The organism is Micromonospora sp. MA102 (genome assembly GCF_025460765.1).
GTDB lineage: Bacteria > Actinomycetota > Actinomycetes > Mycobacteriales > Micromonosporaceae > Micromonospora > Micromonospora halotolerans.
This window is the reverse complement of sequence record NZ_JAMWEG010000015.1, coordinates 114,881-155,792: the sequence shown is the minus strand read 5'-3', so window position 1 is coordinate 155,792 and position 40,912 is coordinate 114,881. Positions and strand designations below refer to the sequence as shown.

The window sequence follows — 40,912 nt, the reverse complement described above, 5'->3', positions numbered from 1 at the left end:
ATCATGAAGTTAGCGGCGCGACACGCCGTCGGCGGCACCGCTAACTTCATGATCAACGCCGACTCCTGCGGCGGCAGGCGGGGGTGGGGGTTAGCGGGTGGCGGTCAGGGTTAGCAGGAGGGCCGTGGTGGCCAGGCCGGCGGCCGCTACCAGCAGGATCGGGCGGGGGGTCAGCACGGCGTGGCGGCGGTCGGCGAGCAGCCGGGCCGGTGCCAGCCCGACCAGCGGGCCGAGCAGCGTCACGACCAGGGCCAGCACCGGCATGCCGACGGCCAGGTCCCCACCGGAACCGGCGCCCAGCGCCCGCGCGCCCTCGCCCAGGGCGTACGCCACCAGCGCGCCGCCGATGCCGCAGCCCACCAGCAGCGGATTCACCGAGCCGGGCAGCTCGCCCGGCTGCCGGGTGCGGTCCAGCAGCTCGCGCACGCCGCGCAGCAGCGGCACCGGGTCGCCGGTGGCGTCGCGGGCCGGCCCGGGCGGGTCACCCAGCCGCCGGCCGCCGGCGCCGATCCGCTCCCGGAGCTGCCCCCACAGGTGGGCGGCCTCGGTGTCCACCCGCTCCACCATCCGCTGCGCCTCGGCCACCTCCGCCTCGGCCTGCCGCACCTGCGCGGCGGCGTCGGCCACCGCGCGGTCGGCGGCGGCGATCTGCTGCGCGTACCAGTCGTGCGCCTCGGCGCGCTGGGCGGCCACCCGGGCGGTCAGGTCGGCAAGGCGGCGGAGGTGGGCGACGTACGTGTCACTGGCAACCGGCTCGTTCATCGGGACGGACCATAAGGGATGATCACCTGTCCGGTGCGGTGCACCGCCCGGTCGAAGTAGAGGCCCCGCCACGGGCGGGGGTACCAGTCCGGGCCGCCGGTGCCCGGATAGAGCGAGGAGCCCAGCTCGGCGCCTTGCACGTCGAGCGCCACCCAGGCACCGATCTGGTCGGTGCGCGCCGCCGGCCCGCCCAGGTCGACCCGCATCCGGGCCACGCCGCGCCACCAGGCCAGCACGTGGGTACGCCGCTCCGGCCCGTCGTGCAGGATCCGGCGCAGCTGCTCCAGCCCGGTCCGCGCGCCGGCCTTCCCGGCGAGCTGCCCGGCGGCCGCGTCCACCGCGTACAGCAGCAGGAAGTGCGGGGTGCTCGGGGTGCCCGGGGCGCCGAGGGCGTCGCCGACCTCGGCCATCAGCTCGGGCACCGTCTCCTCGTCGTACCAGGCCGCGTCGTCGGCCAGGTCCTCGTAGAGGGCGCGGGCGGCCGGGTCGGCGTCCGGGTCGAGGCAGGCGATGGAGAACCGGGCGGCGCCGGGCCGGTACTGCCGCGCCAGGGAGCGGGCGGCGGCGTCGAGCACCGCGCACGCCTCGTCGACCCGGGTGCCGAGCACGGCCAGGTTCCGCCCGGGGGCCCGGGGCAGGCGCAGCGCCGCCGAGCGGGACTGCACGTCGATGATCTCGCCGAGCAGCGCCACCGGGCTGCGCGGCACCCCCTGCTCGGGGGCGGTGAGCGCCCGGAAGTCGGGCGCCTCGGTCAGCCTCGGGATCGCGTCACCGTCGAAGAGGCGGGCCGGGGCGGCGTCCTGCGGGCGCATCCGCCACAACCGGTGCTGGAGCTGGCTCCACGTCTCCCAGTCACCGGCCGACGGGATGCGGGCCACCTCGTTGCCCTCGGCCAGGCCGGACTCGGCGTTGACCACGGCGTGGTGCCGGGGCAGCGACTGCGCGGCGTCGTTGCGTTCGGCCAGGATCCGCAGCGCCTTGGGCAGCGCGATGCGCAGGGTGAACTGGGCGACCAGGGCGGGCCGCCCCCACAGCGCCTCGATACCGCGCACGTCCTGGGAGGCGAGGACCAGGTGGATGCCCTGCGAGCGGCCCCGCCGGGCCAGGTCCTCCAGCAGGTCGGCGGCCTCCCGGGCGACCACGTCCCGGCCGGCGAGCAGCGCCTGGAACTCGTCGACCACCGCCACGATGCGCGGCCAGTGCCCGGTCGGGTCCACGGCGCGCAACTCGGCAAGCTTGGTGACCTCGTGCTTCTTCGCGGCGTCGGCCCGGCGGCGCAGCTCCTCGGCGAGGAAGCGCAGCAGCGCCAGCCCGAACTCCCGGTCGGTGTTCACGTTGATCCCGACCAGCCGCATGTGCGGCAGCCAGCTCGGGTCCCGCCGGCCCTGAGCGAACCGGGCGAAGGACACCCCCTCCTTGAAGTCGAGCAGGTAGAACTCCAGCTCGGCGGGGGAGTAGCGGGCGGCGAGCGCGCCGATCCACGCGAAGATCAGATTGGTCTTGCCGGTGCCGGACGGGCCGCCGATGAGCGCGTGCGGCGGGTAGTCGCCGAGGGTGAGCAGCACCGGCCGCCCGTGCGGGCCCTCGCCGATCGGCGCGGTCAGCCCGTGCGCCGAGTCCTCCCGCCAGTACGCGCCGGGCGGGGGGAGCAGGTCGGTGAAGGGCGCCGGCGGCGGACCGGCGTTGACCCGGGAGGCCACCTCGCGGCAGGTCTCGGTGACCAGCCCGGCCGGTGGCGGGGCGTCGAGCGCCACCGCCAGGCCCCCGATCCGGGCGTCGTCCGGGTCGACCACCACCCGGGTGACGGTCGGGCCGTCGGGCAGGTCGATCCCGCGGACGACCAGGTGCACGCCGCACGCCGCCCCGGTGCGCACCACCCGGTCCAGTTGGCCGCGCTCGTGCCGGGACAGCTCGTCGCCGCCGAGCAGCACCGCCACCCGCCACGGCTCCGGACGCCGGCCGGTCGCGGCGGCCAGTTCGCGCAGCGACGCGTACTCGCCGGCCAGCACGGTCTCGTTGATCCGGCGGATCTGCTCCACCAGGTCGTCGAGGAGCCGGCCCAGGCCGCCGGGGCCGACGAAGGTGAGCAGCCCGGCGGTGCCGAGCGGGGCGAACCCGGCCAGCCCGCCGCCCAGGTGCTCCGGGTCGTACCCGAAGAGCCGGACCGCGCCGGGGTCGGCCCGGCCGACCGAGCGCAGCAGCAGCGCGGGCACGACCGCGGCGACGCCCTCCCGGTCGCTGCCGGCGAGGTGCACGTGCCCGGCGTCGAGCAGTGGGACCAGCGCCGGGACCGGCTCGGCGCCGGAGATGCGGACCGTGCCGACCCGGACCGCGCCGGGTGGCTCGGCCCGCCCGGCGGGGGTGGCCCGCCAGTCGTCCCAGGGCGCGGACGCCGCCCCCGGCGCCTCCCGACCGGCCGCGGCGGCGGCCCGGCGGGCCAGCTCGGCGATCCGGGCGGCGTGCCGGGCGTCGATCTCGGCGAGCCGGTGGTCGCGCGCCGCGCCCACCCGCTCGGGCACGGCCGCGGCGGCCCGCCGCACCCGGGCCAGCCGGTCCCGGCCGGCGGCCAGGTCGGCGTCGGCGGCGGCGAGCCGGTTCCGGGTGGCGCCCAGGGCCTCGGAGAGCATTCCCCGGACCCGCGTCACCAGTTGCGCGCGGACGTCAGCCACGGGACGGCTCCCGGTCGTCGGTGTCCTTCGGCAGGTCGCGGCCGAGCCGGTCGAGCAGCACCCCGGTGAGCACCCCGGCCGTGACGGCCGGGTCGGCGGCGTGCGGCTGCTCCTGGTCGCCGGCGCGGCGCGGTGGCGGCATCCGGCAGACCCGGGTGAGCAGGATGTCCAGCACCGGTGGGGGAAGGCCGGGCAGCAGGTCGCGGACCCGCCCGTCCAGCTCCCGGCGCAGCCGCCCCAGGTCGTCGGCGCGCGGCGGGTGGCCGAGCAGCTCGCCGGCCAGGCCGCGCAGCATGGGCGGGGCGATCGCGGCCAGCCCCAGCCCGACGTCGGCGTGCGCCCGGCGCAGCTCCCGGTGCAGCCGGTCCCGGTCGCCGGCGCGGATCCCGGTCACCACCCGGCGCAGCAGCTCGCGGGAGTCCCCGACCCGCTCGTCCGGCTCGTCCGGTGCGCCCTCCCGGCCGCCGGTCAGCTCCGCCACCCGCACCGCCCACCAGCGGCGCACCGCCGGCTGCTCGTCGGGTTCGGGGGCGGCGCCCGGGGCCGGTGGCCGGCCCTCGCCGTGCCTCGGCCGGCGGTCCGCGGCCTTCGGCGCGGGCGCCCCGTCGGCGGCCAGCCCGATGGCGGCCAGGTACGCCGACAGCTGCTCCTGCGCCACCCGCAGCGCGTAGCCGGCGGTCTCGGCGTGCTCGGTCGCGGCGGACAGCTCCGGCACCCCCATGGGGTTGGCGGACTCCTGGCGCACCCAGCGCAGCCGCTCGGTGGCCTGGCCGAACTTCTCCAGCGCGCCGGCGAGCTGGGCCAGGGGCAGTTCCTCGGCGGCGGCGCGGACCTGCGCGCCGATGTCCTCGACGATGGACACGACCGGTCCTCAGAGGGTCGCGACGTAGAGCTGCGCCTGCTCGACCGCCACCAGCGTGGCGGCGAGACACTCCTCCAGCTCCTGGCTGGCCTGGGTCAGCGAGGCCTGGGCCGCTTCGACGGTCTCGTGGCCGCTGCCCTCCAGCGCGCCGGCGAGGGTCTGCTGCGCCTCGGCCAGCTTCTCCCCGGCCGCCTGCACCGCTGTCTGCCCGTCTCCTATCTGTTGGAGAGCGACATCGATGGCTGCCTTCAGCTCGGCGACGCTCGCCACGGGGGACCTCCTGGGGGCGGGGAGATCTCCATTACAACCCATCCCGATGGGCGGGAGAACATCCACCCTCGCGGTGTTCCTGCCCGGCTGTCCGATTGCCGCTCTGACATGCGGAAAGGCCCTCCACGGGGTGCCGGGAGTCCCGCCGGCGTAACCCCGGGTCCCGTTGACGGGACGCGCCGGAGGCCGTCAGCGGGGCACCCGGCGCGGGCCGTACACCTCGGCGCCGAGCGCGCCGACCCGGGACCGCAGCTCCCGGTCGGCGGTGACGACCGCCCGCCGGCGGTCCGGGGCGGCCGCGACCAGCGCGACGATCGTGTCGTCGCCGGATCCCGGCGCGGAGACCACGGCGCACCCGGGCACCGCCGGAACGTCCCGGGCCGCGCCCTCCACCACGAGCACCACCTCCACCGGCGCTGGCAGCTCCGGCGGCAGGCCCGCCTCGGCGACGGGCACCAGCGCGTCGCGCAGCCGGGCGGCGGCCCCGGCCCGGTCCCGCCACCAGCCGTCGGGGCGCGAGCCCACGACGTTCGCGCCGTCGACGATGAGCAGGGGCCGGGTCTCCATGCCCTCAGCGTGCCACCCGTCCGCGTTTGTCGCGCCGAGCGCCGGGTAGCCACCGCCGACCGTGCCGCGCCATGTCGCGCCCCGGCGGCCGTGCCGAACCGACTGCGGAGGAGAGAGATGATGGGACCCGGTGACTTCGGCAACGACCCGTGGGACGAGTTCCTGGCCCGGTACTTCGGGCGGGGCGAGGGGGGACGCCGGCCGGCGCACCGGGTCGACATCACCCGGCTCATGACCGCCGACGCGCGGGAGATGCTGGCCGACGCGGCCCGCCGCGCGGCCCAGAAACACAGCAACGACCTGGACACCGACCACCTGTTGTGGGCGGCGTTGCAGCGCGAGCCACTGCGCGACCTGGTCCGCCGGGCCGGCGCCGACCCGGACGCGCTGGTCAACGCGCTCGGCGGGCGCGGTGACGGGGCCCCCCGGGGGGAGGTCCCGCCGAACCTGTCGCTCACCCCGGCCGCCAAGCGGGCGCTGCTCGACGCCCACCAGCTGTCCCGGGCGATGGGCGCCAACTACATCGGCCCCGAGCACATCCTCATGGCGCTCCCGCTCAACCCGGAGTCGCCGGCCGGCCGGATGCTCGCCGCCGGGCGCATCCAGCCCGAGTCGCTCCAGGCGGCCAGCGCCGAGCGCGGCCCGATGACCGGCCCGAAGCCGGACCGCGGCACCCCCACCCTCGACCAGTACGGCCAGGACCTCACCGACCTGGCCCGGATGGACCAGATCGACCCGGTGATCGGCCGGGCCGACGAGATCGAGCAGGCCGTGGAGATCCTGTCCCGGCGCACCAAGAACAACCCGGTGCTGATCGGCGAGGCCGGCGTCGGCAAGACCGCCATCGTGGAGGGGCTGGCCGAGCGGATCTGCGACGGCGACGTCCCGCAGACGCTGCTCGGCAAGCGGGTCATCCAGCTCGACCTGGCCAGCCTGGTCGCCGGCACCCGCTACCGGGGCGACTTCGAGGAGCGGCTCAAGAAGGTGATCGACGAGATCCGCGCCCACCGCGAGGAGCTCATCGTCTTCCTGGACGAGATCCACACCCTGGTCGGCGCGGGCGGCGCCGGCAGCGAGGGCGGCATGGACGCGTCCAACATGCTCAAGCCCGCCCTGGCCCGCGGCGAGCTGCGGGTGATCGGCGCGACCACGCTGGACGAGTACCGCAAGAGCATCGAGAAGGACGCCGCCCTGGCCCGCCGGTTCCAGCCCGTGCTGGTCCCCGAGCCGACCGTCGAGGACACCGTCGCCATCCTGCGCGGGCTGCGCGACCGCTACGAGGCGCACCACCAGGTCCGCTTCACCGACGAGGCGCTGGTCGCCGCCGCCGAGCTCTCCGACCGGTACGTCACCGACCGCTACCTGCCGGACAAGGCGATCGACCTCATCGACCAGGCCGGCGCCCGCGTGCGGCTGCGCACCCGCACGCCCGCCGCCGACGTGCGTGACCTGGAGCAGCAGCTCGACGAGGTACGCCGGGACAAGGAACAGGCCGTCTCCGACGAGCAGTACGAACGGGCCACCCAGCTGCGTGACCGCACCGCCGAGCTGGAGGACCAGCTGCGGCGCGCCCGGGGCGACGAGGGACCCAACCACGTGCCCGAGGTCGGGCCGAAGGAGATCGCCGAGGTGGTCTCCCGGGCCACCGGCATCCCGGTCAACCAGCTCACCGAGGAGGAACGCGACCGGCTGCTGCGCCTGGAGGGGCACCTGCACGAGAAGGTGATCGGCCAGGACGAGGCGGTCAGCGCGGTGGCCGAGGCGGTGCGCCGCTCCCGTACCGGCCTGGCCGACCCGAACCGGCCGATGGGCAGCTTCCTCTTCCTCGGCCCCACCGGTGTCGGCAAGACCGAGCTGGGCCGGGCCCTCGCCGAGGCGCTGTTCGGCGAGGCCGACCGGATGGTCCGGGTCGACATGAGCGAGTTCCAGGAGCGGCACACGGTCAGCCGGCTGGTCGGTGCGCCCCCCGGCTACGTCGGCTACGAGGAGGCCGGCCAGCTCACCGAGGCGGTGCGCCGCCGCCCGTACGCGGTGGTGCTGCTCGACGAGATCGAGAAGGCCCACCCGGACGTCTTCAACATCCTGCTCCAGGTGCTCGACGACGGCCGGCTCACCGACAGCCAGGGGCGCACGGTCAACTTCAAGAACACCGTGCTGATCATGACGAGCAACCTCGGTTCGGAGCTGATCACCGGCACCCAGCGCACGGTCGGCTTCGGCGCGGGGGAGCCCGGCGAGCAGGAGGCCAACGACCTGCGCGAGCGACTCATGCGCCGCCTCCAGGAGAACTTCCGGCCCGAGTTCATCAACCGCATCGACGAGGTCATCATCTTCCAGCGGCTGGAGGCCGAGCAGCTCCGCCAGATCACCGGGCTGCTGCTGGAGGAGACCCGCCGCCGGCTGCACGCCCAGGACATCCGCGTCGAGTTCACCACCGCCGGCGTGGACTGGCTGGCCGAGCACGGCTACCAGCCCGAGTTCGGCGCCCGGCCGCTGCGCCGGGTCATCCAGCGCGAGGTCGACAACCGGCTCTCCCGGATGCTGCTGGAGAACCAGATCTCGCCCGGCCAACAGATCACCGTCGACGCCCGGGACGGCCAGCTCGCCATCGACGTGGGCGCCGCCGACCGCGGCTACACCGCCGCGACGACGTCCCATCCGCGATGAGGGAAGACGCCCCAAACCCGACGGATCGGAGGGCGGACATGACCGAACCCGAGGAGACCCGGGAGGACACCGAACCCAGCGAACCCATCGTGGCGCCGCCGACGGCCAACCCGGCCCGGGTCAAGGTGCCGCCGGAGGGTTTGAGGCAGCAGACCGACAAGGGTGAGGGCGACCCGACGCCGTCCGGGTCGCCGTCGGGAGAGGAGGCGTGATGGTACGCGAGGCGCGACTCGATCCGGAGGTCGAGGTGATCTGGGACGACTTCCACGCCGAGGTGAACGTCCCCTCCGAGCAGCTCCGGCAGTGGCTGCTCACCCGCGGCTCGGGGGAGGAGGCGTTCGGCCCGAACCCGGACCTGGACCTGCCCGAACCGGGGCGGCGGATCCTGCAGGTGCTCACCAAGCGCAAGGTGGACCTGACGCCGGAGGACATCGACGTGATGCGGGACGCCATCGAGCGGATCCGGGCGCTCAGCGCGGAGAAGCCCAGCCGGGGCAACGCCGACGAGCGGGAGCTGCTGCGCCAGGCGGTTCGCACCCCGCTCGGGGTGGTCGACTGCACGCCGAAGTCCGGGTGGGACAGCAGCCAGGCCAGGTAGTCCGGGTGGTTCGCCAGGGCGTCGGTGTACGCCGCCACCGCCGCCTCCAGCACCGGCTCGGCGACCCGGGCCGCCGGGGCGTCCGGGTGCCAGCCGAGCAGCAGTCGCCAGCGCAGCGGCGCCCCGGCGAGCCGGCGGGTCACCAGGCCGGCCACCGGGCGGAAGGTCGCCTGGCACAGCGCCACGGCCTCACCGGCGTCGACCAGATCGAGGCAGCCCCGCACGTCCGCCTCGTAGACCTTGCGGGGGGTGAAGCCGGCGCGGGCGCAGGCGGCGGCGAAACAGTCGCCGAAGCAACCGTCGCCCGGCGCGGCCACCCACTGCTCGCGGCGCAGGTCGACGAGGCGCACCTCGTCCCGGCCGGCCATCGGGTGGGTCTGCGGCAGGAGCACGAAGACCGGGTCGACGGCCACCTCCCGCCAGCTCAGCCCGGACTCCGCAGACGGGGTGGCGTCGCCGCACACCCCGGTGAGCGCGAAGTCGAGCCGCCCGCCGGCCACCAGTTGGGCCAGCTCGTCCACCGACCACGACGCGTACATGGTGATCTGCACGTCGGGGCGTTCGGCGGCGAGGCGGTGCACCAGCCGGCCGAGGATGGGGCTGTTCACCCCGCCGAACCGGTACCGTCTCAGCGCGTCGCCCGCCCCGGCCAGGCGGGCCGCCTCGTCCTGCAGGCCCTTCATGGCCGGCAGCAGCACCCGGGCCCGGTCCAGCACCAGCTCACCCAGCGCGGTGGGCCGGGCGCCCCGGCGGTCCCGCTCGAACAGCGGCCCGCCCAGGGCCCGCTCGATGCGTTGGAGCTGGGCGGTCAGCGCCGGCTGGGCCAGGCCGAGCGTGGAGGCCGCTTTCGTGACGCTCCCCGTCTCCGCGATCGCGCACACCACCCGCAGGTGTCGCAGCTCCAGATTCATAACGTGACGGTAGGACCACCCAGCGGCTGGGCGGAAGGGTCTTACGGCATCGGTATACCTGTATGGGACAGCCGTCAGGCGTCGCGGTGGCGCTCCAGGTCCGCGAGGCGGGTCCGCCGCCCGGAGACCACATCGCGCACCTTGTCCAGCACACCCACCGCCGGCTCGACGATCTTGTTCCACGGCGGGGTGGCCGGGGTGCCCGGATGCGGCCGGGTCGGCGCGGCCTCCTCGGCGATCTCCCAGCGGTTGCCCAGCCGGATCAACTCGGCGTCGCTGGCCACCTCGCGCAGCGGCGTCACCAGCGCGGCGACCCGGCTGACGTGCCGGCGCACCCGGTCGGCGACGTCGGCCACCGCCGGGTCGTCCGGCCCGGACAGTCCCTTCAGCGCGGTCAGCAGGGCGGCGTCCGCGTCGATCTCCCGGTCCACCAGTTCGGCGCTGTCCGGGACGGCGGCCCGGGCGGCCGGGAAGAGGTACTGCTCCTCGGCGGAGACGTGCCGGGACACCGCGGCCGTCAGCACGTCCAGCACCTCACGGCGGCGCGCCGGGTCGAGGCTCGCGTCGCCGGTCTGCTCGGCCAGCCCGAGCAGCATCCGGTGCTCCCGGTCCACGAGGTCGGCCAGGCTCCGCCCGCCCGGCCGGTAGTTGTCGTCGGCGGTGGGTGGCAACGGCGGCAGGGGGACGGTCATGGTGCCCTCCGTGAGCTGGCGGCCACGGCCATCCGGGCTCGGCGCGTCTGGCGCCGCGGAACAGCCGATCGACGGGTGTGGTGGTCCGGCGGTACCCGCCCGCGCGATCCGCGAAACCGCGCCCCGACCGGGGGCGACCGGCCGCCCGGCCGTGCTGGTATGAAGAAGCGATGACGAGCGACCCCGCCTCCGCCCGACCGGACCCCACCGACGAGGTCGTGGACCTCTGCCGCGACCTGCTGCGCATCGACACCACCAACACCGGGGACAACGACACCAGCGTCGGGGAGCGCCGGGCCGCGGAGTACGTCGCCGAGAAGCTCGCCGAGGTCGGCGTCGACGCGGAACTGATTGAGTCCGCGCCGGGCCGGGCCAACCTGGTCGCCCGGATCCGCGGCACCGACCCGGGCCGGGACGCGCTGCTCGTGCACGGGCACCTCGACGTGGTGCCCGCCGACCCGGACGAGTGGTCGGTGCACCCGTTCTCCGGCGAGATCCGCGACGGCTACCTGTGGGGCCGCGGCGCCATCGACATGAAGGACTTCGACGCGATGGTGCTGGCCGTGGTCCGCGGCTGGCAGCGGGCCGGAGTCCGTCCGTCCCGCGACATCGTGCTCGCCTTCACCGCCGACGAGGAGGCCGGCAGCGACTACGGCGCGCACTTCCTCGCCCAGCGGCACCGCCACCTCTTCGACGGCTGCACCGAGGCCATCGGCGAGGTCGGCGGCTTCTCCTACTCGGTGGACGAGTCGCGGCGGCTCTACCTCATCGAGACCGCCGAGAAGGGCATCGACTGGCTGCGCCTGCACGCCAAGGGCCGCCCCGGCCACGGCTCGATGGTGCACGACGACAACGCCGTGACCGCGCTCGCCGAGGCGGTCGCCCGGATCGGCGGGCACCGCTTCCCGGTGGTCATGACCGACACCGTACGGGCGTTCCTGGCCGAGATCTCCGACGTCCTCGGCATCGAGATCGACCCGGACGACCCGGAGACCGCGATCGCCAAGCTCGGCCCGATCGCCAACATCATCGGCGCGACCATCCGCAACACCGCCAACCCGACCCGGCTGACCGCCGGCTACAAGGACAACGTCATCCCGGGCCGGGCCACCGCCACCATCGACTGCCGCAGCCTGCCCGGGCAGAGCGAGGTGCTGGAGCGGCAGCTGCGCGAGCTGGTCGGCCCGGACATCGCCATCGAGTACATCCAGCGCCAGCCGGCCCTGGAGACCACCTTCGACGGCGACCTGGTCGAGGCCATGTCCGCCGCGCTGCGCGCCGAGGACCCGGGCGCCCTGCCGGTGCCGTACATGCTCTCCGGCGGCACGGACGCCAAGGCGTTCTCCCAGCTCGGCATCCGGTGCTTCGGGTTCGCGCCGCTCCGGCTGCCCGCCGACCTCAATTTCTCCGGCCTGTTCCATGGCATCGACGAGCGGGTTCCGCTGGACGGACTACAGTTCGGCGTGCGGGTTCTCGACCGCTTTCTCCGCAGCTGCTGACCGTGCCCGTCGCGCCGCCGGCGCGGAACCTCCCCCATCGCGAAGGGACTGCCTCACATGACCGACCAGCACGGTGAGCTGGACGCCGCCCTCGAGCGCGTGATCGACGCGGCCCGCGCCCACCTGGCCGCCGTCCGCGCCGCCCAGGGCCGGATCGACGACGACGCCGTCTGGCAGGCGTACGTCAATTTGAACAACGCCTCCTTCGCCTACGACGAGCAGCTGCTCGACGCGTTCGGCGAGGTGACGCCGTGGGACGTCGAGTCGATCGACCCGGACGAGGCCGACGAGCGCTTCGGCGGGGCCGAGGGCGTCGAGGCGACCGACCCGCACCCGCGGGTGATCTCGGTGCGGCAGCGGCGGGACTACCGCGTCCCCAGCGTCTCCGCGCTGATCCGGGCGGCCGAGGCGGCCCGCCGCGAGGGCACCCCGGAGGAGGACGAGCCGGCCCCGGTCGAGGGAGTCGGCGAGGCGGTGCTGGAGCTGCTGCAGGGCGGCGACGGCTCGCTCTCCGCCCTCGACGTGCCCGAGCTGGAGCCGCTCGACGGCGTGGTCATGGTCAGCGAGGTCGGTACCCCGGTCGACCTGGAGGCGTTCGACGACGACGACCCGGTCGGCCCGTTCCAGCCGGCCGCGGACGACCGGCTGGTCGGCCGGCTCGACGAGCACCCGTTCCTGGAGCTCGACGAGGAGCACGACCACGCCCACTAGGCAGCGACGCCCCCGGAGCCACCGCACGGTGGCTCCGGGGACGGTCCCGCCCGGCAGCCGTCAGTAGGAGAGGCCCGGCTGCGGCTGGTTCACCCGGCGCCGGCGCAGCATGACCTGCCGCGTGCCGTCCCGGTAGAGCCGCACCCGGGCCAGCTCCCAGCCGGAGAACTCCGCCTGGATCGCCAGCTGCGCCGCGGCGGTCAACCGATCAACATTCGAAGGCAACCGCAGCGGCGCGTATTCGTAGTCCATGGCTTCCATGCTGCCCAGCCCGGCAGCCCGCCGCCACCCCCTGAGGGTGACCCGCGTCGCCTCTTTCGCGTACCGACGCCCGGCCGGCGGGGGCTCAGCCGTCCCGTTCCGGGTAGCCCACCGGCACCGCCGAGACGTCGTCCAGCGCCGTGACGATCTCCTCCGGCAGGGTCATCCGCTCCACCTGCAGCGCGCCGAGGAGCTGCCCCACGGTCCGGGCGCCGAGGATCGGCGCGGTCACACCGGGCCGGTCCCGGACCCACGCCAACGCCACCTCCAGCGGCGACACGCCCAGGCCGCCCGCCGCGATGGCGACCGCCTCCACGATGCTGGAGCAGCGCGGCTCCAGGTAGGTGCCGACGAAGCGCTCGAAGTGCGGCGACACGGCCCGCGAGTCCGCCGGGCGGCCGTTGCGGTACTTGCCGGTGAGCACCCCGCGACCCAGCGGCGACCACGGCAGCACGCCCAGCCCCATGGCCTCGCAGGCGGGCAGCACCTCGCGCTCCACGCCCCGCTCCAGCAGCGAGTACTCCACCTGGGCGGCGACCACCGGGGCCCGCCCCGGCCAGGCGGCCTGCCAGGCGGCGGCCCGGGCGGTCTGCCAGCCGGAGAAGTTCGACACCCCGACGTACCGGGCCTTACCGCTGGACACCGCGTGGTCGAGCGCGGAGAGCGTCTCCTCCAGCGGGGTGTCCGGGTCGTACCCGTGCACCTGCCAGAGGTCGACGTGGTCGGTGCCGAGCCGGCGCAGCGAGGCCTCCAGGGTGCGCAGCAGATGCCCCCGGGAGCCGTCCCGGCGGCGGCCGCTGCCCGGCCGCAGCCCCGCCTTGGTGGCGATGAGCAGGTCCTCGCGGGGCACCAGGCTGCCCAGCAGGGAGCCGATCACCGACTCCGCGTCGCCGTCGGCGTACACGTCGGCGGTGTCCACGAGGTTGCCGCCCGCGTCGAGGTAACTCTTCAGCTGGGCGGCCGCGTCGTCGGCATCGGTGTCCCTTCCCCAGGTCATGGTGCCGAGCGCGAGCCGCGAAACCGCCAGCCCGCTTCGGCCGAGCGGTCGCTGTTGCATGGGTGAACCTTATTTCGAACCCGCCGTCACGGATATCCTCGCCCGGAGTCAACTTCCTGCCCGACCTGCCGGGCGGGTGTGACGTGTTCGAGGTGAGCCGGTGATCCGCGGCACCGCCCCCATTGCGTAACCTGATGCGACCTGTGGTGCGGATGGTGGGAGGACCAGTGCGACTCGGGCTCAGCCTCGGATACCAGACGGCGTGGAGCACGCCCGCCGACCACCTGGCTCTGGCCCAGGAGGCGGATCGGCTCGGCTACTCGGTGGTGTGGGCCGCGGAGGCCTACGGCTCCGATTCGCCGAGCATGCTGGCCTGGATGGCCGGCCAGACCGAGCGGATCGACGTGGGCGCCGCGGTGATGCAGATCCCCGCCCGCACCCCGGCGATGACCGCGATGACCGCGGCGACGATCGACGCGCTCTCCGGCGGCCGGTTCCGGCTCGGCCTGGGCGTCTCCGGCCCGCAGGTCTCCGAGGGCTGGCACGGCGTCCGCTTCGCCAAGCCCCTGGCCCGCACCCGCGAGTACGTCGACATCGTCAAGCTGGCCGTGGCCCGCAAGGAGGTCGCGTACGACGGCGAGCACTACACGCTGCCGCTGCCGGACGGTCCGGGCAAGGCGCTTCGGCTGGGCTTCCACCCGCCGCGCGAGCACATCCCGATCTACCTGGCCGCCGTCGGCCCGAAGAACCTGGAGCTGGCCGGCGAGATCGCCGACGGCTGGCTGGCCGTCTTCTACGCACCGGAGTTCGCTGAGGAGCAGCTCGCCTCGGTGCGGGCCGGGCGGGCCCGGGCCGGCAAGGAACTGGCCGGCTTCGACGTCGTCCCGTCGGTGCCCGTGGTGGTCGGCGACGACATCGCCACCTGCGCCGAACTGGTCCGCTGGTACGCGGCCCTCTACGTCGGCGGCATGGGCAGCCGGCAGCAGAACTTCTACAACCAGCTCGCCACCCGGATGGGCTACGGCGACGCCGCCCGCGAGGTGCAGGACCTCTACCTGGCCAAGCGGCAGCGCGACGCGGCCGCCGCGGTCCCCATGGAGTTCATCGACCGCACCTCGCTGCTCGGCCCGAAGGAGCGCATCGCCGAGCGGATGCGGGAGTACGCGGCCGCCGGCGTGACCACCCTGTCGGTCACCCTGTTCGTGGCGGACCGGGACAGCGGGGTGCAGACGCTGCGCACCGTCGCCGAGGCGCTGGACCTCTCCGGAGTCGGCGAGTGACCTGGGTCGAGGCCATCGTCCTGGGCATCGTCCAGGGGCTCACGGAATTCCTGCCGGTCTCGTCCTCCGGACACCTGCGGATCACCTCGGCGATCTTCTTCGACCGGGACGCCGGGGCGTCGTTCACCGCGGTGACCCAGCTGGGCACCGAGGCGGCGGTGCTCATCTACTTCTTCAAGGACATCTGGCGGATCGTCCGGACCTGGGTGCTCGGCCTGTTCGACAGCTCGGTGCGCTCCAGCCTCGACTACCGCATGGGCTGGTACGTCATCGTCGGCACCATCCCGATCGGCATCTTCGGGCTGCTGTTCAAGGACCAGATCCGCACCGCCGGCCGCGACCTGCGGCTGGTCTCCACCACGCTGATCCTCGGCGCGATCGTGCTCGCCTTCGCCGAGTACTGGGGGCGGCAGACCCGCACGCTGGAGAACTTCCGGATGCGCGACGGCGTCATCATGGGCTTCGCCCAGGCCGCCGCGCTGGTCCCCGGTGTCTCCCGCTCCGGCGGCACGCTCACCGCCGGCCTGCTGCTCAACCTCACCCGGGAGACGGCGGCGCGCTACTCGTTCCTGCTCGCCATCCCGGCCGTGGTGATCTCCGGCGTGTTCAGCATCCCGGACGTCTTCGAGCCGTCCGCTCCGGGCACCGCCGCGCCGAGCGTGGCGCAGATGGTCGTCGCCACGGTGATCGCCTTCGGCATCGGGTACGCGGCCATCGCCTGGCTGCTGCGCTACGTCGCGCACCACACCCTGTACCTGTTCGTCCTCTACCGGGTGGCGCTCGGCTCCCTGGTCATCTGCCTGCTCCTCACCGGCACGATCGACGCCACCTGACCTGACCCGGAGACGCCGCTGGCCGGCACCCCTGTGTTGGGGGTGCCGGCCAGCGTTTGTCTGCTGGGTGTCAGCTGTTCCAGTGCTGGTGGACGATGTCGGTGGCCTGCTGCTCCCACTGGGCGTAGGCGTCCGGGTAGGCCGACACCTGCACGGTCTGCGCGGCCTCGGTCAGCGGCATGGTGTCCCAGCCGTCGACCTGCTTGAGGCCCTTCTCGAACGCCAGGGTGGCGTACTCGGGGTTGGTGATCTGCTCCGGCGTGCCCCAACCCGAGCTCGGGCGCTGCTGGAACAGGCCCAGCGAGTCGTGGTCGTTGGCGTCGCCGAGGTGCCCGAGGTTTTCCAGCTTCGACTCCTGCAGGCTCGTGGCGATGGAGATGACCGCGGCCCGCTCGGGCAGGCCGGCCTTCTTCGTCGCCGCGATGATCGCCTTGGCGTTCGCGGTCTGCTCGTCGTTCAGGTCGATGTGCGACTGGGCGCCCTGCACGGTCGCGACCGCGGCCGGCTTGCCCTCGACGGGACGGGCGTCGGCGTGAGCGGCGACGGGACCGGCGAAGACACCACCGGTGAAGGCCAGACCAGCAATACCCAGCACGCTCTTACGCAGCATCGTGTTCATGGGGGTAGCTCCATTCGGGGGTTGGCGCACACGCCGATGGGGGTCGGCTGGGGTGTGCGCAAGCACCACGTCAGGCGCTCAAGAAAGTCTTGGGGGATCATCCAGGCGGACGGGGCGGGGGGCCTCTTCGTCGCGCCGGGACCATGTACAACGACCGGCCGGCCACCACCATTCCCGGCGGCTGGGGCACCCGCGTCGGCGGGTCGTCCTTCCTCGGTCGTGCACCAGGTATAACGACCCCCACCGGCCGGCCATTCCGCCGCCGGGATGCCGCCGGTCACCCCGGGAACCGGACACCACGCCCATGCCGGAACGGTCGGTGGAACGTCATGGGTGCATCCCGGCCCCGGAGACACCCATAGCGTTCCACTCACGGCCCCAACCAGCGCCCGAAACGGACATACACGCCAAACGGCGACCGGCCAGAGCCGCCCCGGCGGCCCGCCAGCCGCCTTGGCCGGTCGACGCGATCCGTCTCCTCGGCTGCGAGGCGGGTGCGGCAGACCTCGGGCCAGCGGCGGGCACGCTCCGCGATGCCGATGGGGCCGGGGTGCAAACGACAGCGCCGCCCGGCCCCGGAGGGACGGGCGGCGCTGTAGGTGTCGGTGTGCAGGTCGCCTCTCGGCGAGTGGCACGACGCGGCTCCAGCCGGACGGTATTCCGCGAAGGCAATTTAGGTGAGGCCCGGGGACACTGGACACACCGACGCTCTGCACAACTGCCCGACCGGCCCCGGTGTTCCGGGCGTCGGCGTGTCCGCCGTCACATCGCCGCCCCGGTTGCGGCGCGGCCCGACGGGCGACACCGCCACATCCCGTGGTGCAGTCGATCAAGGGGGTGGGAGCGCCTAGGGTGGTCTGCGTGGCGACCCTTCTGCTTCTGCGACACGGCCGGACCACCGCGAACGCCGACGGTGGCCTGGCCGGCCGGCAACCGGTCGAGCTCGACGAGACCGGGCGCGCCCAGGCCGCGGCGGTGGGTGAGCGGCTCAAGGGGCTGCCCCTCGCGGCGGTGGTGACCAGCCCGCTGATCCGCTGCCGGCAGACCCTGGAGCTGGCCCTGCCCGGTGCGGAGCCGATGGTCGAGGAGGGGCTCATCGAGTGCGGCTACGGCGCCTGGGAGGGGCAGCCGTTGAAGAAGCTGGCGAAGGAGCCGCTCTGGCCGGTGGTGCAGCAGCACCCGAGCGCCGCCGTGTTCCCCGAGGGGGAGTCGATGGCGGCCATGTCGGCGCGGGCGGTCGCCGCGGTGCGCTCCTGGGACGCCCGGATCAGCGCCGAGCACGGGCCCGAGGCGGTCTGGCTGGCGTGCAGCCACGGCGACGTGATCAAGGCCATCGTGGCCGACGCTTTGGGCGTACACCTCGATCTGTTCCAGCGGATCGTGGCCGACCCGGCGTCGGTGACCGCGATCCGCTACACGCCGCTGCGGCCCTTCCTGGTCCGGCTCAACGACACCGGCGGCGACCTCGCCGGGCTGGTCCCGCCGCCGCGCAAGCGGCGCCGGCGGGCGACCCGGGCGACCGACTCGGACGCGGCGGTGGGCGGCGGCGCGGGGGCGACCCGGTGAGCCGCCCCGCCACGCCCGGGAACGGCGGGCGGCGGCCCTGGCGTTTCGCCCTGGGCGGATTCGGCGTCGGTGCGCTGCGCGACGGTTCCACCCGCCGGATAGGGTCGTGGGTATGACCCACCAGGTGCACGCCTTCGAGCCGCCGGAGCGGTTCGTCGCCGGAACCGTCGGCCCGCCGGGGGAGCGCACGTTCTTCCTCCAGGCGCGCGGCGGAGGCCGGCTGGTCAGCGTCGCGCTGGAAAAGGTCCAGGTGTCCCTGCTCGCCGAGAAGCTGGAGGAGCTGCTCTCCGAGGCGCAGCGCCGGTTCGGCGTCGAGCTTCCGGAGGCGGCCCCGGTGACGACGGGCGACAACGACCCGCTCGACACCCCGGTCGACGAAGAGTTCCGGGTCGGCACCCTGGGCCTGGCCTTCGACGTGGACTCCGCCACCGTGGTGATCGAGGCGATCGCCGCCGGTGAGGCGGAGGCCGAGGTCGAGCTCGGCGACGCGGACGACGACACCGACGAGGACCCGGACGAACCGGACGACGACCTCGATCGGCTCCGGGTTCGGCTGACCCCCGAGGCGACCCGCGCGTTCATCGAGCGGGCCCGGCGGGTGGTCAACGCCGGCCGTCCGCCCTGCCCGCTCTGCGGCCAGCCGCTCGACCCGGCCGGTCACCTCTGTCCCCGGCACAACGGTTACCACCGGTGACGTCGTCCGAACTTCAGCCCCGACAGGACGGCACCGCCTCGCTGCGACTGCTCAGCGACGGTGAACTGACCCTGGAGGGGCGGCTGGTCGACGCCTCCAACACCACCCTGCGGGGCATCATCACGCTCGACGGGGCGTCCGCGCGCTGCGTCTACAAACCGGTCCGTGGCGAGCGCCCGCTCTGGGACTTCCCGGACGGGACGCTCGCCGGTCGGGAGGTCTCGGCCTACCTGGTCTCGCAGGCCACCGGCTGGGACCTGGTGCCGCCGACCGTGCTGCGGGACGGTCCGTTCGGTCCCGGCTCCTGCCAGCTCTGGATCGACGAGCCGGAGGACGCCGAGCCGCTTGTCGGTTTCGTGCCGGCCGAGACGGTGCCGCCGCGCTGGTTCCCGGTCGCCGCGGCGCGCGACGACGACGGGGCCGCGTACGCGCTGGCGCACGCCGACGATCCCCGGCTGGCCCGGCTGGCCGTCCTCGACGCCGTGATCAACAACGCCGACCGCAAGGGCGGCCATGTGCTCGTCGGCCCCGACGACCGGGTCTACGGGGTCGACCACGGCGTCTGCTTCCACGTCGAGGAGAAGCTGCGCACCGTGCTCTGGGGCTGGGCCGGCCGGCAGCTCCCGCCGGACGCGGTGGCGATGCTCGACGACCTGGCCGGCCAGCTCACCGGGGCGCTCGGCGACGAGCTGGCCGAACACCTCACGATCAGCGAGGTCGCCGAGGTGGCGGCCCGGGTGGACCGGCTGCGCGAGACCGGGCGGTTCCCGCTGCCACCGGAGGAGTGGCCGGCCATGCCCTGGCCGCCCATGTGAGCTGCTGTCGCGTTGATCACCCGAGGCGCGCCACCCGAGCGGCTGACGGATCGTTAGGCTGGAAATCATGGAGTCTTGGGCGGGACACGAGGTGCCACGGCTGCCGGGCAAGGGCACGCCACTGAGGTTGTACGACTCGGCGCGGCAAGGCCTCCACCCCAGTCAGCCCGACGGCGCGGCCAGCATGTACGTCTGCGGCATCACCCCGTACGACGCGACCCACCTGGGCCACGCCGCCACCATGATCACGTTTGACCTGGTGCAGCGGATGTGGCGGGACGCCGGCCTGACCGTGCGGTACGTGCAGAACGTCACCGACATCGACGACCCGCTGCTGGAGCGGGCCGAGCGTGACGGCGAGGACTGGAAGGTCCTGGCCATGCGGGAGACCGCGCTGTTCCGCGAGGACATGGAGGCGCTGCGGATCATCCCGCCGGCGCACTACGTGGGCGCGGTCGAGTCGATCCCGGACATCGCCGAGAAGGTGCTCGTGCTGCTCAAGGACGGCGCGGCCTACCGGCTCGACGACGGCACGGGTGACGTCTACTTCGACGTGGCCGCCGCTCCCGCGTTCGGCTACGAGTCCAACCTGTCGCGCGAGCAGATGCTGGAGATCTTCCCGGAGCGCGGCGGCGACCCGGACCGGGCCGGCAAGCGCGACCCGCTCGACCCGCTGCTGTGGCGCGGCGCCCGCGAGGGCGAGCCGTCCTGGCCGGGCGGTGAGCTGGGCGCCGGGCGCCCCGGCTGGCACATCGAGTGCGCGGTGATCGCGCTGAACCTGCTCGGCGACCGGATCGCCGTCCAGGGCGGCGGCAACGACCTGCTCTTCCCGCACCACGAGTGCTCGGCGGCGCACGCCGAGCGGCTGACCGGCCAGGCCCCGTTCGCCGACCACTACGTGCACGCCGGCATGATCGGCCTGGACGGCGAGAAGATGTCGAAGTCCAAGGGCAACCTGGTCTTCGTCTCCCGGCTGCGCGCCGACCACGTCGACCCGATGGCGGTCCGCCTGGCCCTGCTCACCGGCCACTACCGCAGCGACCGCTCGTGGACCGACGAGCTGCTCGCCGAGGCGCAGGAGCGGCTGGCCCGCTGGCGCCGGGCCGCCGCCGCGCCGGCCGGCCCGTCCGGCGAGGAGCTTCTGGCCGGGGTACGCGCCCGCCTCGCCGACGACCTGGACAGCCCCGGCGCGCTGGCCGTGGCCGACGAATGGGCCGACCGGGCCCTCGCCGGGGTCGCCGACGACGCGGCCGCCCCGAAGCTGTTCGCCGACACCGTCGACGCCCTGCTCGGCATCCGCCTCTGAGCGCCTCGTCCCGGCGCGGTTCCGCCCCCGACCGGGGGAGGGACTAGCCGAGGACGAGGCCGGGGTCGGGGTCCTGGTCGGGCGCCGGCGCGGGGATCCGGTACTCCTCGGTGAGCGTGGTCATCGGGCCGGGCCAGGTGGCGTGGGCGACCTCGATCGGCTTGCGCTGGGCGTCGTAGGCGACGTGCAGCAGGTGCAGGACCGGGGTGTCCGGGCGGATCTGGAGGATCTCCGCCTCCTCCCGGCTGGGCTGGCGGGCGCTGATCGTGTCGGTCGCGGTGACGTACCGCCGGCCGGTGGCCTCCTCGGCTTCCTGGTAGAGCGGGCGGCCGAACGCCTCCGCGCGCTCCAGGGAGGTGCCGGCGCTGTCGGTGGGCAGGAACCAGGAGGCGCCGACCTCGACGGGTGAGTCGTCGGTGCGGACCAGGTGCCGCCGGCAGAGCAGTTCGGTGCCGTCGGCCACCCCGAACGCGTCGGCCACCTCGGGCGGGGCGGCGGCGCGGCCGACCGAGACGAGCTGCTGGCGGTACCGGGCGGCCAGGTCGGTGTGGTAGCCGCGGAAGCCGCCGTACCGGCCGCGGGAGAGCCGGTTGAGCCGGCGCCGGGTGCCCCGGACGTACGTACCGGAGCCGGGCTTGGTGATGAGGATGCCCTCGACCCGCAGCTGGTCGACGGCGCGCTGGACGGTCTGCTTGGCGACGCCGAACATCTCGGCGATGGCCGGGATGGACGGCAGTCGCTCGCCGGGCCCCCAGTCGCCGCGGCGCACCTGGGCCTTGAGCTGTGCGGCGATCTGCCGGTGCGGGAACTCGGCCGCGCCGGGATTGATCTGCATGCCCGCCTCCTGATGACAGCTAGGTTCCTAGGATGCCCTAGCGGGTGTGACCGCGCCACCCCGGACACGCGAAAACCGGGCCCCACCGGGACCCGGTTCTCCACGCGACAGGACTACCAGGAGCCGGCCGTGGGGCCGGCGGAACCGCCCCGGCGGCGCAGGTACTTCTCGAACTCCTGGGCGATCTCGTCCCCGGTCAGCGGGGTGATGCCGGCGTCGCCGACACGCTCCTCCAGCTCACGGACGTACTCGCCCAGCTCGGCGTCCTGCTCGGCGGCGCTGCGTACCCGCTGCTCCCACTCGGCGGCCTCCTCGGCCAGGTCGGCCATCGGCACCGGCAGGTCGAGCACCTCCTCGACCCGGTGCAGCAGCGCCAGGGTGGCCTTGGGGCAGGGCGGGTTGTTGGCGTAGTGCGGCACGTGCACCCAGAACGACACGGCGTCCACCTCGGCCCGGCTGCAGGCGTCGTGCAGCACCCCGACGATGCCGGTCGGCCCGTCGTAGCGGGTGGGGGTGAGCTGGTAGCGCTTGGCGGCGTCGGCGTCCGAGGCGCTGCCGCTGATCGGCAGCGGCCGGGTGTAGGGCACGTCGGCCAGCAGCGCGCCGAGCAGCACCACCCGCTCGACCTCCAGGCTGTGGCAGATCTCCAGCACCTGCTCGCAGAAGGTGCGCCAGCGCATGCTCGGCTCGATGCCGCGGATCAGCACCACGTCGCGCTCGGTGCCCTCGGGGCTGGCCACCATGAAACGGGTGGTCGGCCACTCGACCCGGCGGGTCTCGCCGTCGGCCATCGTGATGGTCGGCCGGCTCACCTGGAAGTCGTAGAAGTCCTCCGGGTCCAGCTCGGTCACCTGCCGGGCCTGCCAGACCTGCTCCAGGTGCTCCACTGCCGCGGTCGAGGCGTCGGCGGCGTCGTTCCACCCCTCGAAGGCCGCGATGGCTACCGGGGACCGCAGCACCGGCAGTCCGTCGAACTCGGTCACGCCGTCACCTCGAGCCGTCGTACGGTCGCGTCCCTGATGTCCTTCACGTCGCCAGCCTACGTGCCGCCGCCGGGCGCGGCCCGTCGGCCGCGCCGGTCCGCCGACCCGACCAGTCGGGCGAACCGGATGAAAGGTACGCGGTGATCCCGCTGACAGTATGTGGGAAGCCCAGGTTGCGGTGACCTCTCCACGCCGCGCCGCACTAACCTGGCCCTGTGCGGACTTCGTTGCTCGATGTGCTGGCCGACCGGATCCTCATCGCCGACGGCGCGATGGGCACCATGCTCCACGCCGCCGACCTGACCCTGGACGACTTCGAGGGCCTCGAGGGCTGCAACGAGATCCTCAACGTCACCCGGCCGGACGTGGTCCGGGGCGTGCACGACGCCTACCTGGCCGCCGGCGCGGACTGTGTGGAGACCAACACCTTCGGCGCCAACCTGCCGAACCTGGCCGAGTACGGCATCGCCGAGCGGATCCGCGAGCTGTCCGAGGCGGGCGCGCGGCTCGCCCGGGAGGCCGCCGACGCGTACGCGACGCCGGAGCAGCCGCGGTTCGTGCTCGGCTCGATGGGGCCCGGCACGAAGCTGCCCACCCTCGGGCACGCGGCGTACGCGACCCTGCGGGACGCGTACCAGGAGAACGCGGCCGGCCTGATCGCCGGTGGGGCGGACGCGCTGATCATCGAGACCTGCCAGGACCTGCTCCAGGTCAAGGCCGCCGTGGTCGGCGCCAAGCGGGCCCGGGCCGAGCTGGGTCGGGACGTCGCGATCATCTGCCAGGTGGCCGTGGAGACCACCGGCACCATGCTGCTGGGCAGCGAGATCGGCGCGGCGCTGACCGCCATCGAGCCGCTCGGCGTCGACCTGATCGGCCTGAACTGCTCGACCGGCCCGGCCGAGATGGGCGAGCACCTGCGCTACCTGTCCCAGCACTCCCGCATCCCGGTCTCGGTCATGCCGAACGCCGGCCTGCCGGTGCTGGCCGCCGACGGGGCCTACTTCCCGCTGAGCCCGGACGAGCTGGCCGACGCGCTGGACCGGTTCGTCACCGACTACGGCGTGTCCCTGGTCGGCGGCTGCTGCGGCACCACCCCCGAGCACATCCGGGTGCTGGTCGAGCGGCTGCGCGGCCGGCGGCCGGTGGCCCGGGAGCCGCGCCCCGAGGCGGGCATCTCGTCGATCTACCACCACGTGCCGTTCGCCCAGGACGCCAGCATCCTGATGGTGGGGGAGCGGAGCAACGCCAACGGTTCCAAGGCGTTCCGCGAGGCGATGCTCGCGGCCGACTGGCAGGCCTGCGTCGAGATCGCCCGCGGCCAGGCCCGGGACGGCTCGCACCTGCTGGACCTCTGCGTCGACTACGTCGGCCGGGACGGCACGCAGGACATGCGCGAGCTGGCCGGCCGGTTCGCGACCGCCTCCACCCTGCCGATCATGCTGGACTCCACCGAGCCGGCCGTGGTCGAGGCGGGGCTGGAGATGCTCGGCGGCCGCTGCGTGGTCAACTCGGTCAACTTCGAGGACGGCGACGGCCCGGAGTCCCGCTACGCCCGGGTGATGCCGGTGGTCCGGGAGCACGGCGCCGCCGTGGTGGCGCTGCTCATCGACGAGGAGGGCCAGGCCCGCACCCGGGACTGGAAGGTACGCGTCGCGTCCCGGCTCATCGACGACCTGACCGGCCGGTGGGGGCTGCGCCGGGAGGACATCCTCATCGACGCGCTGACCTTCCCGATCGCCACCGGTCAGGAGGAGACCCGCCGCGACGGCATCGAGACGATCGAGGCCATCCGGGAGATCGCCGCCCGCTACCCCGGGGTCAACTTCACCCTGGGTATCTCGAACGTCTCCTTCGGCCTGAACCCGGCGGCCCGGCAGGTGCTCAACTCGGTGTTCCTGCACGAGTGCGCGCAGGCCGGCCTGACCTCGGCCATCGTCCACGCCAGCAAGATCCTGCCCATGTCGAAGATCCCCGACGAACAGCGCGAGATCGCGCTCGACCTGGTCTACGACCGGCGCCGCGAGGGCTACGACCCGGTGCAGCGGTTCATCGAGGTGTTCGAGGGCGTCGACGCCGCCTCGGCGCGGGCCACCCGGGCCGAGGAGCTGGCCGCGCTGCCGTTGGACGAGCGGCTCAAGCGGCGGATCATCGACGGGGAGCGCAACGGCCTGGAGGCCGACCTGGACACGGCGATGGCGCAGGGGCGCACGCCGCTGTCCATCATCAACGACCTGCTGCTGGACGGCATGAAGGTGGTCGGTGAGCTGTTCGGCTCCGGCCAGATGCAGCTGCCGTTCGTGCTCCAGTCCGCCGAGGTGATGAAGACCGCGGTGGCCTACCTGGAGCCGCACATGGAGAAGACCGACGACGACGGCAAGGGGCGCATCGTGCTCGCCACCGTCAAGGGCGACGTGCACGACATCGGCAAGAACCTGGTCGACATCATCCTGTCCAACAACGGCTACGACGTCGTCAACATCGGCATCAAGCAGCCGATCAACGCGATCCTGGACGCGGCCGAGGAGCACCGGGCCGACGCCATCGGCATGTCCGGCCTGCTGGTCAAGAGCACGGTCATCATGAAGGAGAACCTGGCCGAGATGGCCGCCCGCGGGGTCGCCGAGCGCTGGCCGGTGCTGCTCGGCGGCGCGGCGCTCACCCGGGCGTACGTGGAGGACGACCTGCGCTCGGTGTTCCCCGGGCAGGTGCACTACGCCCGGGACGCGTTCGAGGGGTTGTCCCTCATGGACCGGGTGATGACGGCCAAGCGGGGCGGCGCGCCGGTGGTCGACCCGGAGCGGGAGGCCGCCCTGGCGGCCCGCCGGGAGCGGCGCGAGCGGCAGCGGGCCCTGGTCCGCGAGGCGCTGCCGGAGCTGGACGACGCCTCGGTCCGCTCCGACGTGGCCGCCGACGTCGACGTGCCGGCCCCGCCGTTCTTCGGCACGCGGGTGGTCAAGGGCGTGCCCCTCGCGGACTACGCGGCGCTGCTCGACGAGCGGGCCACCTTCCTGGGCCAGTGGGGGCTGCGCGGGGCCCGAGGCGGCAAGGGCCCGTCGTACGAGGAACTGGTGGAGACCGAGGGCCGGCCGCGGCTGCGGTACTGGCTGGACCGGCTCATCGCCGACCAGGTCCTGGAGGCCGCCGTGGTCTACGGCTACTTCCCGGCCTACTCCGAGGGCAACGACCTGGTGGTGCTGGACGAGAACGGGCACTCCGAGCGGGCCCGGTTCTCGTTCCCGCGGCAGCGGCAGGAGCGCCGGCTCTGCCTGGCCGACTTCTTCCGCCCGAAGGGCGAGCAACTGGACGTGGTGGCGTTGCAGCTGGTCACCGTCGGGCAGCCGATCAGCGAGTACACGGCGAAGATGTTCGCCGGCAACGAGTACCGCGACTACCTGGAGGTGCACGGCCTGTCGGTGCAGCTCACCGAAGCGCTGGCCGAATACTGGCACCGGCGGATCCGCGCCGAGCTGGTCCTGCCGGGCGGGCGTACGGTCGCCGACGAGGACCCGGCCGACCTGGCCGGCCTGCTGCGCACCGACTACCGGGGCTGCCGGTACGCGTTCGGCTATCCGGCCTGCCCGGACCTGGAGGACCGGGCGAAGATCGTGGAGCTGCTCGGCGCCGAGCGGATCAACGTGCAGCTCTCGGAGGAGTTCCAGCTCGTCCCGGAGCAGGCCACCGACGCGATCGTCGTCCACCACCCCGAGGCCAGCTACTTCAACGCCAAATAGCCGAGGGCGCGCGCTTAGGCGCTCCGACCTGCGGGTTTGTAGATCACGTCTCCCTGCTTGGGCACATCCGGGGCGAGTCCTCGCCGAAAAGACGTCGTCGATTGCCTGCCGGGTACGGTCCTCGTCGTCGGGCCACAAGTGGCTGTAGACGTTGAGCGTCATCGCTGCGTTGGAGTGGCCGAGCCGCTCGCTGACGACCTTCACGGATAGCCCGGCGCGGATCAGTGCCGAGGCGTAGAAGTGCCGGAGGTCGTGCATCCCGGCGGCTACGCCGGCAGCCTTCTGGGCCGGCGTCCAGATGCCGGCATTGAAGACGCTACGGGTGCACGGCCCGCCGTCCGGCGTGCGGAAGATGAACGTTTCGCCAGCGGCCGGGTACCACGGCAGGTGCTCGGCGAGCGCGGTCACCACCACGTCGCCGATTGGGATGGTGCGGAAGCTGTACTTGTTCCTCGGCGGCGTCACCGCGTACCCGCCGCCAGCGGCCGGCTGCACCTGGCGCTGTACCCGCAGCGTCCGGCGCAGGAAGTCGACGTCGGCCACATGCAGGCCGAACAGCTCGCCCTGCCGCACCCGGCGCCGACCACCACGAGCGCGCGGTACCGCGCGGGCATGGCGTCCGCCAGCCGGTCGACCTGCTCGACGGCCAGCGGGGTGACCTGCTGACGCGGCAGCTCGGGCAGCTTGATCCGATCCGCCGGGTCGTACGGGATCAGCCGGTCACGCACGGCCGCCGACAGGGTCGCCCGGACGGTCGCCCAGATCGGCCGGACCGAAGATGGGGCGACCGGCAGGCCGGTGACGAATGCCTGCAGCTCTCTGGCCCGGATCCGCGCCAGCGGCCGGACACCGAGCACCGGGTAGACGTGCTTCGTCAACTGGGAGCGGGTGCGGGCCGCGCGGAGCGTGTGCAGCGCGCCAAGACGGAGAAGGAACAGGCCGAGCATGCACAGGCGCAGCGGGAACGCAACCAGACGCAGCGAGACCACCGCGACGCCGACCGGCGAACCCGTCCGCCCCCGTCGAGCTGGGCCAGGCAGTCGGCAGCTGGTGGGAAGTGCTGGTCACCGACCCGCACGGCCGACAGTCGCTACACCGGTTGCAGGCCAGCGGCGCGGAGGAGGCGGAGCGCGTGCGTGACCGGCACCCCGACCGCGACTGGCGTCGCTGGACGGTGACCGTTGACCACGGCGGTTGCGGTCTGGGCGGGAGCGACTACGCCAACGTCAAGGCGGACTACTTAGATCAACATAGGTGAATAGCGCGGGCTGCGCGGCAGCGCACAACTGCATCGCCCCGGCCGCCCGGCCACGCCGAACGGGGCGCCCGTTGAGGACCTTGCGCCGTACAGTTCTTCGCAACGGGGTGGAGGCGGATATTGACCGGGACGACCTTGTCACCATGGGAGCAACTTCTCCTGCTGGGTCTCGTAGTGGGTGTCTGGCTGCTCGCGGTCCAGCCCGCCGCCATCCCGGTCGCCTACGTGACCGCGCGTCGACACCGCCGCCGTGGCGGCGCTCACCCGATCCGGGCGGCGCTCGGCGGCTGGGTGACCGGTTGCCTCCTCGGCGCCCTGGCCGCATGCCTCTTCGCCAACCTCATCGGCGAGCCGGTGGCGTTCTTCGCGCTGAGCTACCTCCCGTTATGGCTCCTCGCGTGGTTCCTTCACCGCACGGAAACAACCGCCGGTTTCACCTCGGCGCGAGCTGTCGAAGACACACCGCCCACGATGGACGGCTGACAACTGGCGTCGATGTGACAGGCGACCGACGCTGTACGACGCGTTAGACGTGGAACGGGCGTTCGCCAGGCTCAACGCCCGCCGGTCGTAGGCTGAGGGGATGCCGCGTCAGCCGCAGCTACGCGAATCATGCCACCGAGAAATCCCGTGAAACAGTGCGAATCTATGAATGGCTATATGGCAGGTCAAAGGCGAGATCCCAGCGGTTCCGCAGGTCGCGGACTGCCGGGATCTCTTCAACGCCAAGTGATCGCCGTAGGCGTGCGGTGGCTCGATCGGGGCGGCGCCGAGAGCGTCAGGCCGCGATCTCGGCGACCATCGTGTCCGCGTCCTCGAACGACTCGACTGTGCGGAACCCTTCGGCGGCGTACAGCCTCGCGGCGAAGTTCGCCCGCTCCACGCTCAGCGACACCGTCCGGATACCACGTTCTCGCGCGGCGTCCAGGACCGGGCGCAGGAGCGCCCGGCCCACACCGCGGCCTCGCCAGGTTTCCACCACACCGATGGTCAGCTCCGGCACGTCGTCACCCACGTACCCGTAGCCCGGATCGGCGGCGGTCAGGTATCGGCACCACGCTGCGCCGATCGGCCGGTCGGCCGGGTCCACGGCGACCAGGCCGAAGTCGTTCGGCCGCGGCCAGCCGGCGACGTAGTGAGCCAGCTCGGGGTTGGCCATGATCTGCTCGCGGGACCAGTTGCGCTCCGGCAGCCAGTTCATGGCCTCCACGAGCATGTCGACCAGGAAGTCGTAGTCGGCCTGGGTGGCCGCGCGGATGCCGAGGTCGGTCACCGCCGAAGCCTCGCACACAAGATCGGCATAACCAAGATCGTGCGTCGCCACGCCGGCCGGCGCGAACCGCCGCCACGTGGCCTTCCGCGACGGCAGGTGGGGGTCAGACGGTGAAGTCCGGGGGCGCGCCCTCACCGACGCGACCATCGACCGCTTCACGGAGGATGTCGGCATGGCCGGTGTGCCGTGCGTACTCCTCCACCATGTCCAACAGCATGGCGCGCACGGAGGGTGTGCGACCGTCCGGCCAGGTGAAGGACGCCGGCCCGTCGAGCCCGCGCTCCGTGATGACGTCGTGAACGGCCTTGCGCGACCGCTCGACCGCCTCCCGCCACAGTGCGTGGGCGTCTTCCGGAGCATCCAGCGCCCCCGTGCGCCATTCCCAGTCGGGATCGGCGTCGAAATCCACGGCGTCCCACGGTGCTCCGTAGTCGAGCCCGGCGAGTTTGACCGCCAGCCAGTCCGCCTCGACCAGGGCCATGTGCTTGACGAGACCACCGAGGGTCATGGCACTGGCCGCCGTGGTCGCACGCAGGCCTTCCGCGTCGAGCCCCGACGTCTTCCAGGCGAAGGTCCGGCGGTTGCGGTCGAGGACGGACAGCAGGGCCTCGGCCTCGGTGGGTGCTACGGACGGGGAAGGCTCGGGCGCCGTCTCGCTCATGGGCGGGAGCTTAGCCAGCCTGGTCGATCGTTGCTGTCCTGGCCACCTGCCCCAGGTCCCACGGCGTCACCGGCCCGAGGATGAGGGGACAGGCCGGCCCGGGACAATGGGCCGGTGAACATCACCCGACTCATCAGCCTGGAGGACGCGCCGGCCCTGGCCGAGCTGCTCGGCGCCAATCGTGAGTTCCTCGCGCCGTGGGACCCGGTCCGGAGCGAGGACTACTTCACGGCGGACGGTCAGTACGCCGTCGTCGAGGCCGATCTCCAGCAGCACGCGCAGGGCTCGAAGCTGCCGCACGTCATCCTCGACGACTCCGGCGCCGTGATCGGCCGGATCACCCTCAACGGCATCGTGCGCGGTCCGTTCCAGTCGTGCGCCATGGGCTACTGGGTGAGCGCCGGCCACAATGGTCGAGGGTTCGCGACCAGGGCCGTGCGCGAGATCGTGCGGGTGGCCTTCGAGGAGTTGGGGCTGCACCGGGTGCAGGCGGAGACCCTGCTGCACAACGTCAGGTCGCAGGCGGTGCTGGAACGTAACGGGTTCGTGCGGTTCGGCATGGCGCCGGAGTACCTCAACATCGCCGGCCGCTGGCAGGACCACGCCATGTTCCAGGTGGTGAACCGCTCCCCGGCCACCAGCTGACGAGACCGCCCGTGGCGGGGCCGCTGATCCGGTCCACGTCGGCGGCGCCGATCCGCCGCTCCCTGAGATCTTGGAGAGTCGCCGTCCGGAGCGAACGCCAACTCTCCAAGATTCAGAACGGGGAGCGTCAGTACGCGTAGGTGACGGAGATCGTGGTGGCCGGGCAGTTGTTCGCCCAGCTGGTCAGGGCGCTCTTCTCGGCGCTGTCCACGGTGAGCCGCCACCGCACCTTCACCGCCACCCACTCGCCGACGTAGCGGCAGCGGGCGGAGGCGTACGACGGCAGCCAGGTGGCCGGGTCCTGGTCGCCCTTGGCCTGGTTGACGTTGTCGGTGACCGCGGCCAGCGCGCGGGAGTCGCCCAGGTCGTTCGCGTACGCCTGGCGGCGGCTGGTGGTCCAGTTGCGGGCGCCGGAGTCCCAGGCCTCGGCGAGCGGCACCATGTGGTCGATGTCGAGGTCGCCGGTGAGCGTCCAGTAGGCGTTGTCGTAGTAGGAGTACCAGCGGCCGCCGGAGAGGGTGCAGGTGCCGCTGATCGTGGGCTTGGTGGTGGCCTCGGCGTAGAGAACCTCGTTGCGCGTGTTGCAGCCGTCGCCGTCGGCGTCGATCCAGTGTGGGAAGAGGTCGCGGCTGTAGCCGGTGCGGACCTCGGTGGCCACGGGCAGTCCGGCGACGGCGGTGGTCAGGGAGGCGGAGTAGCCGGCGGCCGGGGCGGGCTGGGTGAGGCCGAGGGTGGCGGCCAGGATCGCGGCGAGGCTGATGGCCGTGGCGCGCAGCGTGCGGGTCATGGGACTCCATCCGGATGGGATTGGCATGTGCTGGCACCCATATAGACAGAGCTGGAAGTAATGGTCTAGATCAAGTTCCGTGAACAGTGGATGACGACGAACGGGACGGACACCGCCGCGGGTGCGGAACCGGGCAGCGGCCCACGATGGCTCAGGTGTGTGCCGGCGGGGCAGGGGTAGACGCCGGGGGCAGCGGCGAGACGAGACGGAGGTCCCGGTGGAGTCGTACCCGGCGGTGGAGGACCACGGCCTGATCGGTGACCTGCAGACGGCGGCGCTCGTCGCGAAGGACGGCACGCTGGACTGGTTCTGCGCCCCTCGGTTCGACTCGCCGAGCATCTTCGGCGGCCTGCTCGACCGGCGTCGGGGCGGCTACTTCGAGGTCGCGCCGGACGGCGTCGACTACACCAGCAAGCAGCTCTACCTGCCGGGGACCCCCATCCTCATCACCCGCTTCCTCAGCGCGGACGGGGTCGGCGAACTGGTGGACTTCATGCCGGTGGCGGGCGACCGGGCCACCGACCACCACCGCCTGGTCCGCATGCTGCGGGTGGTGCGCGGCACCATGCGGTTTCGGGTGGACTGCCGACCCCGGTTCAACTACGGGCGGGACCGGCACGAGCAGGAGGTGCACCCGGACGGCACGGTCTTCCGCAGCCCAGGGCTCTCGCTCACCGTGAACATCGTCCGCTACGGCGACCAGCTCCACGGGGAGAACGAGAGCCGGCGGAGCGAGGACGGGGTGTGCGTCGTCGCCACCCTGCAGGAGGGCGAGGCCGGCGGCGTCGTCCTGGAGACGCAGTCCCCGGAGCCGCCGCGTCCCTATTCGCCGGGGGAGGTGCGCGAGCTGCTCGAACAGACCCGCGACTTCTGGCGGCGCTGGATCGGCCGCTCCTGCTACACGGGACGGTGGCGGGAGATGGTGGAGCGGTCGGCCATGACGCTCAAGCTCATGACGTACGCGCCGACCGGCGCGCTGATCGCCGCCCCCACCGCCGGGCTGCCCGAGCAGGTGGGCGGCGAACGCAACTGGGACTACCGCTACACCTGGATCCGGGACGCGTCCTTCTCGGTGCACGCCCTGCTGAGCCTGGGCTTCACCGACGAGGCCTGGCAGTACGAGCACTGGGTGGAGGACCGGATCCGCGACGCCGAGGCCGGCGGCGTGCCGCTGCAGGTCATGTACCGCGTCGACGGCTCACCGGACATCACCGAGGAGGTGCTCGACCACCTTGAGGGCTACCGGGGGTCCGCGCCGGTGCGGATCGGCAACGGCGCGGCGAAGCAACTGCAACTCGACATCTACGGCGAGGTGCTCAACTCTCTGCACCTCGCCGACGACCGCGGTCTGCAGGGCTCCCACGACGGCTGGCAGCACCTCGTCCGGACGATGGACTGGCTCTGCGCGCACTGGGACCAGCCCGACGACGGGATCTGGGAGACGCGGGCCGGCCGGCAGGATTTCACCTACGGGCGCCTGATGTCGTGGGTGGCGCTTGACCGGGCGGTCCGGCTGGCCAACCGGCACGGGCGCCCCGGCGACGTCGGCCGGTGGGCGGCGACGCGGAACCGCGTCTACGAGCAGGTCATGGCCCGCGGCTACCACCCGGGGCGACGCGCCTTCGTCCAGCACTACGGCAGCGACGTGCTCGACGCGGCGCTGCTTGCCATGCCCTCGCTCGGCTTCGTCGCGCCGACCGATCCGATGTGGCAGTCGACCCTGCGGGCCATCGACGCGGACCTCGTGTCCGACAGCCTCGTCTACCGGTACGACCCGGGTGCCACCATCGACGGTCTCTCCGGCGGGGAGAGCACCTTCACCATGTGCACCTTCTGGTACGTGCAGGCCCTGGCCGAGTCCGGCCGGCTCGACGACGCGCAGTTGACCTTCGAGAAGATGCTCACCTACAGCAGCCAGCTCGGCCTCTACTCGGAGGAGATCGCCCCGACCGGGGAGCAGGCCGGCAACTTCCCGCAGGCGTTCAGCCACCTGTCCCTCATCAGCACCGCGTCGAACCTCGACCGGCTCCTCGACGCCGGTCGTTGACCGCCGGGCGCGGGAAACCCGCTGTGCCGCCCGGTCCGGCCCGCTACGGTGACCGGAGTACGGGTTACCGGCCCGGCCCGGGCGGGTAAGCGCCCCCGACCCCGCAGCGCGTGCCGCGGTCGCCGTCCACGGCGGGGCAGCCCGAGAGATGCGGCTGTGACGTCCGAGGACGAGCATGGGGGTACGACGAAAGGGGCGGAGATGACCGACGACATCGCTTCGAAGGTTCCGCCGGACCCGGCCCCCGTGCTGAGCGCGCCGGCGGGTCCACCGCAGGTCGGGCCGCCGAGCAGCCTGGACCTGTGGGCCCGGGCGCAGACGCTGCACCGCTGCTTCGGTGACGACGACGGCGAACCGCACATCATGCGCGGCCTGGACTGAGGTCCCGCCACACCGCAGGCGCTCCGGCCGGGGCGCCCGCATCCGCGTGTCCGCGACGGCGCGTGGGCGGCGTCTGGGCAGTGGACGGACACCGGCCGGCCGGGCCCTGCCGGTCAACCGCCCAGCCGGGACGTCGGAGCCGCGAGGCTGCTCCGGACACCAGCCCGGGGGCGGATCAGTCGACCCGGCCCGAGGCGAGCAGCGCGGCGGTGGGCAGCGCCAGGCTGCCGTCGGCCTGCCGGTAGGGGGCGGCGAGGCGGTCGTACTCCCGGCGGACGCGCTCGCGCGCGGCCGGCGGCTGGCGTTCCAGCACGTGGCCGATGGTGCTGATGCCGGCTGCCGGACCGGCCCACCAGTCCTCCGGGTCGGTGCGGTGCGCCCAGGTCAGTGTCACGCACCGGGCCTCGGCCAGCCCGGCGGCGGCCAGCAGCCCGGTGAGGCCCGCCTCGGTGCGCGGGAAGTCCCGCTCGGGCGCGACCCGGGGCAGGTCGGGCGGTGTCGCGACGCCGGCCGCGGCGAGGGCCGCACCCCAGAGCCGTTGCAGGGGCGGCTGCGGGAACGGCCAGACGGTCACCGCGACCCGGCCGCCGGGGCGGACCACCCGGCGCAGCTCGGCCACCCCGGCGGCGGGGTCGCCGACGTGGTTGAGCACGAAGTTCGCCACCGCCGCGTCGAAGTCGCCGGACGGGACCGGCAGGCGCGGCAGCACCGCCGCGCGGACCTCGGCGCCGGGCGCGGCCCGCCGGGCCGCGTCGAGCATGCCGGGCTCCGCGTCGACCGCCACCACCTCGGCGCCGCGGCTCAGGGCCGCCGCCGCGACGGTGCCCGGTCCGGTGCCCACGTCGATCATCCGCCGTCCGGTCCGGACGCCCGCCGCGTCCAGCAGCGCCTCCGCCGGGTACGCGCAGAGCCGGCCGAAGCTGCGCGCGTACGCGTCGGCGCGGCCCGCCCACCGGGACCGTTCGTGCGCGTCGAAATCGGTGTCGATCATGGCCGTAGCGTAGCGATGACCGGGCGTGCGGGATGGCCCTACAGTGGCCGCATGGCGACGATCCTCGTGACGCTGGCGGTGGTGGCCGCGGTCGTGGCCGTGGTGGCCGGGTTCGTCTCCTGGCGGGACCGGCGGCGGCGTGCCACCGAGGAGGACCCGGTTGCGGTCCGGGCGGCCAGGGCGGAGCAGCACCGGCGGGCGGCCGAGCGGGAGCACGCGCAGCACGACGGCTGGAACAACGGCGGCCACGGCTTCACCGGCTGACGCGGCGCAGCACCGGCACCCGGCGGCTGTCCGGTGGCCGCCGTTCACCGCTGCCGGCTGAACGAAGGGCGGCGCGCACACGTGATCCCGGGTGGCATCAACGGCGCACGGTCGGGGTACTGCGCTGACACAGCGGATCAGCCGGGGAGGCATCGGTGGGGGAGAAGGCGGGACGTCGGCGGCCCGGTCCGCTCGCCGGGCTGCTGGTCGCCGTGGTCGTGGCGGCCGGCTGCATGGGCGGCGGGCTGGACCAGGGCGAGCCGGAGCAGCCCGGCCCGCGGCAGAGCGGCCAGCCGGCCGCCCCCGGGGCGGACGCGACCCGGGCCGACGGCACCACCAGCGTGGCCGAGTTCAAGCAGGACTTCTCCGACGCGGTCGGCATCGCCCAGCGTTACTGGACAGCGCAGTTCCGGGCCTCCGGCAAGCAGTTCCAGCCGATCCGGCGGATCGTGCCGTACACCCGGTCCGGTGAGGTGTCCTGCGGGGGCGAGGGGCTGCCGCGCAACAACGCCGTCTACTGCTCGGCCGGCGACTTCATCGCCTACGACGTGAACTGGTCGGTGGGTGCGTTCCGGCAGGTCGGTGACGCCTTCCTGTTCTACCTGCTCGGCCACGAGTACGCCCACGGCGTCCAGGTCCGCCTCGGCATCCGCTACAACTTCACCATCCAGCAGGAGCTGCAGGCCGACTGCATGGCCGGGGCGTACATCGGTGACAACGTGCGGTCGGGGACGCTGACCCTGGCCGAGGGCGACCTGGACGAGTTCCGGGAGGGGCTGCTGGCGGTCGGCGACGACCCGGACCAGCCCTGGTTCGCCGAGGGCTCGCACGGCACCGCCGAGCAGCGCAGCGACTCGTTCTTCCGCGGCTACGAGAACTCCCTGGACGCCTGCGACCTCGGTTGATGCCGCAGCTCACTGCTGGCGGGGACGGTGACCGGGCGGCGGGGCGCGGCTGGGAGGATCGGCGGAGACCCGCACCCGAGGAGGCCCCCGCTGAGCAGCACCCATCCCGCCGCCGTGCTCTTCGACATGGACGGCACCCTGGTCGACAGCGAGAAGCTCTGGGACGTCGCGTTGCAGGAGCTCGCGGCGGTCTACGGGGGCACCCTGTCCGAGGCCGCCCGCACGGCGATCATCGGCACCAGCATGGCCGTCTCCATGCGGATCGTGCACGACGACCTGGGCCAGCCGGAGCGGGACCCGCAGGTCAGCGCCGACTGGATCAACGCCCGGATCCTGGAGCTGTTCCGCGACGGGCTGCGCTGGCGGCCCGGGGCGCTGGCCCTGCTGCGCGCGGTCCGCGCCGCGGGCATCCCCACCGCCCTGGTCACCTCCAGCACCCGGCCGCTGGTCGAGGTCGCCCTCGACACCCTGGGCCGGGACAGCTTCGACGCGGTGGTCTGCGGCGACGAGGTCGAGGCCGCCAAGCCGCACCCGGAGCCGTACCTGACCGCGGCGCGGCTGCTCGGTGTGCCGATCGAACGGTGCGTGGCGATCGAGGACTCGCCGACCGGGGTGGCCAGCGCCCTGGCGGCCGGGGCCGCCGTGCTGGCCGTACCCGCCGAGGTGCCGCTGCCGCCGGCGGACGGCGTACACCAGTTGGAGAGCCTGACCGCCGCGGACCTGGAGCTGCTCTCGGCCCTGCTCGGCGAACGCCCCGCCTGAGCCGGCCGGTCAGTCGCCTTCGCCGAACACCGCCACGGCGATCTGGTAGCTGTCGAACGCCCGCGCCGCGCCGGCGTAGGCGGCCAGGTGGATGAACACCTCGACGATCTCCTCGCGGGTCACCCCGGAGTGCAGCGCGATCCGCAGTTGGCCGCGCAGCGGCTCGTGGGTGCCCAGCGCCGCGGCGACCGCCACCGACACCAGGCAGCGGGCCCGCAGGTCCAGGCCCCCGCGCGGCCACACGTCGCCGAAGGTGTGCTGGGTGGCCAGCCGGCGGAAGTCCGCGCCGACGGCCGGCTCGCCGGGACCGAGCGGCAGGGTGAGCGGCCGGCCGAGCAGCCCCTCGGCGTTCTCCAGCGCCCGCGCGTAGGCGTCCTCCGGCATACCCCTCACCCCCGTGGCCCGAGTCTGGCAGCGGCCCGGGAGCCGGCGGGGAAGGAACGGCCCCCGCCACCCTTCGGTGGCGGGGGCCGTCGTGCGTGTCCGATCAGTCGTGGGCGATGGCGCCCAGCACGTTGATCCGCGCGGCGCGGATCGCGGGCAGCACCGCGGCCACCACCCCGATGATCGCCGCGAGGACCAGGAAGGTCACCATCTGGCCCCAGGGCAGGACCAGGTCGGTGATGCCCTCGTCCTTGAGCGCCCGGACCACGGCGGCGCCGAGACCGGTGCCGACCACGACGCCGAGCAGCGCGCCGAAGATCGAGATCACCACGGCCTCCACGGTGATCATCCGCATGGTCTGCGCCCGGCGCAGGCCGATCGCCCGCAGCAGGCCCAGCTCCCGGGTGCGCTCCAGCACCGACAGGGCCAGGGTGTTGATGATGCCCAGCACCGCGATCACGATGGCCAGCGCCAGCAGGATCTGGATCATCCGCAGCGGCGTGTCCAGCTGGCTGGTCTGCTGCTTGATGAACGCGGCCCGGTCCGCCACCGACACCTCCGGGCTGTCGGCGAGCAGCCGCTCCACCTGCGGCTGCACCGCGGCCACCGAGGTGCCCGGGGCGAGCTGCAGGAAGCCCTGGATCGGCTGCGGGATGGCGAAGTCGGTGGCCGCCTGCGGCGGCAGCACCACCGGGTTGGTCAGCTGCGAACTCTCGTAGATGCCGCTGACCGTGTAGGTGCGGGCCTCGCCCCGGGACAGCTGGACGTTGACCGTCGAGCCGACCGACAGGTTGCGGGACTTCGCGGTGTCCGAGCTGAGCAGCATCTGGTCCGGGTTCAGCCGGCTGATGTCACCGGCGGTCGCCTTCGCCCCGAAGATCTGCTCCAGCGCGGCCACGTCGCTGGACGCGGCCACCCAGGTCCGCTGGCCGTTCATCGTGGCCATGTCGCCGTACTCGCCGTCGACCAGCCGCACCCCGGGAATGGCGGCGGCCTTCTCCAGCACCGCCGGGTCGAAGCTCGCCGGCCGCGGGCCGGCCTGGGCGCCGGAGATCACCAGCTCCGCCTTGATGGTGTCCTCCGCCAGGGCGCTGATGCTGCCCTTGGCCGAGTCGAGGATCACCGTCACCCCGGTCACCAGGGCGATGCCGACCATCAGGGCGGCGGCCGTGATCGCGGTGCGGCGGGGGTTGCGGCCGGAGTTCAGCCGGCCGAGCTTGCCCGGCACCGACCAGGCGAAGATCGTGCCCAGCAGGGCGACGACCGGCCGGCTGATGAGCGGGGTCAGCAGCGCCACGCCGATGAAGGCGAACAGCACGCCGCCCAGGATGGTGGCGAGCGCGTTGTCGCCGGCGTGGCCGCCGAGCCCGAGGAAGAGCAGGCCCGCGCCGATCGCGGTGACCACCGATCCGCCGACGGTCACCTTGGTCAGCGGCCGGTCCGGCGTCGCCACGTCCTGCATGGCGGCGATCGGCGGGATCCGCGAGGCGCGCAGCGCGGGCAGCAGCGCCGCCACCACCGTGATCACCAGGCCCACCGCGAAGGCGCCGATGACCGCCGCCGGCGGCACGCCCAGACCGGCCAGGGTGAGGCCGCCGGCGAGCTTGCCGAACAGGTACGCCAGCAACGCGCCCACCCCGATGCCGGCGGCGAGGCCGAGCACCGAGGCGATCAGGCCGACCGCCACGGCCTCCAGCACCACCGAGCCGATGACCTGCCGCCCGCTCGCGCCGATGGCCCGCATGAGCGCCAGCTCGCGGGTGCGCTGGGCCACGATGATCGAGAAGGTGTTGAGGATCAGGAAGGTGCCGACCAGCAGCGCCACCGCGGCGAAGCCGAGGAGGATCTTGTTGAAGAAGGACAGGCCCTCCTTCAGGCCGGCCGACGCGTCGTCCGCGAGCTGCTTGCCGGTCTTCACCTCGTAGTCCGCGCCGAGGGTGCGGGACACCTCGTCGCGCAGCGCCTCCGGCGTGGTGCCGTCGGCGGCCTGCGCGGTCACGCTGGAGAACACGTCGGGCTTGCCGAGCATCAGCTGCTGGGCGACCGGGGTGGTGAAGGCGACCTCGTTGACCCCGCCAACCGAGTCCCGGCCGCCGCTGTAGCCGAAGACGCCGACCAGGGTGAACTCCTTCTTCGGCGCCAGGGTCAGCACGCCGACCCGGTCGCCGACCTTGACCTTGGCCGCGTCGGCGAGCGCGACGTTGACCACGATCTCGTCGTCGGCCTGCGGCGCGCGCCCCTCGCGCAGCTTCACCAGGTCACCCTCGCCGAGCCAGTTCTCGCCGAGCTGCGGCGGGCCGAACGAGGTGACCACCTTGCCGTTGCTGCCGATCAGCCGGGCCCCGTCGGCGTTGACCACGCCGCGCACGTCGGTGACGCCCGGCACCGCCTTGACCCGGTCGACGACCGACGCGGGCACCGGGGCGGCCACCTGCTCGCCCTCGACCTCGGAGAGGGTGACCTTCGGCTTCGCGGCCACGTTGACGTCGACGTCGGAGAACGCGTCGGAGAAGACCGCGTCGAAGGAGCGGCCGAGGGTGTCGGTGAGCACGAACGCGCCGGAGACGAACATGACGCCGAGCACGACCGCCAGGCCGGACAGCAGCAGGCGCAGCTTGCGCGCCAGCAGGCTCTTCAGAGTGGCGCGGAACATCAGCTGCCCACCTCGGCCGACGCGTCGAGCTTCTTCATGGTGTCCAGCACCGTGTCGGCGGTCGGCTCGATCAGCTCGGAGACGATCTGACCGTCGGCCAGGAAGACCACCCGGTCGGCGTACGCGGCGGCGGTCGGGTCGTGGGTGACCATGACGATGGTCTGGCCGTGCTCACGGACCGAGTTGCGCAGGAAGTTGAGCACCTCGGCGCCGGAGCGGGAGTCCAGGTTGCCGGTCGGCTCGTCGGCGAAGATCACCTCGGGGCGGGAGACCAGGGCCCGGGCGCACGCTACCCGCTGCTGCTGGCCGCCGGAGAGCTGGGCCGGGCGGTGCCCGAGCCGATCCCGCAGGCCGACCGTGTCGATCACCGTGTCGTACCAGGCCGGGTCGGGCTTGCGGCCGGCGATCGACAGCGGCAGCAGGATGTTCTCCTGCGCGGTGAGCGTGGGCAGCAGGTTGAACTGCTGGAAGATGAAGCCCACCTTGTCGCGGCGCAGCTTCGTGAGGCCGGCGTCGCCCAGCCCGGTCACCGTGGTGTCACCGATCATGACGGTGCCCCGGGTCACCGAGTCCAGGCCGGCCAGGCAGTGCATCAGCGTCGACTTGCCCGAGCCGGACGGGCCCATGATCGCGGTGAACCGGCCCCGCTCGAACTCGGCGCTCACCCCCCGCAGCGCGATCACCTGCGCCTCGCCGCTGCCGTACACCTTCCACACGTCGCTGGCGCGGGCCGCGGCCTGCGCCTGCTGCCCTACCGTCGCGGTCACGTTCATCTACCTCTTCCGTCAGCCTGCTGATCCGCACCGCCCCCGCTGGTCGGTGCGCAGTTTCCATCCTCCGTGCCGCCGGGACCGGATCCGTCCGCCCCCGGGCGGAGCCTCGCCGGAATTTCCGTTGGGGTCACCCCCGACGCCGGCTCAGGGTCATCCCTGACCGGCCGGCGCCGCCGACGCTAGGACCTCACGCCACGTCATGGTCAACCCCGCCGCGCCGCCGATGGTCACGGTAGGTGACCGGTGCCACCTCACCCGCCGGGGCGGACCAGGCCGGTCTCGTACGCCAGCACCACGGCCTGCACCCGGTCCCGCAGCCCGAGCTTGGTCAGCACGTGCCCGACGTGGGTCTTCACGGTGGTCTCGCTCACCGACAGCTCCCGGGCGATCTCGGCGTTGGACAACCCGCGCGCCACCTGCACGAGCACCTCCCGCTCCCGCTCGGTCAGCGCGTCCAACGCCTTCGGCGGGGTGGCCGCCGGGTCGGGCAGCACGTCGGCGAAGCGGTCCAGCAGCCGGCGCAGGATCCGTGGCGCCACCACCGCCTCACCGGCCGCCACGGTCCGGATCGCGGTCACCAGGTCCTCGGCCGGCACGTCCTTGGCCAGGAAGCCGCTGGCCCCGGCGCGCAGCGCGCCGACCACGTACTCGTCCAGGTCGAAGGTGGTGAGGATGAGCACCCGCACGGGCAGGCGGGCGTCCACGATCGCCCGGGTGGCCGCCACCCCGTCCATCCGCGGCATCCGGATGTCCATGAGCACCACGTCCGGCAGCAGCCGCCGGGACAGCTCCACCGCCTCCACCCCGTCGCCGGCCTCGGCCACGATGTCCAGGTCGTCCTCGGTGCCCAGCACCATCCGGAAGCCGGTACGCAGCAGCGGCTGGTCGTCGGCGAGCAGGATCCGCACCGGTCGGCCGGCGGTGCTGCTGTCGGTCATCGGTCTCCTTCGTTCGGCCGGGCGCCGGTCACGCCGGGACCGCCCCGGCCGGCTCCAGCGGA

The 40,912-nt window shown here is 73.4% G+C and carries 38 protein-coding genes and 3 pseudogenes (1 of these 41 only partly in view); 18 read left to right on the top strand and 23 right to left on the bottom strand.

The annotated features are described in order from the left end of the window. Nucleotides 1-90 precede the first annotated feature (90 nt). From NFX44_RS25655 to NFX44_RS25635, 5 genes are all read right to left on the bottom strand, one after another. Nucleotides 91-762, bottom strand: coding sequence for a hypothetical protein (locus NFX44_RS25655; protein ID WP_262286157.1), 672 nt, complete (start codon nt 760-762; stop codon nt 91-93). Next, on the bottom strand, nt 759-3,431 hold the full coding sequence (locus tag NFX44_RS25650) for an FtsK/SpoIIIE domain-containing protein (RefSeq protein WP_262286156.1): 2,673 nt from the start codon (nt 3,429-3,431) through the stop codon (nt 759-761). Before NFX44_RS25650 ends, NFX44_RS25655 begins: the two co-directional genes overlap by 4 nt. Continuing rightward, nucleotides 3,424-4,293, bottom strand: a complete 870-nt coding sequence (locus NFX44_RS25645; protein WP_262286155.1) for a hypothetical protein — start codon at nt 4,291-4,293, stop codon at nt 3,424-3,426. The genes NFX44_RS25650 and NFX44_RS25645 overlap by 8 nt, the downstream gene beginning before the upstream one ends. A gap of 9 nt (nt 4,294-4,302) precedes the next feature. Further along, nucleotides 4,303-4,563 (bottom strand): hypothetical protein, encoded by a 261-nt coding sequence (locus NFX44_RS25640; protein ID WP_030504016.1) that lies wholly within the window; start codon nt 4,561-4,563, stop codon nt 4,303-4,305. Between the two features lie 189 nt (nt 4,564-4,752). Continuing rightward, complete coding sequence (locus tag NFX44_RS25635; RefSeq protein ID WP_262286154.1) at nt 4,753-5,130, bottom strand: hypothetical protein; 378 nt, start codon at nt 5,128-5,130, stop codon at nt 4,753-4,755. Between the two features lie 117 nt (nt 5,131-5,247). Here NFX44_RS25635 and NFX44_RS25630 point away from each other — a divergent pair, with 117 nt between their 5' ends. Both NFX44_RS25630 and NFX44_RS25625 read left to right on the top strand, forming a co-directional pair. Next, nucleotides 5,248-7,797 carry an ATP-dependent Clp protease ATP-binding subunit gene (locus NFX44_RS25630; protein ID WP_262286153.1) on the top strand — a complete coding sequence of 850 codons (2,550 nt, stop codon included), beginning with the start codon at nt 5,248-5,250 and terminating at the stop codon, nt 7,795-7,797. A gap of 211 nt (nt 7,798-8,008) precedes the next feature. Further along, nucleotides 8,009-8,395 (top strand): DUF3140 domain-containing protein, encoded by a 387-nt coding sequence (locus NFX44_RS25625; RefSeq protein WP_262286162.1) that lies wholly within the window; start codon nt 8,009-8,011, stop codon nt 8,393-8,395. Here NFX44_RS25625 and NFX44_RS25620 read toward each other — a convergent pair. Further along, nucleotides 8,323-9,306 (bottom strand): annotated as a pseudogene (locus NFX44_RS25620) (LysR family transcriptional regulator); the annotation flags it as partial. The gene NFX44_RS25625 and the pseudogene NFX44_RS25620 sit on opposite strands and share 73 nt — an antisense overlap. A gap of 74 nt (nt 9,307-9,380) precedes the next feature. Continuing rightward, complete coding sequence (locus NFX44_RS25615) at nt 9,381-9,998, bottom strand: hemerythrin domain-containing protein (RefSeq protein ID WP_262286152.1); 618 nt, start codon at nt 9,996-9,998, stop codon at nt 9,381-9,383. Nucleotides 9,999-10,168: 170 nt separating this feature from the next. Here NFX44_RS25615 and NFX44_RS25610 point away from each other — a divergent pair, with 170 nt between their 5' ends. Continuing rightward, nucleotides 10,169-11,497, top strand: coding sequence for a M20/M25/M40 family metallo-hydrolase (locus NFX44_RS25610; RefSeq protein ID WP_262286151.1), 1,329 nt, complete (start codon nt 10,169-10,171; stop codon nt 11,495-11,497). A gap of 57 nt (nt 11,498-11,554) precedes the next feature. Further along, nucleotides 11,555-12,208 carry a hypothetical protein gene (locus NFX44_RS25605; RefSeq protein ID WP_262286150.1) on the top strand — a complete coding sequence of 218 codons (654 nt, stop codon included), beginning with the start codon at nt 11,555-11,557 and terminating at the stop codon, nt 12,206-12,208. 60 nt (nt 12,209-12,268) lie between these two features. Here the strand turns inward: NFX44_RS25605 and NFX44_RS25600 are convergent, their stop codons facing one another. After that, on the bottom strand, nt 12,269-12,460 hold the full coding sequence (locus tag NFX44_RS25600; protein ID WP_091265978.1) for a DUF5703 family protein: 192 nt from the start codon (nt 12,458-12,460) through the stop codon (nt 12,269-12,271). A 94-nt stretch (nt 12,461-12,554) separates the two neighbouring features. Further along, nucleotides 12,555-13,526, bottom strand: a complete 972-nt coding sequence (locus tag NFX44_RS25595) for an aldo/keto reductase (RefSeq protein WP_262286149.1) — start codon at nt 13,524-13,526, stop codon at nt 12,555-12,557. Nucleotides 13,527-13,693: 167 nt separating this feature from the next. Here NFX44_RS25595 and NFX44_RS25590 point away from each other — a divergent pair, with 167 nt between their 5' ends. Together NFX44_RS25590 and NFX44_RS25585 are read left to right on the top strand one after the other, a co-directional pair. After that, complete coding sequence (locus NFX44_RS25590) at nt 13,694-14,746, top strand: LLM class F420-dependent oxidoreductase (RefSeq protein ID WP_151464363.1); 1,053 nt, start codon at nt 13,694-13,696, stop codon at nt 14,744-14,746. Then, nucleotides 14,743-15,579 (top strand): undecaprenyl-diphosphate phosphatase, encoded by an 837-nt coding sequence (locus NFX44_RS25585; protein WP_262286148.1) that lies wholly within the window; start codon nt 14,743-14,745, stop codon nt 15,577-15,579. The genes NFX44_RS25590 and NFX44_RS25585 overlap by 4 nt, the downstream gene beginning before the upstream one ends. A gap of 70 nt (nt 15,580-15,649) precedes the next feature. Here NFX44_RS25585 and NFX44_RS25580 read toward each other — a convergent pair whose 3' ends face one another. Further along, the gene (locus NFX44_RS25580; protein WP_262284726.1) at nt 15,650-16,198 is read right to left on the bottom strand and encodes a hypothetical protein; all 549 of its coding nucleotides are present in this window, start codon (nt 16,196-16,198) and stop codon (nt 15,650-15,652) included. An 852-nt stretch (nt 16,199-17,050) separates the two neighbouring features. On the opposite strand from NFX44_RS25580, the gene NFX44_RS25575 reads away from it, so the two are divergent. From NFX44_RS25575 to mshC, 4 genes are all read left to right on the top strand, one after another. After that, nucleotides 17,051-17,764 carry a histidine phosphatase family protein gene (locus NFX44_RS25575; protein WP_262286147.1) on the top strand — a complete coding sequence of 238 codons (714 nt, stop codon included), beginning with the start codon at nt 17,051-17,053 and terminating at the stop codon, nt 17,762-17,764. A 112-nt stretch (nt 17,765-17,876) separates the two neighbouring features. Further along, complete coding sequence (locus NFX44_RS25570) at nt 17,877-18,458, top strand: DUF3090 domain-containing protein (protein ID WP_262286146.1); 582 nt, start codon at nt 17,877-17,879, stop codon at nt 18,456-18,458. Continuing rightward, complete coding sequence (locus NFX44_RS25565) at nt 18,455-19,273, top strand: SCO1664 family protein (RefSeq protein WP_262286145.1); 819 nt, start codon at nt 18,455-18,457, stop codon at nt 19,271-19,273. Before NFX44_RS25570 ends, NFX44_RS25565 begins: the two co-directional genes overlap by 4 nt. 67 nt (nt 19,274-19,340) lie before the next feature. Further along, the gene (mshC, locus tag NFX44_RS25560; RefSeq protein WP_262286144.1) at nt 19,341-20,579 is read left to right on the top strand and encodes a cysteine--1-D-myo-inosityl 2-amino-2-deoxy-alpha-D-glucopyranoside ligase; all 1,239 of its coding nucleotides are present in this window, start codon (nt 19,341-19,343) and stop codon (nt 20,577-20,579) included. 43 nt (nt 20,580-20,622) lie between these two features. Here the strand turns inward: mshC and NFX44_RS25555 are convergent, their stop codons facing one another. Together NFX44_RS25555 and NFX44_RS25550 are read right to left on the bottom strand one after the other, a co-directional pair. Then, nucleotides 20,623-21,414, bottom strand: a complete 792-nt coding sequence (locus tag NFX44_RS25555) for a GntR family transcriptional regulator (RefSeq protein WP_262286143.1) — start codon at nt 21,412-21,414, stop codon at nt 20,623-20,625. Nucleotides 21,415-21,527: 113 nt separating this feature from the next. Continuing rightward, on the bottom strand, nt 21,528-22,397 hold the full coding sequence (locus tag NFX44_RS25550; protein WP_262286142.1) for a PAC2 family protein: 870 nt from the start codon (nt 22,395-22,397) through the stop codon (nt 21,528-21,530). Nucleotides 22,398-22,612: 215 nt separating this feature from the next. Between NFX44_RS25550 and metH the strand changes: the two genes are divergently transcribed. Continuing rightward, the gene (gene metH, locus NFX44_RS25545; RefSeq protein WP_262286141.1) at nt 22,613-26,128 is read left to right on the top strand and encodes a methionine synthase; all 3,516 of its coding nucleotides are present in this window, start codon (nt 22,613-22,615) and stop codon (nt 26,126-26,128) included. A 195-nt stretch (nt 26,129-26,323) separates the two neighbouring features. Here metH and NFX44_RS33390 read toward each other — a convergent pair. After that, nucleotides 26,324-26,671, bottom strand: a pseudogene (locus tag NFX44_RS33390) (tyrosine-type recombinase/integrase); the annotation flags it as partial. Next, nucleotides 26,590-27,117: a hypothetical protein gene (locus NFX44_RS25540; protein WP_262286140.1), complete on the bottom strand. Its 528-nt coding sequence runs from the start codon at nt 27,115-27,117 to the stop codon at nt 26,590-26,592. The gene NFX44_RS25540 and the pseudogene NFX44_RS33390, both read right to left, overlap by 82 nt. Nucleotides 27,118-27,560: 443 nt before the next feature. Between NFX44_RS25540 and NFX44_RS25535 the strand changes: the two genes are divergently transcribed. Continuing rightward, on the top strand, nt 27,561-27,869 hold the full coding sequence (locus NFX44_RS25535; protein WP_262286139.1) for a hypothetical protein: 309 nt from the start codon (nt 27,561-27,563) through the stop codon (nt 27,867-27,869). Between the two features lie 295 nt (nt 27,870-28,164). Here NFX44_RS25535 and NFX44_RS25530 read toward each other — a convergent pair whose 3' ends face one another. Both NFX44_RS25530 and NFX44_RS25525 read right to left on the bottom strand, forming a co-directional pair. Continuing rightward, nucleotides 28,165-28,659 (bottom strand): GNAT family N-acetyltransferase, encoded by a 495-nt coding sequence (locus NFX44_RS25530; RefSeq protein ID WP_262286138.1) that lies wholly within the window; start codon nt 28,657-28,659, stop codon nt 28,165-28,167. Nucleotides 28,660-28,762: 103 nt separating this feature from the next. After that, on the bottom strand, nt 28,763-29,320 hold the full coding sequence (locus tag NFX44_RS25525) for a DinB family protein (RefSeq protein ID WP_262286137.1): 558 nt from the start codon (nt 29,318-29,320) through the stop codon (nt 28,763-28,765). 114 nt (nt 29,321-29,434) lie between these two features. On the opposite strand from NFX44_RS25525, the gene NFX44_RS25520 reads away from it, so the two are divergent. Then, nucleotides 29,435-29,965, top strand: a complete 531-nt coding sequence (locus tag NFX44_RS25520) for a GNAT family N-acetyltransferase (RefSeq protein ID WP_262286136.1) — start codon at nt 29,435-29,437, stop codon at nt 29,963-29,965. A gap of 127 nt (nt 29,966-30,092) precedes the next feature. Here NFX44_RS25520 and NFX44_RS25515 read toward each other — a convergent pair whose 3' ends face one another. Continuing rightward, nucleotides 30,093-30,752 (bottom strand): HNH endonuclease family protein, encoded by a 660-nt coding sequence (locus NFX44_RS25515; RefSeq protein ID WP_262286135.1) that lies wholly within the window; start codon nt 30,750-30,752, stop codon nt 30,093-30,095. Between the two features lie 217 nt (nt 30,753-30,969). On the opposite strand from NFX44_RS25515, the gene NFX44_RS25510 reads away from it, so the two are divergent. Next, nucleotides 30,970-32,799, top strand: coding sequence for a glycoside hydrolase family 15 protein (locus NFX44_RS25510; RefSeq protein WP_262286134.1), 1,830 nt, complete (start codon nt 30,970-30,972; stop codon nt 32,797-32,799). 201 nt (nt 32,800-33,000) lie between these two features. Continuing rightward, complete coding sequence (locus NFX44_RS25505) at nt 33,001-33,180, top strand: hypothetical protein (RefSeq protein ID WP_151462895.1); 180 nt, start codon at nt 33,001-33,003, stop codon at nt 33,178-33,180. A gap of 175 nt (nt 33,181-33,355) precedes the next feature. Here NFX44_RS25505 and NFX44_RS25500 read toward each other — a convergent pair whose 3' ends face one another. Further along, entirely contained in the window at nt 33,356-34,171 is an 816-nt protein-coding gene (locus NFX44_RS25500; protein WP_262286133.1) for a class I SAM-dependent methyltransferase, read from the bottom strand. 51 nt (nt 34,172-34,222) lie between these two features. On the opposite strand from NFX44_RS25500, the gene NFX44_RS25495 reads away from it, so the two are divergent. The 3 genes and pseudogenes from NFX44_RS25495 (at nt 34,223) to NFX44_RS25485 (ending at nt 36,102) form a co-directional block, all read left to right on the top strand. Next, nucleotides 34,223-34,435 (top strand): hypothetical protein, encoded by a 213-nt coding sequence (locus tag NFX44_RS25495; protein ID WP_262286132.1) that lies wholly within the window; start codon nt 34,223-34,225, stop codon nt 34,433-34,435. Nucleotides 34,436-34,584: 149 nt separating this feature from the next. Then, a pseudogene (locus tag NFX44_RS25490) lies at nt 34,585-35,340 on the top strand (neutral zinc metallopeptidase); the annotation flags it as partial. A 114-nt stretch (nt 35,341-35,454) separates the two neighbouring features. Beyond that, the gene (locus NFX44_RS25485) at nt 35,455-36,102 is read left to right on the top strand and encodes an HAD family phosphatase (protein ID WP_262286131.1); all 648 of its coding nucleotides are present in this window, start codon (nt 35,455-35,457) and stop codon (nt 36,100-36,102) included. A 9-nt stretch (nt 36,103-36,111) separates the two neighbouring features. On the opposite strand, the gene NFX44_RS25480 is transcribed toward NFX44_RS25485, so the two are convergent. From NFX44_RS25480 to NFX44_RS25460, 5 genes are all read right to left on the bottom strand, one after another. Next, on the bottom strand, nt 36,112-36,486 hold the full coding sequence (locus NFX44_RS25480) for a carboxymuconolactone decarboxylase family protein (RefSeq protein ID WP_262286130.1): 375 nt from the start codon (nt 36,484-36,486) through the stop codon (nt 36,112-36,114). Between the two features lie 103 nt (nt 36,487-36,589). Next, a complete protein-coding gene (locus NFX44_RS25475) occupies nt 36,590-39,139 on the bottom strand; it encodes an ABC transporter permease (RefSeq protein WP_262286129.1) in 2,550 nt (849 codons plus the stop codon). Beyond that, nucleotides 39,139-39,906, bottom strand: a complete 768-nt coding sequence (locus NFX44_RS25470; RefSeq protein ID WP_262286128.1) for an ABC transporter ATP-binding protein — start codon at nt 39,904-39,906, stop codon at nt 39,139-39,141. The genes NFX44_RS25475 and NFX44_RS25470 overlap by 1 nt, the downstream gene beginning before the upstream one ends. Before the next feature lie 257 nt (nt 39,907-40,163). After that, nucleotides 40,164-40,850 carry a response regulator transcription factor gene (locus NFX44_RS25465; protein ID WP_262286127.1) on the bottom strand — a complete coding sequence of 229 codons (687 nt, stop codon included), beginning with the start codon at nt 40,848-40,850 and terminating at the stop codon, nt 40,164-40,166. A 28-nt stretch (nt 40,851-40,878) separates the two neighbouring features. Then, a protein-coding gene (locus tag NFX44_RS25460; protein WP_262286126.1) for a sensor histidine kinase crosses the window boundary here: on the bottom strand, nt 40,879-40,912 show its 3' end. The gene runs 1,160 nt beyond the window's last position; 34 of the gene's 1,194 nt are visible here — the last part of the coding sequence; its start codon lies off the right edge, out of view — the gene reads right to left on this strand; it ends in the stop codon at nt 40,879-40,881.

Coding starts and splice junctions, on each gene's coding strand:
- NFX44_RS25655 (WP_262286157.1), bottom strand. CDS start 762: ATGAACGAGCCGGTTGCCAGTGACACGTACGTCGCCCACCTCCGCCGC.
- NFX44_RS25635 (WP_262286154.1), bottom strand. CDS start 5,130: ATGGAGACCCGGCCCCTGCTCATCGTCGACGGCGCGAACGTCGTGGGC.
- NFX44_RS25630 (WP_262286153.1), top strand. CDS start 5,248: ATGATGGGACCCGGTGACTTCGGCAACGACCCGTGGGACGAGTTCCTG.
- NFX44_RS25625 (WP_262286162.1), top strand. CDS start 8,009: ATGGTACGCGAGGCGCGACTCGATCCGGAGGTCGAGGTGATCTGGGAC.
- NFX44_RS25615 (WP_262286152.1), bottom strand. CDS start 9,998: ATGACCGTCCCCCTGCCGCCGTTGCCACCCACCGCCGACGACAACTAC.
- NFX44_RS25610 (WP_262286151.1), top strand. CDS start 10,169: ATGACGAGCGACCCCGCCTCCGCCCGACCGGACCCCACCGACGAGGTC.
- NFX44_RS25605 (WP_262286150.1), top strand. CDS start 11,555: ATGACCGACCAGCACGGTGAGCTGGACGCCGCCCTCGAGCGCGTGATC.
- NFX44_RS25600 (WP_091265978.1), bottom strand. CDS start 12,460: ATGGACTACGAATACGCGCCGCTGCGGTTGCCTTCGAATGTTGATCGG.
- NFX44_RS25595 (WP_262286149.1), bottom strand. CDS start 13,526: ATGCAACAGCGACCGCTCGGCCGAAGCGGGCTGGCGGTTTCGCGGCTC.
- NFX44_RS25580 (WP_262284726.1), bottom strand. CDS start 16,198: ATGAACACGATGCTGCGTAAGAGCGTGCTGGGTATTGCTGGTCTGGCC.
- NFX44_RS25570 (WP_262286146.1), top strand. CDS start 17,877: ATGACCCACCAGGTGCACGCCTTCGAGCCGCCGGAGCGGTTCGTCGCC.
- mshC (WP_262286144.1), top strand. CDS start 19,341: ATGGAGTCTTGGGCGGGACACGAGGTGCCACGGCTGCCGGGCAAGGGC.
- NFX44_RS25555 (WP_262286143.1), bottom strand. CDS start 21,414: ATGCAGATCAATCCCGGCGCGGCCGAGTTCCCGCACCGGCAGATCGCC.
- NFX44_RS25525 (WP_262286137.1), bottom strand. CDS start 29,320: ATGAGCGAGACGGCGCCCGAGCCTTCCCCGTCCGTAGCACCCACCGAG.
- NFX44_RS25515 (WP_262286135.1), bottom strand. CDS start 30,752: ATGACCCGCACGCTGCGCGCCACGGCCATCAGCCTCGCCGCGATCCTG.
- NFX44_RS25505 (WP_151462895.1), top strand. CDS start 33,001: ATGACCGACGACATCGCTTCGAAGGTTCCGCCGGACCCGGCCCCCGTG.
- NFX44_RS25500 (WP_262286133.1), bottom strand. CDS start 34,171: ATGATCGACACCGATTTCGACGCGCACGAACGGTCCCGGTGGGCGGGC.
- NFX44_RS25495 (WP_262286132.1), top strand. CDS start 34,223: ATGGCGACGATCCTCGTGACGCTGGCGGTGGTGGCCGCGGTCGTGGCC.
- NFX44_RS25480 (WP_262286130.1), bottom strand. CDS start 36,486: ATGCCGGAGGACGCCTACGCGCGGGCGCTGGAGAACGCCGAGGGGCTG.
- NFX44_RS25475 (WP_262286129.1), bottom strand. CDS start 39,139: ATGTTCCGCGCCACTCTGAAGAGCCTGCTGGCGCGCAAGCTGCGCCTG.
- NFX44_RS25465 (WP_262286127.1), bottom strand. CDS start 40,850: ATGACCGACAGCAGCACCGCCGGCCGACCGGTGCGGATCCTGCTCGCC.